Here is a 53778-nt window from a genome sequence, read left to right as displayed (position 1 = left end):
TGGGCGGGGGACTTTTCGTCCAGGTGGGCGCGGAGGCCCTCGCCCTCGATGTCGACGTTGGGCAGGATCTTGTCCAGCCAACGGGGGAGCCACCAGGCCCGCTTGCCGAGCAGCGACATCACGGCCGGCACGATGGTCATCCGGACCACGAACGCGTCGATGGCGACGCCGATGGCGAGCGCGAAGCCCATCGACTTGATGACCGGGTCGTCGAGGAAGACGAAGCCGCCGAACACCGAGATCATGATCAGCGCGGCGGCGGTCACCACCCGGGCGCCATGCCCCATCCCGTTGATGGTCGCCTGCTGCGCGGTGTCGCCGTGCACGAAGTCCTCCCGCATCCGGGAGACCAGGAAGACCTCGTAGTCCATCGCCAGGCCGAACAGGATGCCGATCAGCAGGATCGGCAGGAAGCTGACCAGCGGGCCGGGCGTGTCCAAACCGACCAGGTCGGCGAGGTGGCCCTGCTGGAACACCGCCACGGTGATGCCGAAGGTGGCGGCGACGGTGAGCAGGAAGCCCAGCGCGGCCTTCACCGGCACCAGCAGCGAGCGGAAGACCAGCATCAGCAGCAGCACCGACAGGCCCACCACCAGCAGCAGGTACACCGGCAGGGCGTCGGAGAGCTTCTCGGAGACGTCGATGCCGATCGCGGTCGCCCCGGTCAGCAGCACGTCGACGTCGGGGAACCCGCCCACCTCCGCGCGGACGTCGTTGACCAGGGTCTCGGTGGCCTCGTCGGTCGGGCCGGTCTTCGGCACCACCCCGAGCAGCGCGGTACGGCCGTCCGGGCTGAGCTGCGGCGGGGCCACCGCGAGGACGTTCTCGGTGCGCTGGATCAGCGCGGTGACCTGCGGAATGGCGGCCGAGGTCGCCTGCGGGGTGTCACCGGCGACCACCACCGCGAGCCGGCCGGTGAAGCCGGGCCCGAAGCCCTCGGTGATCACGTCGTTCGACTCCCGGGCGGCCGAGCCGACCGGCGCGGTGCCCGCGTCGGGCAGCGCCAGCCGCATGTCGGGCGCGGGCAGGGCGAGCAGCCCCAACCCGATCAGCCCGACCAGGATGACCGGCACCCGGAACCGGGTGACGAGGCGCGCCCAACGGAACCCGAAGCCCGACCGGTCCTCGGCCGGCGGAGTGCCCGCGTCGGCGGCGTCGCCCGCCCGGTCCCCGGCTGCGGCGTCCCCGACCGTCGAGCGCAGCTTGCGGGGCAGCACCCGGCGACCGGCGAAGCCGAGCAGGGCCGGCTGGAGAGTGATCGCGACCAGCACCGCGACGGTGACCGTGCCGGCGGCGGCCAGACCCATCACCGTCAGGAACGGGATGTTCACCACGGCCAGCCCGGCCAGCGCGATGACGACGGTGGCGCCGGCGAAGACCACGGCCGAGCCGGCGGTGCCGACCGCGCGGCCCACCGCCTCGTCCGGTGGCAGCCCCTCCATCAGGTTCTGCCGGTAGCGGGAGGTGATGAAGAGCGAGTAGTCGATGCCGACCGCGAGGCCGAGCATCAGGGCGAGGATCGGCGCGGTGCTGCTCAGGTCGACCACGCTGCTGATCGCGAACAGACCCGCCATGCCGACGCCCACGCCGATCAGCGCGTTGAGCATCGTCATCCCGGCCGCGACCAGCGAACCGAAGGTGACCACCAGGACGATCGCGGCGACCGCCACGCCGATGACCTCGGTCGAGCCGACCTCCGGCACGCTGCTGAGCACCTCGCCGCCGGGCGCGACCTCCCAGCCCTGGGCCTCGGCCCGCTCGCCGACCTTCTCGTACGCGTCGCGCTGGGCGTCGGTCACCTCGTCGGCGCCGGTGGCGAACTGGACCTGGACCAGCGCGTACCGGCCGTCGGGGGAGACCGCCCCCACCTGGAACGGATCGACGGCGCCGACGACGCCGGGCAGCGTGGCGGCCTCCTGAGTGAGTTCCTTCACCACGGCCTGCCCCTGCGGGCTGGCGAGCGCGCCGTCGGCCGGCGCCCTGACCGCGATCGTGCCGGTCGCGCCGCTCGCCGCCGGGAACTGCTCGGCGAGCAGGTCCAGGGCGCGCTGCGACTCGGTGCCGGGCATGGTGAAGTTGTCGGCTATCGGGCCGCGCAGGGTCGCGGCGGCGAGGCCGAGACCGACGAGTACGACGAGCCAGATCGCCGCGACGAGTCGCCGCCGGCGCATCGAGCCCCGGCCGAGCCGGTAGAGCAGGGTGGCCATGAGTTCCTTGTCCTCGGTCGTGGATGGTTGGGTACGGATCAGTCGACGGGCTCCAGTGCCCGCCGGGCGAGCGCCAGCAGGGCGGCGCGCAGCTCCTCGTCGGGTACGTCGGCGAACTCCCCGCAGGTCTCGGAGATGCCGGCGAGCAGCACCAGCGCCACGATCCGGGCGGACGGCCGTTCCGGGTGCCCGGCGAGCGCGTCGACCAGGCGCTCGGACATCCGCTGGATGTGCGCGAAGGCGGGCTGCTTGAGCAGCTCCGGGAACTCGCCCCGGAGCAGGGCGATCTCGCGGCGGAAACGGACCGCGAGGTCGACGAAGCCCTCGGCGGCGACCCGTTGGGCGTCCGCGCCGCGATGTGCGCGGATCCGCTCGTCGAGCGCCTGGAGGACGTCGATCGCCGGGGCCATCAGCTCGGTGAGGATGGCCTCCTTGTTGGCGAAGTGGTAGAGCACCGCCGCCTTGGAGCAGCCCACCTCGCGGGCGATGTCCTGCAACGAGGTGCCCCGGTAGCCGGTCGTCGCGAAGCGTCGGGCCGCCGCCGAAAGGATTTCGTCGTGCGTCTCCGGAACCATCCGCGCCATGCCGGCCCACCTCCCCGACCAGCATGCCTGACCGATCGGTCAGACCCTGACCGATCGGTCAGATGGAGGGCGTGGCGTTCCCCACACGCGGCCGAGGTTTACCCCTCCGGAACGGGCGGGAGGTCCCCGCCGTGCGCCCGGTCGTACCTGGCCCGGGCGTCGGCGATCGCGCTGCGGTGCCGTTCCGCCCAGTGGGTCAGGGCCACCAGTGACTCGTGGAGTTCCAGCGCGATCGGGGTGGCGGTGTACTCCACCTTCGGCGGGACGGTCGGATGGACCTTCCGGTGCAGCAGCCCGTCGCGCTCGAGGTTGCGCAGGGTGAGGGTGAGCATCCGCCGGCTGATCCCCTCCACGCGGCGTTCCAGCTCCGTGAAGCGCACCGGGCCCTGGGCGGCGGCCACGAGGATGCCGATGCTCCACTTGCCGCCCACCCGGTCGAGCACCTCGCGGACCGTGCACGCCGTGGCCTGGCCGGGGGCGAAGGACCCGTCGACCGCCCCGCACGCCTCGGACGCCCGCCCGGCGGTGCCATCGCTGTTCCCCTGCGACACGCCCATGCCTCCTCACGCTCCGCCCTCATGGTCACAGAGGGTGTTCCCCGACGACAAACCGCGTCGCCCGTGCGCCGCCGGCGGCGGAAGCGGCAAGGTCCATCGACACGGAATCGGGGCTGCGTCCCGGGCGCCGGTCCGCCGAGAATCGGCGTATGACCGACGATCTCGCCGTCCGGGCGGCGGCGCTGCGCACGCTGCACCGGCCCGGTGACCCGCTGATCCTGCCCAACGCCTGGGACGCCAGCTCCGCCCGCCAGATCGCCGCCGCCGGCTTCCCGGCCGTGGCCACCAGCAGCAGCGCCGTCGCCGAGGCGCTCGGCCACGCCGACGGCGAGGCCACCCCGCCGAGGGAGATGTTCGCCGCCGTGGCCCGCCTCGCCCGCGCCGTCGCCGTCCCCGTCACCGCCGACCTGGAGCGGGGGTATGGGCTGCGCCCCGCCGAGCTGGTGGGGCGCCTGCTCGACGCCGGTGCGGTCGGGCTCAACCTGGAGGACTCCGACCCGCGTACCGGCCGGTCGGTCGACGCCGGGGCGCAGGCCGACCTGCTCGCCGAGGTCCGGGCGGCGGCCGACGCGGCCGGGGTGCCGGTGGTGCTCAACGCCCGCATCGACGTCTTCCTCGCCGGCGGCGGCGACCCCGCCGCCCTGCTCCCGGAGGCGGTCAGCCGGGCCACCCGCTACCTCGCCGCCGGCGCGGACTGCGTCTACCCGATCCTGCTCGCCGACCCGGCGATCCTGTCCGAGCTGGTGGCCGCCGTGCCCGGGGCGGTGAACGCGCTCGCCCGCCCCGGCGCCCCCACGGTGCCGGAGCTGGCCGCGCTCGGCGTGGCCCGGGTCAGCTACGGCGGTGGCCTGTACGCCGCCGCCCGCGGGCACACGCAGCGGATGCTCGACGTCGTCCGGGCCGGCGGCGATCCGTTCGCGGCGGTTCGCCCCGCCGCGTCCGGTTGACCGTCGGCCCCCGGGCCGCGAAGGTGGTCGGATGAGTGGCGCTGACGAGACCCGGGACGGGGTGTCGCTGACCAACCTCGACCAGCCGTTGTTCGACGGCGCCGACGCGACCAAGCGGGACCTGGTCGACTACCTCGACGCGGTGCACGAGCGGATCCTGCCGCAACTGCGCGGCCGGCCGCTGTCGGTGATCCGGGTCCGGCCGGGGCAGCCGCCGTTCATGCAGAAGAACCTGCCGAAGTACACGCCGGACTGGGTGGCCCGCACGCCGGTCTGGGCCGAGGCGTCGCACCGCGAGATCTCGTACGCGCTCTGCGACGACCGGCGCACCCTGCTCTGGTTCGCCAACCAGCGCGCGGTGGAGTACCACCCCACCCTGGCCACGGTCGACGACCTGCACCGCCCCACCCACCTGGTGCTGGACCTCGATCCGCGGGAGGGGGACTCCTTCGCGCTGGCGGTCGCCGCGGCACGGCTGGTCCGGCAGGCGCTCGCCGACGCGGGGCTCGCCGGCGCGGTCAAGACCAGCGGGGCCAAGGGCGTGCACGTCTTCGTACCGGTCGCGGAGGGCGCCACGGTGGAGGACATGGCCGCCGCGACCCGGGCGGTGGCGGCCCGCGCCGAACGGCTCGACCCGGCGCTGGCCACCACCGCCTTCATCCGCGAGGACCGGGGCGGCAAGGTGTTCGTCGACTCGACCCGGGCCGGCGGGGCGACCGTGGTGGCCGCCTACAGCCCCCGGCTGCGGCCGGGCGTGCCGGTCTCCTTCCCGGTCGACTGGGCCGACCTGGGCGACGTGACCCCGGCCGACTTCACCATCCGCACGGCCCCGGCGCTGACCGCCGGACGCGACCCCTGGGCCGAGCGGCTGCCCGCGCCGCAGCAGCTCCCGGCGGACCTGGTCGCGGAGGGGCACACCATCCCGGTCGCCCGGGTGCAGGCCATGCACGAGGGCAAGCGCCGGGCCCGCGCCCGCCGCGCCGCCGGCTGACGTACGCGAACAGCCCCGCCCGTCACCGGCGGCCCTGCCGGCGTCCGCCACTGTCGGCGCTGCTGGTGTCGGCCACCGGCGGCCCTGCCAGTGCCCGTCACCGCCGCCGTCGCTCGGCCCCGTCGCCTGTCGCCCGTTGCCCGCCGCCGTCGCTCGTTCCGTCGTCCGTCGCCCGTCGCCCGCCCCGGGCTACGTCGGGAGGCGACGCCCGGCCGCGCGGACGGGCGACCGGCCTGCGCCGCCGTACGTCCACAGGCGACCCCGCCTTCACGCCGTCGGGCGGCAGACGGGCCGTGGCGGCCGACCTAGCGTCGACGACGACCCAGCGGACGGCGCCGGGACGACCCGGCCGACGGCGCCGGGACGGCGTCGACGGATCGGCAGGAGGAGACATGACCCGCGACAGGCTCACCTGGACGGTGCTCGTCGTTCTGGTGTGGACGGCGATGATGTCGTTCGGCGGCGTCGCCGCCGAGACCGTGATGCTCTACCCGAACATCTTCGGGGACCCGCCGGCGTCGCTGGACCGGGCCCGCGAGTTCCTGGTGGCGGGCGGCCCGAGTGACTACTTTCCGCCGCTCGGCGCGACCGTCGTGCTCGCCTGCCTCGCCGCGGCGGTGCTGACCTGGCGCGACCGCCGGCTGCGCTGGTGGATCGCCGGCGCGGCCGTGGTCTTCGTCGCCTGCGAGTTCCTGTTCTCCGTGTTCTTCTTCTGGCCGCGCAACGAGATCATGTTCGTCGACCCGGTCGGCACACACTCACCGGAGTACCTGCGTCAGGTCGCGGCCGAGTTCGTCGCCGGGCACCGGGTGCGCCTGGTGGGCGGGGCGGTGACCGCCGCGCTGGCGTTCGTCGCGCTGCTGCGTTGGGCAGGGCGGCCCGGCGCGGAACTGGCCGACCAGGCGGGACGCGCCACGGACCCGGCCGACCAGGCGGCGTGACCCCGTTCCTGCAAGGAAGCGAACATTTCTCCGGCGATGTTGACGATCTCCTGCGGATCTCGGCGAGATGTGCAGGAGATCGCTGGTTCGGCGGTCGTGGCCCATGCCACACTTCCCGGCATTTCCCGCGCCCGTCGGAAGGACCGCACCCATGCCATCGCCGACCGCCAACGAACCCGCCCGTCTCCCGATGGACCGCCGCCGGCTGCTCGGCCTGGGCGTCGGCGCGGTCACCGCAGCGGCGACCGGCGCGACGGTCGGCGCCGCGCCCGCGACCGCCGGCCGGCCCGCACCCCGACCCGGTGGGCCCTGGTCGCCGGGGTTCGCGCTGCTGGGCGACACGCAGATCGACGTGGACCTGCCCGAGCGGACCGAGGGCGTGCGCTGGACGTACGAGCAGATCGCCGCCCGAAACCCGGAGGTCGTGTGCCACGTCGGGGACATCGTCGAGCACGGCTCCGTGGCCGAGTACGACACCTACCTCGACACCATCCCGGCGGCGCTGCGACCCCGGATCCGGCACGTGCCGGGCAACCACGACTGGCGCTGGGACAGCACGGCCGGTGAACGGTACGGGTCGTTGTTCGGGCCGAGCCGGTACTCGTTCGACCACGACGGCCTGCACTTCGTCGCGCTGGACCCGAGCCACCTGCTCCAGGAGCCGGGCGGGTTCGGCGAGTCCGGCATCCGGTGGCTGACCCGCGACCTGGACCGGGTGCCGCGCGGCGTGCCGATCGTCATGCTCTGCCACTTCCCGTTCGGCGGCGACAACTACTACGTCTCCGACCAGGAGCGGCTGCTGCGGCTGCTCGACCGCTACGACGTACGGGCCATGTTCGCCGGGCACGTGCACGCCGAGCAGGTGCAGCGCTTCAACGGGGTGACCCAGTTGGCGGTCGACGACACCCGCGGCTCGGCGATCTACTACTGGGTGCAGCGCACCGACGGGCCCGACGGCGAGGTGCTGAAGGTCACGGCCGTGCAGCGGGCCGCCGGCGGCAGCGCCGAGTCCCGCGCGGTGCTGGACATCCCGATCGCCGGCCCGCGTACCGCCGCCGCGCAGCGACCCCAGGCGATCTCGCTCGACCCGGCGGGCGCCGCGCTGGCGGTGTCCGTGCGGCTCGCCCCGCACGCCCGCACCGCCAACGTCAAGGCCCAGCTCTATCCGCAGCACACCTACGGGCTCAAGGACGACGGCCAGTGGCGCAACCTGGCCCCCGACGGGGCCGGCCGCCGCTACACCGGCGGGCTGGACCTCACGTCGCTCCCGCCCGGCGAGCACCGGATGACCGTACGGGTCACCGACGCCGACGGCGCCTGGCACGAGCAGACCCGCACCTTCGCCCTCCCCGACACCGCCCGGCGGCTGCGCTGGAGCGAGCAGCTCGGCGCGCCGGTGCAGGCCGGCCTGGCGGCCCGGGACGGCCTGCTGATCGCGGCGACCACCGGCGGGAACGTCGTCGGCGCCCGGCCCACCCGCCGGGGACTGTCCCGGCGCTGGCAGACGCGGATCGGCGCGGTGCACGGCCGGCCGGCGTTCGCCCCCGACGGCGGGACCGTCTACGTCCCCTCCGACGACCACCGCCTCCACGCCCTCGACGCGGCCACCGGCCGGCGCCGGTTCACCTACGACGCCGGTGCCCCGGTGCTCGGCAGCCCGCTGGTCACCACGGTCGACGGCCGTACCGTCGTGGTGATCTCCGCCGGCGAGACCCGGCAGGCCGTCGACGCGCGCACGGGCGACCCGGTGTGGCGGGTGGCCGGGAAGGGCATGTTCGCCGGGCGCGCCGCGAGCGACGGCACCCGGGTCTACGCCGGCGCCGGCGACGGCAACGTCTACGCCCACGACGCCCGCACCGGTGCCGTTCTCTGGTCGTTCTCCACCACCACCCGCACCACCGCCTACAGCCGCCTCATCTACGGCCCCTGGGCGGACAACCTGGAGGTGCTGCCCAACGGGCTGGTCCTGGTGTCCACCGTGGCCAGCGCGTTCGCGCTGGACCCCGCGACCGGGGAACCGCGCTGGTCGGTGGCTGGCTCCTACGTCTACGCCCCGAAGCTCGTGCTGGACGGCGGCGACGTGCTGATGTTCGACGACGGCGGTCGCACCGCCTCCCGGGTGGACCCGGCCACCGGCCAGGCCCGCTGGACAGCCGGGCTGGGCGCCCGCCCGGTCAGCACCGGCGCGGCGATCCACGACGGCGTCGCGTGGACCCCGACCACCACGGGACTGCTGGTCGGGCTCGACGTGGCCACCGGGGCCGTCCGCTCCCGGTTGCAACTGACGACCAGCGCCTACTGCTACAGCCCGCCGGTCGTCATCGGCGACCTGCTGCTGGTCGGCGACCAGGACGGTTTCCTGCACGGCCTCGCCGCCGACTGACCCCCGTAGCGGTGCGGCACCGCCGCCTGTTCGACGCGGTGCCGCCCGCCCGCACCCGGTCCGTGCCCAGCGTCCGGCCGGGTGTCCGCGCGGACGGCGGATGTGGGCGCGAGGGCGGCCCGGGTGACACCGCACCCGGGCCGCAGCAGTGCATCGCTGCGGGGAACGGCCTCGCCGCAGCCCTGGACACGGAGACGCCCGACGACACCTGTCGTCGGGCGTTTGCGTGGTCGTCGTCGTTCGAAGATCGACGGAGGGAACGGTCAACCTCGGATGAGCGAGGTGTTGACTGGTGTGGTGTGGTGCCCCCGGCAGGATTCGAACCTGCGCCCCCGCCTCCGGAGGGCGGTGCTCTATCCCCTGAGCTACGGGGGCTCAGCGACTGGAGAAGACTAGCAAACGTCCCCCCGGAACGCCGAATCGGTATCCGGCGCGCGCCCTCGTGTCGCCCCGCCCTGCTGGTGTCGTTCGCCGGAGGACCGGTGACGGGTGCCGCCCTGTTCCACCTGCGCCGGACGCCGCTGCCGGAGAGCCCTCCGGCCGGCACGAGTGGAACCTCACGGGTGTCTCCGGGCACCGGATACACCCCTGACGTTCCACTCGCTGATGCCGCTCGCGGATGCGGCCGGCTGGTGCGGGGACGGGCGCGGGTGGTCAGGCGGCGACGGCGCGGCCGCAGCTCGGCAGCGGGTGCAGCACGATGCGGCGGGGCAGGCGCCGGGGCCACTCGTTGCGGGGCCAGGAGCCGTCGACGATCAGGTGCACGGTCCGCTGCTCCTCGCCGCTGAGCCGCAGCACGAAGTCGCGCGGGAGCGGCGGGTCGACCGACGGGGTGGTGATCATGAAGCGCACCCGGCCGCGGGAGGAGACGGCGGAGATGACGTCCGCCGCGGGCATCGTGCCCCGCAGGCGTACGCGGCCGATCCAGTAGACCTCGGCGAGGTGCTCCTGCGCCGCCCGGGTGATGGCCGGGTAGTCGCTGCGCACCCAGCGTTCCACCGCGCCGACGCAGAGGCCGCAGGCCCGTTCCCGGGGCTCCCGGGGGCCCAGCCCCCAGGCCCGCAGGTACGCGCCCACCGCCCCGGCGTCCATGGACGGCTCGAAGCGGTGCTGGATGAGGGTGTGCAGGCTCTGCCGCGTCCACAGCTCCTCGTCCAGGCCCAGCTCGTCGGGATGGACGCCCCGCAGGACGTCGATGAGTTCGAGCTCCTGTTCGCGGCTGAGCGTTCCCGGCTCGCCCTGCCGCTGTCCGCGACGGACGGCTGCCACCGCCCCGTCACCGCCGATGGTGTGGCGCCGGCACCAGCTGGTGACCGAACGCCGTGCGTCTCTCAGTGCAACCCCCACGTCCTGCGCAACGAGCCCGAATCGCAACTGGTCACGATATGTGTGGAGAAAACTCTCTTAGTGTCGCAATGGGGTAGATGGTGCATGACGTCGCTTACCGCTCAAAGCGGACAGGGGTGCGGGGTGGCCGGCTCCCTGAGGGGGGCCGGGATGGCGAGAGGTCCGCGTCGGCCGGGTGAAACGGCGGCGACGCGGACCTCTCGACGGGCGACGGTGCGGCGGCGGGTCAGCCGCCCAGCCGCTTCAGCGCGTTCTGGAGATTGGTGAGGTCGTTGCGCTGGGTGTTCTTCATGGTCTGCGCGGTCCTGACGACGTCGGGCTCGTCGCTGACGTCGAGGATGCCGTCGATCATGTGGATGCCGCCCAGGTGATGCTTGATCATCAGTTGCAGGAAGAGGACGTCCAGCTCCCGGCCCTCGGCCGCGTGCAGCTTCGCCATCTCCTCGGGGGTGGCCATGCCCGGCATGAGGCCGTTCCTGACCAGGCCGGGGCCGTCGGACATCCACGACATCGGCGGCTCGCTGCCCGCCGGGTCGAGCCCCCACGAGCGCAGCCACGTGTGCATGGTGCCGATCTCGCCCTGCTGGGAGGTGGCGATGTCGCCGCCGATGCTGCGGACCTCCGGGTCGCTGCCCTCGTCGAAGGCGACCAGGCCCATCTCCACCGCCTGCGCGTGGTGGGTCAGCATGTCCCGGGCGAAGCCCGCCTCCGGCGAGGCGTCGCCCGGCCGGGTGAGCCGGGGGGTCAGCATGCCACCGGCGTACCCGAGGAGCAGCCCGACCACGACGGCCAGGGCCAGCGCGGCCGTGCCCCAGCGGGCCGGCGACCGCCGTTCCTCCGGAGCCGGGCTGGCCGGCTCGCTGGTCGCGGTCATGGTCGGGATGCTCATCGCTCTCCTCAGCCCTGCGGCATCTGCTGGGCGTCGTCGCGCGGCGTGGTGCCGGTGGCGGTGATGCCCTGGCTGCACAGCGCGGTCGGCCCCTCGATCGAGGCGTTGACCCGCAGCGTCTTGATGAACTCGTCGATGCGGCCGTCGTCGGCGTTGTCGACCTTGAGCTGGTAGCCCCACGCCTGGAGCGAGATCGGCTTGTCCAGCCCCTCGAACGGGCTGAGCATCAGCTTCTCCTTGCCCCGCACCTTGTCGGCGAGCTTCGTCACCTGGTCGGCGGCCAGGTCCGGACGGTAGGTGATCCAGACCGTGCCGTGCTCCAGGCTGTGCACCGCGTGCTCGTTGGCGATCTGGGCGGGGTAGACGTCGCCCATGCAGTTCTGCCAGGCCGCGTTGTGGGGGCCGGCCACCGGCGGGAGCACCGTGTAGGTGAGGGGCCCCGTCTTGTGGTTGCCGCCGGACACGAGGTCCTTGTCCTTCTCGCGGAAGTTGACGATGCCGTCGATCGCGTCCGCCCGGTCCTCCCAGGGCTTGGCGCCCTGGAACGTCGCCCAGGCGCCGTAGCCGATGATCGCCACGGCCAGCACACCCACGGCGACGAAGAGCGCGATCGGCCCCCATGAGCGGCCCTGGCTCACCTTCACCGGGGTGATGGGCTTGCGGCCCTTGCCCCCGGCGCCGGGGCGGGTGCCCGTCGGCTTGCCGGACCCGGCCTTGGCGCCGGTGGACCCGGTCTTCGCGCCGGTGGAACCGGGCTTGGCGCCGCCGGACCCGGTCTTGGCGCCTGCTGCCGGCCGGCCCGCTGCCGGCTTCTTGCCGGTGCTGACCACGTTCGGGCGCCGCTCGGGGCCGCCACCCGGTGTGCTGATGCTCATCGTGCCTCGTCAGGTCGGTCGGTCAGGGGATCCGGCGGGCCGGTCTCACACACTGGGTCGCCGCCGCGGGTGCCGAGTCTACCCCCGATAACATGGATCAGTGACTCCCGCAGAACTCGCCGAGGTCGTCCTATCCGCAGCCCACGCCGTCTTCACCGAGCGTGGCCTGGACCGCTCCGCCCTGCCGGAGCGGACGGCGGTCGAGCGACCTCGCAGCCCCGAGCACGGCGACTACGCCTCCACGCTGGCCCTCCAGCTCAGCAAGAAGGTGGGCGTCCCGCCGCGCGAGCTGGCCACGGCCCTCGCCGAGCAGCTCGGCCGGGCCCCGGGGGTCAAGTCGGTGGAGATCGCCGGCCCGGGCTTCCTCAACATCCGGCTCGACGCGGCCGCCGCCGGCCAGCTCGCCCGCACGATCGTCGAGGCGGGCGAGGCGTACGGGCGCAGCGACCGGCTCGCCGGGCAGCGGATGAACCTGGAGTTCGTCTCGGCGAACCCGACCGGCCCGGTGCACATCGGCGGCGTCCGCTGGGCGGCCGTCGGCGACGCGCTGAGCCGGCTCCTGCGCGCCACCGGCGCCGAGGTCGGGACGGAATACTACTTCAACGACGCGGGCTCCCAGATCGACCGGTTCGCCCGGTCGCTGCTCGCCGCCGCCAAGGGCGAGCCGGCCCCCGAGGACGGGTACGCCGGTGCGTACATCAGCGAGATCGCCGACGCCGTCCGGGGTGCCCGACCCGACGTGCTGGAGCTGGACGACGCCGCCGCCCAGGAGGTCTTCCGGGTCGAGGGCGTGCAGCTCATGTTCGCCGAGATCAAGTCCTCGCTGCGCGGCTTCGGGGTGGAGTTCGACACCTACTTCAACGAGAAGGACCTGCACGACCGGGGGGAGCTGGACCTGGCCCTCCAGCGGCTGCGTGACCAGGGCCACCTCTACGAGTCGGACGGCGCGACCTGGCTGCGCACCACCGACTTCGGCGACGACAAGGACCGGGTGCTGCGCAAGTCCAACGGCGAGTGGACCTACTTCGCCGCCGACTGCGCCTACTACCTCGACAAGCGGGAGCGCGGCTTCGACCGCGTCGTGATCATGCTGGGCGCCGACCACCACGGCTACATCGGCCGGATGAAGGCGATGGCCGCCTGCTTCGGCGACGACCCGGAGCGCAGCCTGGAGATCCTGATCGGCCAGCTGGTCAACCTGGTCCGCGACGGTGCCCCGGTCCGGATGAGCAAGCGGGCCGGCACGGTGGTGACCCTGGAGGACCTGGTCGACGCGATCGGCGTGGACGCCTCCCGCTACGCGCTCGCCCGCTACTCCAGCGACTCCCCGATCGACATCGACGTCGAGCTGTGGACCCGGGCCACCCGCGACAACCCGGTCTACTACGTGCAGTACGTGGCGGCCCGGACGGCCAGCGTGGGCCGCAACGCCGCCGAGGTGGGGCTGACCCGGGGCGACGCCGAGGCGTTCCGCCCCGACCTGCTCGGCCACGAGAAGGAGAACGAGCTGCTCAAGGCGCTCGCCGAGTTCCCCGCCGTGGTCGCTGCGGCGGCCGAGCTGCGCGGCCCGCACCGGGTGGCCCGCTACCTGGAGGAGCTGGCCGGGGCCTACCACCGGTTCTACGACGAGTGCCGGATCCTGCCGCGCGGCGACGAGGAGACCACCGACCTGCACCGGGCCCGGCTCTGGCTGAACGACGCCACCCGCACCGTGATCGCCAACGGCCTGCGCCTGCTGGGCGTCTCGGCCCCGGAAAGGATGTAGGAGCGGTAATGCGTGCTCACGAGGCCGGTGCGCTGCACGGTGACATCGGCAGCCGGGGGCCGTCCTGGCTGCGTACCCCGGTCGACGTCAACGCCCTGGTGCCGCAGCTGTGGCCGCGCAACGTCACCCGCGACGGCGACGGCGTGCTCGCCGTGGCCGGCCTCGGCGTCCGCGACCTCGCGGCCGAGTTCGGCACCCCGGTGTACGTCCTCGACGAGGACGACCTGCGGTCCCGGGCCCGGGACTTCCGCACCGCCTTCGACGGCGTCGACGTCTACTACGCCGGCAAGGCCTTCCTCTGCCGGGCCGTGGTCCGGATGATCGCCGAGGAGGGCCTGCACCTCGACGTGTGCACCGGGGGCGAGCTGGCCACCGCGCTGTCGGCCGGGATGCCGCCCGAGCGGATCGGCTTCCACGGCAACAACAAGTCGGTGACCGAGCTGAGCCGGGCGCTCGACGCCGGGGTCGGCCGGATCATCCTCGACTCGTTCGACGAGATCGGCCGCCTCACCGCGCTCGCCCGTGAGCGGGGCGTGCGCCCCCGGGTGATGATCCGGGTCACCGTCGGCGTCGAGGCGCACACCCACGAGTTCATCGCCACCGCGCACGAGGACCAGAAGTTCGGCTTCTCCCTCGCGGGCGGGGCGGCGGCCGAGGCGGCCTTCCGGGTGCTCGACGAGGGCGTGCTGGAGCTGCGCGGCCTGCACTCGCACATCGGCTCGCAGATCTTCGACGCCAGCGGCTTCGAGGTCTCCGCCCGCCGGGTGCTCGGCCTCCAGGCGCAGATCCGCGACGCGCGCGGGGTGGAGCTGCCCGAGCTGGACCTCGGCGGTGGCTTCGGCATCGCGTACACGACGCAGGACGACCCGGCCGCCCCGCAGGACCTCGCGAAGCGGCTGCGCCGGATCGTCGAGGCCGAGTGCGCCGCCGAGCGGCTGGCGGTCCCGCACCTGTCGATCGAGCCGGGGCGGGCGATCGTCGGGCCGGCCGTGTTCACCCTCTACGAGGTCGGCACGGTCAAGTCCGTGCCGGTAGGCACTGGTGGTGACGGAGCGGACGGGCGTCGTGCCTACGTGAGCGTCGACGGCGGGATGAGCGACAACATCCGCACCGCGCTCTACGACGCGTCCTACTCCGCGACGCTGGCGTCCCGGGCGTCGACCGGCGAGCCGATGCTCGCCCGCGTGGTGGGAAAGCATTGTGAGTCCGGGGACATCGTGGTGAAGGATGAATTCCTGCCCGCCGACGTGCAGCCCGGAGATCTTGTCGCGGTGCCGGGCACCGGTGCCTACTGCCGGAGCATGGCCAGCAACTACAACCACGTGCCCCGCCCCCCGGTGGTCGCGGTGCGCGACGGCCAGGCGCGCCTGATCGTCCGGCGGGAGACCGAAGAGGACCTGCTGGCATTGGACGTGGGTTGACATCCTCCGCCGCCCTGATGGGCGGGGGCTCCTTCGGTCGCCCGAAGGTGTTCCTGCTTCGTCGCCGACTGCCCGTAGGGAGAATCCCGTGAGGTGTTACGTCAGCTCGACAGGCGTTTTACCTCTCCGCAAGCCCTGCGGCGAGAATGTTGTTGGCGGCGTTGACGTCCCGGTCGTGCGTGGTGTCGCAGCTGGGGCACGTCCAGACGCGGACGCCGAGGGTGAGTTTGGTGTTGATGCGTCCGCACGCCGAGCAGGTCTTCGACGACGGGTAGAACCGGTCGATGGCGATCACGGTGCGGCCGTACCAGGCTGCCTTGTACTCCAGCATGTTGCGCAGTTCCGACCAGGCCGCATCGGAGATGGCCCGGGCCAGCCGATGGTCGCGAAGCATGTTGCGTACGGTGAGATCCTCGATCATGACCGTTTGGTTCTCGCGGATGAGTCGAGTGCTCAGCTTGTGCAGATGATCGCGTCGCCGGTTGGCGATGCGGGCATGGATACGGGCCACCTTGACACGGGCCTTGGCCCGGTTCGCGGACCCCTTTTCCTTACGGGACAGGTTCCGCTGCGCTATGGCCAGCTTCCGCCGCTCGACGCGCGCGTGACGCGGGTTGGTGACCTTATCTCCGGTGGAAAGGGTCACCAGGCTGGTGAGGCCGGCGTCCACACCGACCACGCTGGACGAGGGCGGCAGCGGCACGACGGTCGGGTCTTCCACCAGCAGGGACACGAAACAGCGACCGGCCGTGTCTCGGGACACCGTCACCGTGGACGGATTCGCGCCTTCGGGCAGGGGCCGGGACCACACGACAGCCAGCGGCGCGTGCATTTTCGCCAAGGTGAGCCGACCGTCGCGCCAGCGAAACGCCGACCGGGTGTACTCCGCCGACGCGCGCGATTTGCGCTTGGACTTGAATCGAGGGTATCGGGCGCGCTTGTCCCAGAAGGCGGCGAAAGCGCTTTGCAGATGTCGCAGCGTCTGCTGCAACGGCACCGACGACACCTCGTTGAGGAACGCCAGGTCGTCGGTGCGTTTCCAATCCGTCAGCCACGCCGAGGACTGCACGTAGCTGGTGCGCTGCCGGTCGTTGGCCCATGCCCGGGTGCGCGCTGCCAACGCCCGGTTGTAGACCAGACGCACGCATCCGAACGTCCGGTTCAACTGTTCGGTCTGCTCAGGGGATGGATAAAAGCGGTACTTGTACGCCCGCTTCACTACCTCACCCACGCCTCATATCTTACCGGTCTGAGAACACTCACCGAGGGGAGGGAGCGGCGTTTCCTCCCCTGCCTGGAGGCCGGGGTATCCACGCCGCGACACCGATGACATCACCTGTGCGCCTGGCACTGCTCGGCTGCGGCACGGTCGGTAGCGAGGTGGTCCGGCTGCTGCACGAGCAGGCGGCCGACCTCGCCGCCCGGATCGGCGCCCCGCTGGAGATCGCCGGCATCGCCGTACGCCGTCTCGGCCGCGACCGGGGCGAGCTGCCCGTCGACCCGACCCTGTTCACCACCGACGCGCTGGGGCTGATCAAGCGCGACGACGTGGACGTGGTCGTCGAGGTGGTCGGCGGCATCGAGCCGGCGCGGGGCTGGCTGGTGGAGGCGCTGCGGGCCGGCAAGAGCGTGGTCACGGCCAACAAGGCGCTGCTCGCCGAGGACGGCGCCGCCCTGCACGACGCGGCGGCCGAGGGCGGCGGCGACCTCTACTACGAGGCGTCCGTGGCGGGGGCGATCCCGCTGCTGCGCCCGCTGCGCGAGTCGCTGCACGGCGACCGGATCAACCGGGTCACCGGCATCGTCAACGGCACCACCAACTTCATCCTCTCCGCCATGGACGCCACCGGCGCCGGCTTCGCGGAGGCGCTGGAGGAGGCCACCGAGCTGGGCTACGCCGAGGCCGACCCGACCGCCGACGTGGAGGGCTTCGACGCGGCGGCCAAGGCGGCCATCCTCGCCTCGCTGGCCTTCCACACCCGGGTCGGCGCGGCCGACGTGCACCGCGAGGGCATCACCGAGGTCACGGCGGCCGACGTGGCCAGCGCCAAGGCGATGGGCTGCACCATCAAGCTGCTCTGCATCGCCGCCCGGGGCGCCGACGCCGCCGGCCGGGAGACGGTCAGCGTGCGGGTGCACCCGGCGATGATCCCGCTGGGCCACCCGCTGGCCAGCGTCGGCGACGCGTTCAACGCGGTCTTCGTCGAGGCCGAGGCGGCCGGGCCGCTGATGTTCTACGGCCGGGGCGCGGGCGGCGCGCCGACGGCCAGTGCGGTGCTGGGCGACGTGGTGGCGGTCTCCCGCAACCGGCTCGCCGGGGTGCGGTCGGCCAGCGAGAGCGCGTACGCCGACCTGCCGGTGCGGCCCATGGGGGAGGCGCTGACCCGCTACCACATCAGCCTCGACGTGGCCGACCGTCCGGGTGTGCTGGAGGCGGTGGCCGGCGTGTTCGCCCGGCACGACGTGTCGATCGCCACCGTGCGGCAGGGCCCGGCGGGCGGCGGCGCGACCGGCCGGGGCGAGGACGCCGACCTGGTGATCGTCACCCACGTGGCGCCGGACGCGGCGCTCGCCGCCACCGTGCGGGAGCTGCGCGGGCTGGACATCGTCCGCTCCGTGGCGAGCGTGCTGCGGGTCGAGGGCGGGCTCTGAGCGGTCCGCCCGCGGGGCCCCGGTGACGGGAGCGGGCCGGCCCGCGACCGCCGGCGGTGCGGGTCGGGCGTGCCTGGGCCCGTCCGCTGTCCCGGCCCGGCGGGGCGAGCGCTTCCGCGTCTCGCCTGATGGTTAACTGCGGGTGCGCCGGCGGGCACACGGCGAGACTGGTCCAGGCTGGAGGCGTGCCCGACTCGGCGGGACGGTAGAGGCGAGGGAGAACGACATGTGGCGGGGTCTGATCGACGCGTACCGGGACCGGCTGCCGGTCACCGACGCCACCCCGGTCGTGACCCTGCACGAGGGGAACACGCCGCTGCTGCCCGCGCCGGTGCTCTCCGCCCGGCTCGGCTGCGACGTGCACCTGAAGGTGGAGGGCGCCAACCCGACCGGCTCGTTCAAGGACCGGGGCATGACCCTCGCGGTCTCCAAGGCGGTCGAGGCCGGCAACAAGGCGATCATCTGCGCCTCCACCGGCAACACCAGCGCCTCCGCGGCGGCGTACGCGGCCCGCGCCGGCCTGACCTGCGCGGTGCTCGTGCCGCAGGGCAAGATCGCGCTGGGCAAGCTGGCCCAGGCGCTCGTGCACGGGGCGAAGCTGCTCCAGGTCACCGGCAACTTCGACGACTGCCTGTCGCTGGCCGCCAAGCTCGCGCAGGACTACCCGGTCGCCCTGGTCAACTCGGTCAACATCGACCGGCTGCACGGCCAGAAGACGGCCGCGTTCGAGATCGTCGAGGCGTTGGGTGACGCGCCCGACATCCACTGCCTGCCGGTCGGCAACGCCGGCAACGTCTCGGCCTACTGGATGGGCTACTCGGAGGAGCTGCGGGACGGCAACGCCACCCGGGCCCCGAAGATGTACGGCTTCCAGGCCGCCGGCGCCGCCCCGATCGTCACCGGGGAGGTGGTCCGCGAGCCGTCCACGATCGCCACCGCCATCCGGATCGGCAACCCGGCGAGCTGGACCAGGGCGCTCGACGCCCGGGACTCCTCGGGCGGGCTGATCGCCGCCGTCACCGACCGGGAGATCCTGGCCGCGTACCGGCTGCTCGCCCGCGAGGTCGGGGTCTTCGTCGAGCTGGGCAGCGCGGCCAGCGTGGCCGGCCTGCTCCAGCAGGCCGCCGCCGGTCGGGTCCCGGCCGGCTCGACGGTGGTCTGCACGGTCACCGGCCACGGCCTGAAGGACCCGGAGTGGGCGATCTCCACCGCGCCCGTGCCCACCACCATCGCCAACGACGCGCTGGCCGCCGCCCGCTGCCTCGACCTCGCCTGAGCCGCGAGCGGGATCGGCCTCGCCTGAGCCGCCGGCGGATCGGCGCCGGCGGAGGTCGACAGGAGGAAAATCGGGGTGGCGCAGGCGAGTCCTGTGCATCGGACTGGGGCAGGGCCGACCGGGGCCGGTCGGGCCGGGTGGGGGAGAATCCGTACCCCCGCCAATCGCCTTTTCCAGGAGTGAGTCACGCCGATGTCGCTGCTCGCCAGATTCAGCCTCGCCAACCGAGGGCTGATCGCCCTCATCGCGGTGGTGACCACGCTGTTCGGGGCGTTCGCCGTACCGTCACTGAAGCAGCAACTCCTGCCGTCGCTGGAGTTCCCGGCGGCCTTCATCGTGGCGGTCTATCCCGGCGCCGGGCCCGAGGTCGTCGAGTCGCAGGTCACCGAGCCGATCGAGAACGCCCTCCAGGGCATCCCCGGGCTGGACCAGGTCACCTCGACCTCCCGCGAGGGCTCCACGACCGTCCAGGTCCAGTACGAGTTCGGCACCGACCTGGACGACGTGGTCAACAAGATGCAGACCGCGCTCAACCGGATCGACGCGCAGCTGCCCGAGGGAGTCGACCCGCAGGTCATCGCCGGCAGCACCGACGACCTGCCCGCGGTGGTGCTCGCCGCCTCCGGCGGTGACGACCAGCGCGTCCTCGCGGAGAAGCTGCGCGCCACGGTGGTGCCCGAGCTGGAGGCGATCGAGGGGGTGCGGACGGTCGACCTGACCGGCGCCCGCGACGACGTCGTGGTGGTCACCCCGGACCCGGCCAAGCTGGCGGCGGCGAAGCTCCAGCCGACCGCCCTCGGCGCGGCGTTGAAGACCAACGGCGTGACGGTGCCGGCCGGCGCGGTGACCGACGGCACCCGCGCGCTCCCGGTGCAGGTCGGCACCCGGCTCGCCACGCTGGACGACCTCCGGGGCGTCGTGGTCGCGCCGGCGACGGGCCGGGCGGCCCCGGTCCGCCTCGGCGACGTGGCCACCGTCGAGCAGCAGCTCGCCCCGGCCACCGCGATCACCCGCACCAACGGCAAGGACAGCCTGGGCATCGCGGTCACCGCATCCCCGGACGGCAACGCCGTGGAGATCTCCCACGAGATCCGGGACCGCCTCGCCGACCTGCGGGAGGCCTCCGGCGCCGAGCTGACCGTCGTCTTCGACCAGGCGCCCTTCGTCGAGAAGTCGATCGAGAGCCTGACCACCGAGGGCCTGCTGGGCCTGGTCATGGCCGTCATCGTCATCCTGGTCTTCCTGCTGTCGGTGCGCTCCACCGTGGTCACCGCGGTCTCCATCCCGCTCTCGGTGGTGGTCGCCCTGATCGCCCTCTGGATCGGCGACTACTCGCTCAACCTGCTCACCCTCGGCGCGCTCACCATCGCGGTCGGCCGGGTGGTCGACGACTCGATCGTCGTGCTCGAGAACATCAAGAGACACCTGGAGTACGGCGAGCCGAAGCGGCAGGCGATCCTCGCCGCCGTCCGCGAGGTGGCCGGCGCGGTGACCGCGTCCACCCTCACCACGGTCGCCGTCTTCGCGCCGATCGCCCTGGTGGGCGGCTTCGTCGGGCAGCTCTTCGCGCCGTTCGCGATCACCGTCACGGTGGCCCTGCTCGCCTCGCTGCTGGTCTCGCTGACCGTCATCCCGGTGCTCGCGTACTGGTTCCTGAAGCCGCCGAGCGGCACGGCGGACGACGCCGAGGTGCGTCGGGCGGCCGAGGAGAAGGAGCTGCGCAACCCGTTGCAGCGGGCGTACCTGCCGGTGATCGGGTTCGCCACCCGCAAGCGGGCCACCCGGTGGATCACGCTGGGGCTCGGCGTGCTCGTGCTGTTCGGCACCTTCGGCCTGTCCCGCCAGCTGGAGACCAACTTCATCGACGACTCCGGCCAGGACACCCTGAGCATCACCCAGGAGCTGCCGGCGGGCACCGGCCTGCTCGGCACCGACGCGGCGGCCAAGCAGATCGAGGCGGTGCTGGAGCGCACCGAGGACGTCGAGACGTACCAGGTCACGGCGGGCGGCGGGGACAACCCGTTCGGCGGCGGCGGCAACAACGTCGCCAACTGGTCGCTGGCCCTCGGTGACGGGACCGACGCCCAGGAGATGCGGGAGAAGCTGCGCCGGGAGTTCGACGCGCTGGGCCCGGCCGTCGGTGAGGTCAGCTTCGGCGCCGGCCAGGGCGGGGCGGCGGCCAACCAGATCGAGGTGGTCGTCCAGGGCACCGACCCGGAGGCGCTGACCCGGGCCGCCGAGGAGGTCCGGTCGGCGATGGCCGGGCTGGCGGGCGTCGAGGACGTCTCCACCAGCCTCGCCACCCGGGTGCCGCGCGTCGACGTCACCGTCGACCGGGTCGCCGCCGGCCGGGTCGGGCTCACCGAGGCCGCCGTCGGCCAGGTGGTGGCCCAGGCGTTCCGGGGTTCGCCCCTGGGGCAGGTCACGCTCGACGACGGGCAGCGGGACGTGGTGCTGCGGTTCGCGGGCAAGCCGCCGACCACGGTGGAGGAACTGCGCGCGATGCCGGTCGGGCCGGTGAAGCTCGACGACATCGCCGACGTCACCCAGACCGAGGGCCCGCAGCAGGTGAGCCGGATCGACGGCGAGCGCAGCGTCTCCGTCACCGGTACGGCCACCGGCTCGAACCTCGGCGCCATCACGCAGGAGCTGCAGAAGAAGCTGGACGGCATCGATGTGCCGGGGGCGACCTTCGCCATCGGCGGCGTCAGCGCCGACCAGGAGGAGGCCTTCGCCGACCTGGGCCTGGCCGTGCTCGCCGCCATCGCGATCGTCTTCCTGATCATGGTGGCGACGTTCCGGAGCCTGGTCCAGGCGCTGATCCTGTTGATCTCCATTCCGTTCGCGGCGACCGGCGCGATCGGCCTGCTGCTGGTCACCGGCACCCCGATGGGTGTGCCGGCGCTGATCGGCGTGCTCATGCTGGTCGGCATCGTGGTGACAAACGCGATCGTGCTGCTGGATCTCGTCAACCAGTACCGGGCCCAGGGCATGGGGGTCCAGGAGGCGGTGGTCGAGGGCGGCCGGCGCCGGCTGCGGCCGATCCTGATGACGGCGATCGCCACCATCTTCGCGCTGCTGCCGATGGCGCTCGGCCTCACCGGGGAGGGCGGCTTCATCTCCAAGCCGCTGGCGATCGTGGTGATCGGCGGGCTGCTCAGCTCGACGCTGCTCACCCTGATCCTGGTGCCGACGCTCTATGCCATGGCGGAGAACACCAAGGAGTCGTTCCGCGCCCGCCGGGCCCGCCGCTCCGGCGGGGTGGCCCCGGCCACCGGCACGGGCGACGGCGAGCCGGCCGGCGACGACGGTGGGGCGCCCGCCGCCGAGCCGGTCCCGGTGCCCGCCGGGGGCGCCCCGTCCACCGCCGGCACGGAGGCCACCGACGCCCCGGCGTCCCGGCCGACGCCGTCGGGCGCGCTGGTGGACGGCACCGACCAGTTCGAGGTGCTGCGGCTGCCGAAGAGCCGCACGTCCCCGCTGCCGCCGGCCGAGTAACGGCAGTGCGCGAACACCCCCGACGGGTCCCACCCGCCGGGGGTGTTCGCGTTCGGTCAGGTACCCGCCGTACGCCTGGCCCGCCGGTCACCGCCCGGTAGGGTCCCGAACGTGCCGTCCACCGTCTCGGTCCTCACCCACAACCGCAACTTCCGCAATCTGTTCCTCGCCGAGCTGGTGGTCTTCGGCGCCGACTGGTTCGTCATGGTGCCGCTGCTGGTGCTGCTGCCGGACCTGACCGGCAGCGGCGTGTGGGGCGCGCTGGTGCTCGCCGTCGACACCGGGATCGTGGCGCTGCTGCTGCCGTACACGGGCACGATCGCGGACCGGTTCGACCGGCGCAAGATCATGATCATCTCGAACGTCGCGGCACTGTTCGGCGTGCTGCTGCTGCTCGGCGTCCGCAGCGCGGAGACCGCCTGGCTGGCGATGGCCGGGATCGGTGTCGTGGCGGTCGCCAAGGCGTTCTACTCCCCGGCGGCCCAGGCGGCCCTGCCCAACGTGCTCGACCCCGACGAGCTGGCCGCCGGCAACGCCGTCGCGGGCTCGGCCTGGGGCACCATGACCGTCGTCGGCGCCTCCCTGGGTGGCGTGCTCAGCGCCGCCGTCGGCCCGTACGCCTGCTTCTGGGTGGCGGCGGTGGGCCTGGTGGTCGCCGCGGGCCTGGCCACGCTGATCCGCCGGCCGTTGCAGGCGCCCCGCGACGCGGAGCTGCCCGTGCAGCGGACCTGGCCGGCGATCCGGGAGGCGCTTGGCTACATCGGGCACCGGCCGAGGGTGCTGGCGCTGGTCACCGTGAAGTCGGCGGTGGGCCTCGGCAACGGCGTGCTGACGGTGTTCCCGCTGCTCGCGGCGGTGTACGGCGTGGGTCCCGTCGGCACCGGGCTGCTCTTCGCGGTCCGCGGGGCGGGGGCGCTCGTCGGGCCGATCCTGATGCGCCGGGTGCTGACCAACCGCGCCTGGCTGCTGCCCGGGCTGGCGCTGTCGATGTCCCTCTACGGCCTGGCCTACCTCGGCACCTCGGTCGCCAACTGGTTCCCGCTGGTGCTGGCCCTGGTCTTCGTCGCCCACTTCGCCGGCGGCAGCAACTGGGTGATGTCGAACTTCGCCCTGCAGGGGGAGGTGCCGGACCGGCTGCGGGGCCGCGTCTTCGCCACCGACATGATGCTGGCGACGCTCGCCGTCTCGGTCAGCCAGCTCGCCGTGGCCGCAGTGGTGGACACCGTGGACGAGCGGGTGGTGCTGGCCAGCTGCGGCCTCGTCACGGTGGTCTACGCGGTCGGCTGGCGGATCGCCACCCGCCGGCTCTCGCTCACGGACCCGGCCGCGCAACCGGCCCCGAGCGCCGCCCGCTGACGGCGGCGGCCGGCCCGAGCGCCGCGCGCTCGCACACGCCGCCCGCCGACTCCGAGCGCCGCGCGCTCGCGCCGCCCGCCGTCCCGCCCGGCGGTCAGGGCTGGTCCGTCCCGGCGCCCGTCGGCGTGTCCGGCCGGGATCGACCGCCCCACTGCGCCGGCACGTCGGCCCCGCCCTCCACGGTCCACCCCGGGTCGGTCGGCGGCACCGGCTGGGCGACGGGCCCCGGCGCGGTGGTCGGCACCGGCCCGCCGCCGGCGAGCGGCCGTCCGCCGAACGGGCCGGCCTCCGCGCCGCCCGCCCGCCGCCCGACCAGCACCGCCGCGATCAGCAGACCCGTCCCGATCGGGTACGCCAGGGCCTGCACCCCGCCGTAGGCCAGGTTCATGAGCCGGAAGTTCGAATATCCCCAGTCGAAACTGAACGCGCGGGACAGCAGCAGGATCCAGGCCACGTTGAACAGTGCGCTGCCCAGCAGCACGCCGAGCCCGGACAGCGCCAGCAGCCGGGGCTTCCGGGGCAGCCGCCCCCCAGCCGTCGCGGCCAGTACGAGCCCGACCAGCAGCACCAGCACCGTGGGCGCCTCGAAGACGACCGTCCTCGCCAGGTACTCGAATTCGCGCATTCCCGCCTCCAGCCGCCGTCGGTCGGGCCAGGCTAACGGACCGGCGGCGCCACCACCGTCCGGTGACGAGGCCGTCGGGCCCGGTCCCATCCGGCGGGCGGCGATCCGCCCCGTCGGTGCGCAGCCCTACCATGAGCCCGTGCCGACGAACTTCATCTCCGGCCCGGTCCGGGTCCGGGTCCCCGCCACCAGCGCCAACCTGGGGCCGGGGTTCGACGCCCTGGGGCTCGCCCTGGCGCTGCACGACGACGTGGCCGCCGAGGTGACGGCGGGGGGCGTCACGGTGACCGTGGCCGGGCAGGGCGCCGGGGAGTTGCCGGCCGACGACCGGCACCTGGTCGTCCGCGCCATGCGGGCGGCCTTCGACGGGCTCGGCGGGCAGCCGCCCGGGCTGGCGGTGGAGTGCGTCAACCGCATCCCGCAGGCCCGTGGGCTGGGTTCCTCGTCCGCGGCGATCGTCGCCGGCGTGCTGCTGGCCCGTGCGCTGGTCACCGACGGCGAGACCCGGCTCGACGACGCCGCCGCGCTGCGCCTCGCCGCCGAGATCGAGGGCCATCCGGACAACGTGGCGCCGTGCCTGCTCGGCGGCTTCACCCTGGCCTGGACGGAGCCCTCCGGCGCCCGGGCGGTGTCGCTGCCGGTCGCCGACGGCGTACGCCCGACGGTCTTCGTGCCGGCGGAGCGTGGCCTGACGGCCACCGCGCGGGCCGCGCTGCCGGCCACCGTGCCCCACGGCGACGCGGCGCTGAACGCGGGCCGCGCCGCGCTGCTGGTGCACGCGCTGACCGCCGACCCGAATCTGCTGCTGCCGGCCACGGTCGACCGGCTGCACCAGGACTACCGCGCCGACGGCATGCCGGGAAGCGCCGCCCTGGTGAAAGCGCTGCGTGAGGCCGGTGTGGCCGCCGTGGTCAGTGGTGCGGGCCCGACCGTCCTGGCCCTGACCGGCCCGCCCGAGGGCTTCGACCCGGGAACAGGCTGGGAGGTCTGGCGGTTGGATCCAGACGGGCGCGGAGCACAGGTTGCCCGGGGTAGACTGGGACACGCAGAGCGGGACCCTGTTGCCGCAGGTCGGAAGAGTTGATTACGCTCTAGACTTAGCACAGCCGCGAAGCATGCGATCTCCCTGCGGGTCGGCGCACCCCCGAAGCTCTCGGCGGTCAGCCCGTCACCCCTGCCTAGGCCCACGCCGCACCGCAGTCTTCACAGGTCGCCGCAGACGGCGAGACCTGCTCACCGACCTTCGGTGAGTCGGGAAACCGACCGGCTGCTGTGTCACAGACTCCCGCGACGCGTCCATGCGAGGCGGGTGCACCGAGGCCGCCCGGCCACCTTGTTTTCGACTCCGGGCAGTCCCGGCCTATCGAGGGAAGGAATCCATTGAGCGACACCACCGACGTGACGTCGGATGTTTCCAACGTCGCTGGCGATGCCACCACCGCCGCCGCCCCCGCCCGTCGTCGGCGTAGCGGCACCGGCCTGTCGGCGATGCTGCTGCCGGAGCTGCAGAGCCTGGCCGCGTCGCTCGGCATCTCGGGCACGGCCCGCATGCGTAAGGGCGAGCTGATCAGCGCGATCTCCGAGCGGCAGGGCGGCGCCACCGCCGGGACCCCTCGACCGCGGGCCGAGGCCGCTGCCGCTCCCGCCCGTGAAGAGGCCCACGCCGAGGTCCGCGAGAGCACCGAGCGGCCGGCGGCCGGGCGGCGTACCGCGGAGCAGGCTCCGGCGGAGCCGGCGGCTGCCGAGGCCGAGCCCCGTGGCCGGACCCGGCGCAGCCGGGCCGCCACCTCCGAGGCACGGGCCGCGGAGGCCCGTCCGGCGGAGGCTCGTGAGGCGGAGGCTGCCCGTCCGGCGGAGGTTCGTCCGGCGGAGGCTCGTCCGGCGGAGACGCGCGCGGACGAGGCCGAGGCCGGCGAGCGTGCCGACCGCGGCCGTGAGCGCGGTGACCGCGCCGAGCGCGGCGACCGTGCCGAGCGCGGTGACCGCGCCGAGCGCGGCGACCGTGCCGAGCGCGGCGACCGTGCCGAGCGCGGCGACCGCAACGAGCGCGGTGACCGTGCCGAGCGTGCGGACCGCGGTGACCGCGCGGAGCGGGGTGACCGTGCCGAGCGCGGTGACCGTGCCGAGCGGGGCGAGCGCAACGAGCGGGGTGACCGCGGCGAACGTGCCGAGCGCGGTGACCGCAACGAGCGGGGCGAGCGTGCCGAGCGTGCCGAGCGGGGCGGCGACCGTGACCGCAACGAGCGCGGCGACCGGGGCCAGCGCGTCGAGCGTGACAACGATGGCGACGACGACGAGAGCGGTGGCCGGCGTGGCCGGCGCAGCCGGTTCCGGGACCGCCGCCGTGGCCGCGGTGAGCGCGCCGAGGGCGGCGACGGTGGCCGCGATGGCGGGCGCGACGGCGGGCGCGAGCCGCAGGTCGGCGAGGACGACGTGCTCGTCCCGGTGGCCGGCATCATCGACGTGCTCGACAACTACGCGTTCGTACGGACCACCGGCTACCTGGCCGGCCCGAACGACGTCTACGTCTCCATGTCGCAGATCAAGAAGTACGGCCTGCGGCGCGGCGACGCCATCACCGGTGCGGTGCGCGCCTCGCGCGACGGCGAGCAGCGGCGGGACAAGTACAACCCGCTGGTGCGGCTGGACACCATCAACGGGATGGAGCCGGACGAGGCGAAGCGCCGGCCGGAGTTCTACAAGCTCACCCCGCTCTACCCGCAGGAGCGCCTGCGGCTGGAGACCGAGCCGCACATCCTCACCACCCGGGTCATCGACCTGGTCATGCCGCTCGGCAAGGGCCAGCGCGCGCTGATCGTGTCGCCGCCGAAGGCGGGTAAGACGATGGTGCTCCAGGCCATCGCGAACGCGATCACGCACAACAACCCGGAGTGCCACCTGATGGTGGTGCTGGTGGACGAGCGGCCCGAAGAGGTCACCGACATGCAGCGGTCGGTGAAGGGTGAGGTCATCGCGGCGACGTTCGACCGTCCGCCGCAGGACCACACCACGGTGGCCGAGCTGGCGATCGAGCGGGCGAAGCGCCTGGTCGAGCTGGGCCACGACGTGGTCGTGCTGCTCGACTCGGTGACCCGCCTCGGTCGGTCGTACAACCTGGCGGCGCCGGCCAGCGGCCGGATCATGTCGGGTGGTATCGACTCCACCGCGCTCTACCCGCCGAAGCGTTTCCTGGGTGCGGCCCGCAACATCGAGAACGGCGGCTCGCTGACCATCCTCGCCACCGCGCTGGTGGAGACCGGGTCCATGGCGGACACGGTCATCTTCGAGGAGTTCAAGGGCACCGGCAACGCGGAGCTGAAGCTGGACCGGAAGATCGCCGACAAGCGCATCTTCCCGGCCATCGACATCCACCCGTCCGGCACGCGCAAGGAGGAGATCCTGCTCGCGCCGGAGGAGCTGGCCATCATCCACAAGCTCCGGAAGGTCCTGCACTCGCTGGACTCGCAGGCGGCGCTGGACCTGCTGCTGGACAAGCTCAAGCAGACCCGCACCAACATCGAGTTCCTGATGCAGATCGCCAAGTCGACGCCGGGGGAGTGACCCTCCCCGGGTGAGACAGCGAGAAGGGCACGGCCAGGAGGCCGTGCCCTTTTCGCGTCCCTGCCCGTCGGTTTCGTGGGTGAGCTTCGGTGCCGCGTGCCGGTGCCGGTGCCGGTGCGGTGCCGGGTGCCGGGCGTCGGTCGGGTGCCGGGCGTTGGGCGCTGTGTACCGCAGACGGGCAGCCGGACGATACACCTTGCCAGCTCGCTTCCGTGACGATCGGTAACCTTCGGCTCGAAGAGCCTTCGTTGTGACTCTACGTGACCGAATTTGGGCGCGTGAAGAGCTTGCCGCCTCGGCCGTCGCTGCTGAGGGCCTGTGACCAGGTAATTCGTCGTGGGGTGCGATCCGGCCGCATCATCCTCCAGTTCCCCTTTGCTCTGCATCCACATAGGCACCGCTTACATGGCGTGTCCGGTGCGGATATGGATGCAGAGCAAAGGGGGCGGAGCGAGGGGTGGAGCGGCGCAGAGTCGCCCACTCTCCGTGACCGAATGTGGGTGGTCGTGCGGTCCCGGGCGCACGCCGCAGGGCGACCCACCGAGCGCACGCGCGGTGTGGGTGGCCGTGGGGCCTCGAGCACATGTCGTGGTGTGGCCGTGGGGTGCGGCGGCGGGGCGCGCGGTCGCGGCACGTGCTGCCGGATTGTGGCTCCGCTTGTGCGGTGCGGTGCGGTGCGGGGAGGTGCGGTGCGGTGCGGGGCCCGCGCTCCCTGAGGCCCGCGCTCCGAGGGGCCCGTGCTCCGGAGGGCGGTGTCGGCAATGGCGGGGACGACCGCCGGAAGGGTGGAGTTTTCCTTCGCTTTGGCCGGCAGCTATTGAAACTTCTATTCATCGTCCGGTTGACTGTCGCCCATGCGTACCCGCAGACGATCCGCCCGGCTCGCAGGCGTCCTGCTGCTGACGCCGCTGCTCACCCTGGCCGGCACCGTGCCGGCGAACGCCGGTGCGCCCGCTCCGGCCACCGACCCGTCCCTCACCGCCGCCGAGGACGCGCCGCGCGCCTCCTCGTACTCCGCAGGCTCCGTGACGCTCGCCGGCGATCCGGCCGCGAGCATGTCGGCCGCCGCGGCCCCGACCGGCGTGGAGCCGGCCGGCGGGCTGGAGACGGCGAAGACCACCCGCCCGGTCGCCCCGGGCCTCAACCTGACCTCCTTCGACCGGTACGACGCCGACGGCTGGCTGCGCGCGGACGCGCTGACCGCCGACCTCACCGGCGGCCTCACCGTGGACTACGTCAATTCCGGCGCGGTCAGCCGGGCCGAGCCGCTGCGCGGCGCCGTCGACGCGGCCCGTGCGGTTGCCGCCGTCAACGGCGACTTCTTCGACATCAACAACTCCGGTGCCGCCCAGGGGGTCGGCGTCCGCGACGGCCAACTGGTCCAGTCCGCGGTCAGCGGGCACCGCAACGCCGTCGCGATCACCACCGAGGGGCTCGGCCGGGTCATCGAGGTGAACTTCGACGGCACCGCGACCCTGCCGACCGGTCCGGTGACGCTGACCCAGTTCAACAACATGATCCAGGCGAACGGGATCGGCGTGTTCACCGCGCTCTGGGGGTCGTACACCCGGCAACGCGCGGTCGAGGGCGCCGCCCGCGTCACGGAGGTCTCGGTGGTCGACGGCCGCGTCGCCACCGTCGCCGGGACGGCCGGAAGCGGGGCGGTCCCGGCCGGCACCACCGTGCTGCTCGGCCGCGACGCCGGCGCGGACGCCCTCGCCGGGCTGCGTCCCGGCGACGCGGTGACGGTCGCCTACCGGCCCAAGCCGACCGACGGCAGCAACCTGCACGCGGCCGTCGGCGGCGGCAACGTGCTGGTCCGCGACGGGGTGGTGCAGAGCATCGCCGACGCGTCGCTGGCCCCGCGCACGGCCGTCGGCTTCTCCGCCGACGGCCGGCGCATGATCATGCTGACTGTGGATGGTCGGCAGGTCGACAGCCGGGGCGTCACCCAGACCGAGATGGGCCGCATGATGGCCGAACTCGGCGCCCACCACGCCCTCAACCTCGACGGCGGCGGCTCCTCGACGCTGCTCGCCCGGGAACCGGGTGCGGCGGCCGTGCAGGTGGAGAACAGCCCGTCCGACGGCAGCGAGCGGGCCGTGCCCAACGGCCTGGCCATCTACGCGCCCAAGGGCAGCGGCCGGCTCACCGGGTACTGGCTGGAGACCGCCAGCGACCCGACCACCGCTCCCGGCGTCGCGCCGGTGCGCGGCGGCCGGCCCGACCGCGTCTTCCCCGGCCTGACCCGCCAGCTCACCGCCGCCGGCCACGACGAGACGTACGGCCCAGCGGCCGGCGCGCCGACGTGGCGGGCCAACCCGGCGGTGCACGGCGTCGTCGACGGCAAGGGCCGCTTCCGGGCCCTCCTGCCCGGAAGCACCACGGTCACCGCCTCGCGGGGCGCGGCCCGTGGCACCCTCGACCTGACCGTGCTCGGGCCGCTGGCCCGGATCGACTCCACGGTGGACCGGGTCGGCCTGACCGGTGCCGAGGGCAGCGCGCTGTTCGGCGTCGTCGGTTACGACGCCGAGGGCAACACCGCCCCCATCGAGCCGGCCGACCTGAAGCTCGACTACGACAAGGACCTGCTGAAGATCGCGCCGACCGCCGACGGCAACCTCGCCGTCACCGCCCTGCGGGACACCGGCTCGGCGCTGGTCACCGTCCACGTTGGCCGGAGCAGCACCGTCCTGCCGGTCACCGTCGGGCTGACCGACGTGCCGGTGGCCGGCTTCGACGACGCGGCGGCCTGGAAGTTCAGCCAGGCGCGGGCCAGCGGCGCGGTCGCGCCCGCGCCGGGCCGCACCGGCACGGGCCTGAAGATGACGTACGACTTCAGCCAGTCCACCGGCACCCGGGCCGCGTACGCGGACCCGCCCGCCTGGATCGAGGTGCCCGGCCAGCCGCAGGCGTTCGGCATGTGGATCCACGGCAACGGCACGGGGGAGTGGCCCAGCCTGCACCTGCACGACGCGCAGGACACCCAGCACGTGCTGCGCGGCCCGCTGATCACCTGGACGGGCTGGAAGTACGTCGAGTTCGCGGTCCCCGCCGGGGTGCAGTACCCGGTGCGGGTTCGCCGGTTCTACGTGGCGGAGACCAACGCCGCCGCGCAGTACCGCAGCGAGGTCATCATCGACGACCTGGTGGCGAAGGTGCCGCCGACGGTCGACGCGCCGGCCGAGAAGCCGCGCACCGACCGGGTGGTGCTGCGCGACGGCACGGTGGACGGGGCGCCCTGGCGCTTCGCCGTCCTGTCCGACGCGCAGTTCGTCGCGGCGAACCCGGACAGCGACCTGGTCGCCCAGGCCCGCCGTACGCTCCGCGAGGTCAAGGCCGCGAAGCCGGACTTCCTGGTGATCAACGGCGACTTCGTGGACACCGCCTACCCGGCGGACTTCGCGCTCGCCAAGCGGCTGCTGGACGAGGAACTCGGCGGGGAACTGCCGTACTACTACGTGCCCGGCAACCACGAGATCATGGGCGCCCCGATCGCCAACTTCCGGGCCGCCTTCGGCGACACCGAGCGGACCTTCGACCACAAGGGCACCCGGTTCGTCACGCTGAACTCGTCGACGGGTTCGCTGCGCGGCGGCGGCTTCGACCAGGTGCGGATGCTGCGCGAGGCGCTCGACTCGGCGGCCGGTGACCCGGCCGTCGGCTCGGTGGTCGTGCTGCACCACCACCCGCCGCGCGACCCGAGCCCGGCCAAGGCCAGCCAGCTCGGCGACCGGAAGGAGGCGGCGCTGCTGGAGCAGTGGCTGGCCGACTTCCAGCACCGCACCGGCAAGGGCGCCGCGTTCGTCGGCGGGCACGTCGGCACCTTCCACGCCGACCGGGTCGACGGGGTGCCGTACCTGATCAACGGCAACTCGGGCAAGAACCCCTCCACCCCGGCCGACCAGGGCGGCTTCACCGGGTGGACCGAGTTCGGGGTGGACCCGGTGAGCCCGGCCGAGGCCGACCGGGCCCGGCGCAACCCCCTCGTCGAGGGCCCACGCTGGGTCAGCGCCGAGACGCACGCACACGTCGACGCGCTCACGCTGACCGCCCCGGCCAGCGTCGCGGTCGGCGCCCCGGCGACGGTCACCGCCACGGTGACCCAGCCCGGCGGGCGTACGGTGCCGGTGGCGGCGCCGGTGAGCGCGGACTGGTCCGCCTCGCCGAACGTGCACGTCGGCTCGATCCTCGGGCTGAAGCCCTGGCACGTGGCCCGCTTCGACCCGGCCACCGGCAAGCTCACTGCCCTGCGCCCCGGCGCGCAGGTCAAGCTCGCCGTCGCGGTCAACGGCGCGCGGGCGGAGGCCACCGTCACCCTGACGGCCGCCGCCGCGGCTCCCGCCGCCTGAGATGCAAGGAAGGGCACCTTCCTGTCGCCCAGGCGATGGGAAGGTGCCCTTCCTCACACCCGCGACCGCTCAGAAGTCGCCCTCGGCCACCTGGAAGACGGTGAGGCCGAGGGCGCGCCACATCCGCACCACCTGCTGACGGTCGTCGAAGACGCCGACCACCCGGTAGCGGTCGGCGATCTCGCGCTCGTAGATCTCCCGCTTGACCACGGAGTCCTTCCGGTTGTCGCCGACGGCGCGCAGGTGCAGGCCGAGGTAGGGGACCCGGACGTGCCGGGCCAGCCACGCCTCGGTGGCGGCGCGCGCGGTGGCGTCCCGGCCCGAGCAGAACACCACGCCGTATCCGGCGGCGTGCATCGCCCGGACCGCCGCGATCACCGCCGGGTTGGGCTCGTCCTCGGCGACCCGGGTCATGTCGTACGGGCTGCGCGAGACGTTCAGCGCGACCGTGCCGTCGATGTCCACCAGCACGATCTCCGGCGGCTCGGTCGACGGGGCGTGCACCGTGGCGGGCCGCCCCGTCCGGGCCTGCGGCACGGGCAGCGGCAGCGTACGACCTTCCAGGTAGCGCTCGTGCAGCCGGCGGATCCACGCCTCGCCGACCCGGTCGGCCTCGGGGCGGGCGGCGTCGCGGCGCAGGCACTCCGCCAGCGGCACGTCGGTGAAGTCGTGCACCTCGAACCCGGCGCCGTGCCGGGCGGCCAGGTCGGCCCAGTCGCGCAGGGTCCGCGACCGCAGGTTGGTGTCGTCGACGCAGACGTCGGCGCGGACCCGCAGCAGCGCCTCGACCTGCGCCCGCTGCACGACGGTGACCTGCCACTCCGCCCACTGGGTGAACAGCCGCTCGCCGTGCAGCATGCGGCGCAGGTCGTCGCGGTTGACGCGGACCACGGAGGGCTGGAGGGTCCGGGCGAACGTGGTCTTGCCGGAGGCGGGCAGTCCCCGGGTGGCGATCAGGCGGGCCATCGGCTCCTCCGTGTCGTACGTCGTCGGCGGTCCCCGCCGTCCGCGCCGCGTGCCCCGGGCGGGGCACGACGCCGACGGCGGCCGTGCCGGGACGAATGCCCGGCCAGGCGTCGGGAATGCAGCAGGTGGGGCGTGCGTTGTCGATGCCGGACCAGCCGTGCGGCCCGACTGCCGGGTCGGCGTACGCCCATGGCACACTGGTCAATCGGCCACCGGTTCCGGTTCACGCCCGAGCCCGTCGCGCGCCGCGACGGACACCGACGGCGACCCGGCGACCATCCACGAGAGGACCGAGGCGAGATGAAGTCCAACATCCACCCGGAGTACGTGACCACCGAGGTCAGCTGCTCCTGCGGTAACACGTTCACCACCCGCAGCACCGCCAAGGGCGGCTCGATCCACGTCGAGACCTGCAGCGCCTGCCACCCGTTCTACACCGGCAAGCAGCGCGTCCTGGACACCGCGGGCCGGGTGGCGAAGTTCCAGCAGAAGTACGCCAAGGTTCAGGCCAAGAAGGCCAAGTAGCTCCTCGTTCGGCGCCCGCGTCCGGTTTCGTGCCGGACGCGGGCGCCGTCCGTATTCCCCCTGGTCCTGCCCCGTCCCCGTCGAAGGAGCCTCCCCCGCATGAGCAGCGAGCGCCTGGCCGCCCTCCTCGACGAGTACGCCGAGTTGGAGAAGCGGCTGGCGGACCCGGCCATCCACGCCGACCAGAACACCGCCCGCCGGGTCGGCCGCCGGTACGCCGAGCTGGTCCCGCTACACAAGGCGGCCGGGGAGCTGGAGCAGGCCCGCGCCGACCTCGCCGCCGCCCGGGAGCTGGTCGCCGAGGACGCGTCCTTCGCCGCTGAGGCCGAGTCGATCGCGGAGAGCCTGCCGGCGCTGGAGCAGCGGCTGGCGGAGCTGCTGATCCCGCGCGACCCGCACGACGCCAAGGACGTGATCGTCGAGATCAAGGCGGGCGAGGGCGGCGAGGAGTCCGCGCTGTTCGCCGGCGACCTGCTGCGGATGTACACCCGCTACGCGGAGCGGCGCGGTTGGCTCACCGAGGTGATCGACGCCCAGGACTCGGACCTGGGTGGGGTGAAGGACGTCTCGCTGGCGATCAAGACCAAGGGTGTGCCCGAGGGCGGCAACGGCGTCTGGTCCCGGCTCAAGTGGGAGGGCGGCGTGCACCGGGTGCAGCGCGTACCGGTCACCGAGTCGCAGGGCCGCATCCACACGAGCGCCGCCGGGGTGCTGGTGCTGCCGGAGGCCGAGGACGTCGACGTCACCATCGACCCGAACGAGCTGCGCATCGACGTGTTCCGCTCGTCGGGGCCCGGCGGCCAGTCGGTGAACACCACCGACTCGGCGGTACGGATCACGCACGTGCCGACCGGCATCGTGGTCTCCTGCCAGAACGAGAAGTCCCAGTTGCAGAACCGGGAGCAGGCGATGCGGATCCTGCGCGCCCGGCTGCTGGCGGCGGCCCAGGAGCAGGCCGACGCGGCCGCCTCGGACGCCCGCAAGGCGCAGGTGCGCACCGTGGACCGCTCCGAGCGGATCCGCACCTACAACTTCCCGCAGAACCGCATCACCGACCACCGGATCGGCTACACCGCGTACAACCTGGACCTGGCGCTCGCCGGTGACCTGGACGCGGTCCTCGACGCCCTCGCCGAGGCCGACCGCGCCGCCCGCCTGGCCGGCGACACCGAGCTGACCCGCCGCTGACCCCCGGGGCCCGACGAGGCGTCAGGAGGCACGGGGGCGGGTCTTCGCCGCCAGCATCGCGCGGTCGGCGGCCTCGAACGCGGTGCCGAGGGCGTCGCGCAGGCCGGGACCGGTGGCGCCCACCTCGGCGAAGCCGACGCTGACCCCGACCGGCGTGCCGGGGACCAGTGACTCCCAGTCCTCGGTGCGCACCGCGGCGTCGATGCGGCGGCCCACCTCGGCCGCCTCGGTCATTCCGGCGCCGGGCAGCACCACCACGAACTCGTCCCCGCCGTAGCGGGCCACGAAGTCGCCCCGGCGCATCACCCGGTTGATCACCCCGGCGATGCGCTGGAGCACCAGGTCGCCGGAGTGGTGCCCGTGCCGGGTGTTGACGGCCTTGAAGCCGTCCAGGTCGCAGACGCCGATGACGACCCGGTCGCCGTGGGCGACCAGGGTGGCGATGTAGCGCTCCAGCCGCCGCCGGTTGGGCAGCCCGGTCAGCGGGTCGGTCAACGCCTCGCCCTCGAAGCGGGCCGCCTCGCGGCGCATCTCCTCGTGGTCGATGCGGGCGGCGATGCCGTCGATGTAGACGTCGCGGAGCCGGTCGTTGCGCTGGGCGGCCAGCCGGAACGCCAGCCGGTCGGCCCGGTGCGCCCCCGCGTGGTCGCCGGCGCGGGCCAGGGCGATGCTGCGCAGCCGGGCCGGTTCGGCCGCGCCCAGCGTCTCCGTGGAGACCTGGACGGTGTCCAGCCGGGTGACGGCCTCGATCGGCCGTCCCTCGGCGACGGCCAGGCAGACCTGGCCGAGCTGGCGCATGTCGCGGGCGCGGGCGCTGTCGCCGCCGTGGCCGAGCAGCCGGGCCGGGCCGGCCTGCGGGGCGACGTCCCACCGGTCGCCGAGGGCCGCCCGCCGGGCGGCGGCGTAGCCGTACGCGGCCAGGCTGCTGGGGCGCAGCTTGCCGGCCCGTCCGCTGCCCAGGAACCGGTCCAGGTCGGCGGCGACGTCGCGCAGTACCCGCAGGCAGCCGTCGCTGTCGCCGTTGTGGTCCAGGGCGACGGCGTTGCGCAGCCGGATCCCGGGGGCGGCGAAGGTCTCCTCCGGGATCTCGGCGGCGCTGCCGAGCTGCCGCGCCCGTTCGATGGCGCCGAGGGCGTAGCCGTGGAAGCTGAGGTACGAGTAGGCCATCGCCAGGTCGTGCCAGCCCCACGCGGTGTCCCGGTCGGGGTCCGCCACCGCGCCCAACGCCCGGGCGGCCTTCACCAGGTGGGTGACGCAGCGGTCCAGCGCGCCCTGGTGGTGCGCGGCGAGGGCGGCCAGCGCGTTGAGGTGCCCGAGCAGGTAGGGCTCGGCGAGGTCGCGGACGGCGGTGGAGGCCTCCTCGACGGCCCGGGTGTACTCCGCCGTCCGCCCGAGGTTGATCACCGCGGAGAGGCGCTGCACCAGGGCGTCGGCCCGCGCGTACGGGTCGGTGGTGGTGGCGACGACCCGGTCGAGGATCGCGTACGCCTCGGCGGAGCGGCTGGACTCCTGGAGGGCCCGCGCCCGCGTCAGGGCGTCAACCTGGTCGGTGACCCGGTCGAGCCAACCCACCGCGACCTCCTGTCGGTGTGCGTCCGGACGCATCCGCTCGTGATGTCCAGCGCGACGCCCCATGATTATCTCGTGACCACCGTGCCGCAACACCCGTCCGAAGGGACGAGACGGCAGCGCCCTTCCGTGGCGTTGGCCCGGGCGTCCCGGACCCTCGCCGACGCCGGTATCGCCTCGCCCCGCGCCGAGGCGGAGCAGTTGGCCGCGTACGTGCTGGCGGTGCCCCGGGGTCGGCTGGCGCTGGCCGACGACCTCACGGCCGACCAGCTCGACCGGTTCGACGAGCTGGTCGCGCGGCGGGCCGGGCGGGAACCGTTGCAGCATCTCACGGGCAGCGCCGGCTTCCGGCACCTGGAACTGGCCGTCGGGCCTGGCGTCTTCGTGCCCCGGCCCGAGACGGAGCTGCTCGCCGGCTGGGGGATCGCGCAGGGCCGGCGCCTGGGCGCCGCGCTGGTGGTGGACCTGTGCAGCGGCTCGGGGGCGATCGCCCTCTCGGTGGCCCAGGAGCTGCCGGCGGCCCGGGTGGTGGCGGTGGAACGGTCGGCGGCGGCGCTGCCCTGGCTGCACCGCAACGCGGCGGCCCGCGCCGAGGCGGGGGACCGGCCGATCGAGGTGGTGGCGGCGGACGTCACCGCCGCCGACCTGCTCGCCGACCTGGTGGGCCGGGTCGACGTGCTGCTCTGCAACCCGCCGTACGTGCCGTCGGGGGTGGCCGTACCCCCGGAGGTGGGCCGGCACGATCCGGCGAACGCGGTCTTCGGCGGTGGGGACGGCCTGGCGGTGATCCGCCCGGTGATCGCGCGGGCGGCGGCGCTGCTGCGCCCGGGCGGCGTGTTCGGCGTGGAGCACGACGACACGCACGGCACGGCGGTGCCCGACCTGCTCGCCGCGGACGGCCGGTTCGAGGCGGTCGCCGGCCACCCGGACCTGACCGGACGGCCCCGCTTCGCGACCGCGTCCCGCCGGGCGGACGGCCAGCACGCCGCCGTCGCCGCGACGTGGCAGACTGACTCCTCGTGATGCTCTACGACTGCCGGTCGCCCGCCGACCGGGACCGCGGCATCGCCGCTGCCATCGAGGCGGTCAAGAACGGCGAGCTGGTCGTCCTGCCGACCGACACGGTCTACGGGATCGGCGCGGACGCGTTCACCCCGTACGCGGTCAAGGCCCTGCTGGACGCCAAGGGTGGCCGTCAGGTGCCGCCGCCCGTGCTGATCGGCTCCCGGCACACCCTCGACGGCCTGGTCTACTCGCTGCCCCAGGCGGCCCGGGACCTCGTCGAGGCGTTCTGGCCCGGGGCGCTGACCATCATCGTGGCGCACTCGCCCAGCCTGCGCTGGGACCTCGGCGACTCCTCGGGGACGGTGGCGGTGCGGATGCCGCTGCACCCGGTGGCGCTGGAGGTGCTGCGCGAGACGGGCCCGATGGCGGTCGCCTCGGCCAACAAGACCGGCCAGCCGGCCGCCCTCACCGCCGAGGAGGCCCGCGACCAGCTCTCCTACTCGGTGCGGGCCTACCTGGAGGCCGGGCCGTGCCCGGATCCGGTGCCGAGCACGATCGTGGACCTCACCGGCGAGGTGCCGCAGCTCCTCCGCCAGGGCGCCGTCGGGTTGGAGAAGCTCCGCGACGTGGTGCCCGACATCCTCGTCGGCCAGGGGGTCTGAGTGCCTCCGTTCACCGTGCTGCACGTGTGCATGGGCAACATCTGCCGCTCCCCGATGGCCGAGCGGCTGCTGGCCCTCGCCGTCCGGGAACGGCTGGCCCGCCGCGAGGTCGACCCGGAGCGCGCCGACGAGCTGCTGCACAGCCACAGCGCCGGCACCGGGGGCTGGCACGCCGGCGAGGAGATGAACCCGCCGGCGTCGCGCCAGGTGACCTCCCGGGGCGGCAGCGTCGCCGGCTTCGCCGCGCGCAAGCTGCGGTCGGACCACATCGACGCCGCCGACCTCGTCCTGACCGCCACCGCCGACCAGCAGGAGTACGTGGTGGCGCTGCGCCCCGACGCCGAGTCGCGCACGTTCGTGCTGGGCGAGTTCGGCCGGCTGCTCGCCGGCGTGGACGCCGCCGCCCTGCCGGCGGCCGAGGCGACCCCCGACGCGGTGTACGCGCGCGGCGTGGCCCTGGTGGAGGCCGCCCACGCAGCCCGGCTGGGCACCACCTCGCTGCCCACCGACGATCTCGACGATCCGTGGGGGCGCGGCGACCAGTGCTTCAGCCGGGTCGCCGACGAGATCGAGGAGAGCGTCCACCCCCTCGCCGCGGTGCTCCTGCCGTAACCCGCCCGAGTTACCCGCCCGCGTGAGTTTCCTGCGGGTTTGGGGGAAAGGGGCGGCCCAGAGGGGCTTTCGGGTCATTCTGAGTGGGTCCTGACCGGCTCCTGCGGGGAGAGCTGATGACCCGGGCACGCCTCGACAAAGTGTTCACCGTGCTGCTCGCCGGCTCGCTGGCCGGGCTGGCGCTCGCGGTGGCGGCCCTCCCGGCCGCGCTGGTCTTCGGGATCGGGTTCTCGGCGCTCGCCGCGCCGTACTCGGAGCTGCCGAACACGCTGCGCACGCCACCCACGCCCCAGCGTTCGAACCTCTACGCCAACGACGGCACCACGCTGATCACCTCCTTCTACCAGGAGGACCGGGTGGACGTGCCGCTGGCCGAGGTGGCGCCGGTGATGCGGCAGGCGGTCATCGCCGCCGAGGACACCCGGTTCCACGAGCACAGCGGGGTCGACCTGCGCGGCGTGGCGCGGGCCTTCACCGTCAACCGGGGGGCCGGGGAGACCCGGCAGGGCGCGTCCACGCTGACCATGCAGTACGTCCGCAACGTGCTCAGCAACGACCCCCGGCTGAGCGAGCGGCAGCGCGCTGCCGCCACCGAGCTGAGCACCGCGCGCAAGATCCAGGAGATGCGGTACGCGCTGGCCCTGGAGCGGGAGCTGAGCAAGGACGAGATCCTCGCCCGCTACCTCAACATCGCCTACTTCGGCGCGGGCGCGTACGGGGTGGCCGCCGCGAGCCGCCGCTACTTCTCGAAGCCGCCGGCGGACCTCACCCTGGCCGAGGCGGCGCTGCTGGCCGGACTGGTCCGCTCCCCGCACACCGACGACCCGATCAACGGCGACGCGGACGCGGCGGTCGCCCGCCGGGCGTACGTGCTGGACCGGCTGGTGGAGTCCGGGCAGGTCCCGGCCGAGGCGGCGGACCGGGCCAGGGCGGAGCAGTTGACGCTGCGCCCTAGCCAGACGCCCAACGACTGCACGGCGGTGCCGGCGGAGCACAACGACTGGGGCTTCTTCTGCGACTGGTTCACCCGCTGGTGGAACGCCCAGCCGGCGTTCGGCGCGACGGTCGACGAGCGGCAGCTCACGCTGCGCCGGGGCGGGTTCTCCATCGTCTCCTCGCTCGACCCGGCGGTGCAGCGCGCCACCACCGAGCAGGTGCGCCGGATCTACTCGGTGGACGACCGCCGGGCGGCGCCGACGGCGGTGGTCCAGCCCGGCACGGGCCGGGTCCTCGCGATGGCGGTGAACCGCAACTACGGCGTGGCCGCCAACCCGGCCGGGCAGAAGAACCACCCGAACACGGTCAACCAACTGGTCGCCGGGGGCGGGGCGATCGAGGGTTACCAGGCCGGCTCCACGTTCAAGGTCTTCACGATGCTGGCCGCGCTGGAGTCCGGGCTGCCGCTGAGCACAGAGTTCGACGCGCCGGAGCGGATCGTGACCGACTACTCGGCGAGCGGGGCGGCGAGCTGCGACGGGTACTGGTGCCCGCGCAACGCCAGCGACCTGATGGACGGCCGGCACACCATGTGGACCGCCTTCGGCGAGTCGGTCAACACGTACTTCGCCTGGCTGACCGAGCGGGTCGGCGCGGACCGCGTGGTGGAGATGGCCGAGCGGCTCGGCATCGTCTTCCGCGCCGAGGAGGACGCGCGGCTGGCCCGCCACGGCGCGCGCGAGTGGGGGCCGTTCACCCTCGGGGTCTCCGCCACCACCCCGCTCGACCTGGCCGGCGCGTACGCCGCCGTGGCGGCCGAGGGCTCGTGGTGCGCGCCGCTGCCGGTCGTCTCGATCGCCGACGCCGCCGGTCGCCCGGTGGCCGCCGCGCGGACGCACTGCCGGCAGGCGGTGGACCCGGACGTGGCCCGGGCGGCGGCCGACGCGGCCCGCTGCGCGGTCGGCGACCAGTCGATGTACCGGGAGTGCGACGGCGGCACCGCGGAGGGGCTGCGTCGGCTGCTCGGCCGGCCGGTGGCGGGCAAGACGGGCAGCTCGGACGGGTACGCGACGGAGACCGTGGTCGCCTTCACCCCGCAGTTGGCGGTCGCCTCGATCGCCGCGAACCCCGACGACCCGCGCGACGCGGTGGGCCAGCGGGTGCAGGGGCAGCTGGTCGAGGCGGTGGGGGAGGTGCTCGCCTTCGCGCTGCGCGACGAGCCGGTCCGCGACTTCGTGCCGCCCAGCGAGGAGACCGCCTTCCGGCTCACCGGCGCCCGCGCCGGCAACTGAGCCCCGGGCGTCTCAGCGGCGCGGGGACGTGGCCACGGGCCGGCGGGCCGCCTGCTCGGCCTGGCGGGCGATGTTGCGGGCCATCCCGCCGAAGACCACCGCGTGGAAGGGCGCCACCGCGCCCCAGTACGCGTGCCCGGGCAGCCCGCGCGGCAGGAACACCGCCCGCTGCTGGTAGCGGCTGCCCTCGCCGTCCACCCGGAGCACCCGCATCTCCAGCCAGGCCCGGCCCGGCAGCCGCATCTCGGCGCGCAGCCGCAGCAGCTCGCCGGGCACGATCTCCTCCACCCGCCAGAAGTCCAGCGCCTCGCCGACCTGGAGGCGGTGCGGGTCGCGCCGGCCCCGGCGCAGCCCCACGCCGCCGATCAGCCGGTCCAGCCAGCCGCGGACCGACCAGGCCAGCGGGAACGAGTACCAGCCGTGCTCCCCGCCGACGCCCTCGACGACCCGCCACAGCTCCTCCAGCGGTGCGTGCACCGCCCGCTCGCGGACGTCGGTGTAGGCGGTCCCGCCGGACCACTCCGGGTCGCTGGGCAGTGGCTCGGCCGGCGCGTCGGGGCCGCTCGCGGTCGACCAGCGGGTCTCCACCTCGCCGTCGCGGACCTTCGCCAGGGCCGCCGCGACCGCCTGGTCGAAGCCGGTCAGCCCCTCCGGCGGGTCGGGCACGTAGGCGGCGATGTCGTGCTCGTGGGCGACGGCCTCGTGGACCAGGCTCTCCACCAGCGGTCGGGCGATCGCGTTCGGCACCGGCGTGACGAGCCCGACCCAGTGCGAGGAGAGCGACGGCGTCAGCGGTCGCACGGGCACGATGGTCCGCCGGCGCAGCCCGGCCACCCGCGCGTACCGCTGCATCATGTCCTGGAAGGTGAGGATGTCCGGCCCGCCGATGTCGAAGGCGCGGTTGACCTCGGGCGGCAGGTGCGCGCAGCCGGCCAGGTAGCGCAGCACGTCCCGGACGGCGATCGGCTGGATCCGGTTGCGGACCCAGCGGGGGGTGACCATGGCCGGCAGCCGCTCGGTCAGGTAGCGCAGCATCTCGAACGAGGCCGACCCGGACCCGATGATCACCGCGGCCCGCAGCACCGCCGTCGGCACCCCGCTGTCGAGCAGGATCCGCCCCACCTCGGCCCGGGAGCGCAGGTGCGCCGACGGGACCTCCCGGTCCGCCGCCGGCTCCGGCCCGCCCAGGTAGACGATCCGGCGTACGCCGGCGGCCCGCGCGGCCTCGGCGAACCGGGTGGCGGCCTCCCGGTCGGCGGCCTCGAAGCCGGCCTGGCCGAGCGAGTGCACCAGGTAGTAGGCGACGTCCACGCCCTCGAACGCGGCCGGCAGCGTCTCCGGCGCGCGCAGGTCGCCCTCGACGATCTCCGTCCGCGCCGCCCAGGGCACGTCCCGCAGCCGTCCCGCCCTGCGGGCGAGGCAGCGCACCGTGTGCCCCTCGGCCAGCAGCCGGGGCGCCAGCCGCCCGCCGATGTAACCCGTAGCTCCCGTGACCAGGCATCTCACGGTCTCCAGTGTGCGGCCCAATAGACTCTGGCGTCGTGGCTACTGAGACGAGCACCTTCTGGGGGCCGGACTTCGACCAGCTCCGCGCGACCGACCCGGAGATCGCCGGGGTGGTGCTCGGCGAGCTGGACCGGCTCCGGGGCGGCCTGCAACTGATCGCCAGCGAGAACCTCACCTCGCCGGCGGTGCTGGCCGCGCTCGGCTCGACCCTGACCAACAAGTACGCCGAGGGCTACCCGGGCCGGCGCTACTACGGCGGCTGCGCCGAGGTCGACCGGGCCGAGGAGATCGGCATCGCGCGGGCGAAGGAGCTCTTCGGCGCGGAGCACGCCAACCTCCAGCCGCACTCGGGGGCGAGCGCCAACCTGGCCGCGTACGCGGCGCTGGTCCAGCCGGGGGACACGGTGCTCGCCATGGACCTGCCGCACGGCGGCCACCTCACCCACGGCAGCCGGGTCAACTTCTCCGGCAAGTGGTTCCACACCGTCGGCTACACGGTCCGGCGGGACACCGAGCTGATCGACTACGACGAGGTACGCGACCTGGCCCTCGCGCACCGGCCCAAGATGATCATCTGTGGGGCGACGGCGTACCCGCGGTTGATCGACTTCGCGCGGTTCCGCGAGATCGCCGACGAGGTCGGGGCGTACCTGATGGTCGACGCCGCGCACTTCATCGGGCTGGTCGCCGGGCAGGCCGTCCCGTCGCCGGTGCCGCACGCCGACGTCGTCTGCCTCACCACGCACAAGGTGCTGCGCGGGCCGCGCGGCGGCATGATCCTGTGCCGGGAGTCGCTGGCCCAGCGCATCGACAAGGCGGTCTTCCCGTTCACCCAGGGCGGCCCGCTGATGCACGTCGTCGCCGCCAAGGCGGTCGCGCTGCGCGAGGCCGCCCAGCCCGAGTTCCGGGCCTACGCCGAGCGCGTGGTGGCGAACGCGCGGGCGCTCGCCACCGGGCTGGCCGACGAGGGGATGCGCCCGGTCTCCGGGGGCACCGACACCCACCTCGCCCTGGTCGACCTGCGCGAGGTCGGGGTCACCGGCGCGGACGCCGAGGCGCGCTGCGACGCCGCCGGCATCACCCTGAACAAGAATGCGATCCCGTACGACCCGCAGAAGCCGATGGTCGCCTCGGGCATCCGGGTGGGCACCCCGAGCGTCACCACCCAGGGCATGCGCGAGCCGGAGATGCGCCAGGTCGCGTCGCTGATCGCCCGCGCCGTGCGCACCGATCCGGCCGCCCCCGGGGGCGCCGACACCCTCGCCGCGCTCGCCGGCGAGGCCGCCGAGCTGGTCGCCGCCTTCCCGGCGTACCCCCGATGAGCGAGCCGCGCGCGGGCGAGCCGGGCGCCATCCGGTCCCGGCTGCCGCACCTTCGCCTGCCGCTGCTGGCCTGCGCGGTGCTCGCGCTGGTCGGGGTCCCGGCCGCGGCGGTGCTGCGCGGCGGCACCGGCGCGGCCGGCGTGGCCGCCGGGATCGCGCTGGTCGTCGTCAGCTACCTGGTCTCCGGCGTCTCGGTGGCCTGGGCCGACGCCGTCAACCCCCGGATGATCATGTCGGTGGGGCTGGTCACCTACGCCACGAAGATCGTGGTGCTCGGGGTGGCGATGGCGGCCGTGGCGGCCACCGGCTGGCCCGGCCTGCCGGACATGGGGGTGGCCATCATCGCGGCCGTGGTGGTCTGGACGGGCGCCCACCTGGGCTGGGCCCTGCGTACGCCGCTGCCCACGTTCGAGCGACGCGGTGAGTGAGCGTTCTGTCGGATCTGCGTCCGGCATTTCGGGCTGCCGCGGCGGGCCGCACGGGAGTAACCTGACCAACGACTTTCGCGCCCGCGCCATGGCCCGCACGCTGTTCGCAGTGTGGGGGGTGCCGCACACTCCCGCGCGCTCCTGCTGATATTGTTCGCCACGTCATGGCCGAAGACCCACACCCCCGCAGGTCCGACGACCCTTCGTCGGAAGGCGCGGCAGGTGCCGTTCTGGGCTACCTACTCGCCGGCATCGTGGTGTGGGGCTTCCTCGGGTGGTTGGCGGAGCGTTTTCTCGATCTGCGAACCGGCGTCGGGGTCGCCCTCGGCATGATCTTCGGCGCGGCCGGAGCGATTTACCTGATCATGAAGAGGCTCAGTGCTTGAGTGCCAGCACGCGCGGGTCTGTCGAGTGCGGAGGATGACACGGTGAGTGGACAGCTCGTCGCCGCAGAGGGGCTTCCCTGGCCCCCCAGCGTCGGAGATTTCTACCCGCCGGACGTGGCTGGCCCCTGGGTCACCAAGTTCGGGATCATGGTCTGGCTCGCGGTCGCGTTGCTGATCGTCTTCTTCATGCTCGCCTACCGGAAGCCCAAGCTGGTCCCCGGTAAGGCCCAGTGGTACGCGGAGTCGGTCTACGGCCTGGTCCGGGACAACATCGCCCGCGAGCAGATGGGCAACGCGGGCATCCGCTTCGCGCCCTACTTCACGGTGCTGTTCAGCTTCATCGTGCTGACCAACCTCTTCGCCATCGTGCCCGGGTTGCAGATCTCGCCGAACTCGCACATCGCGTTCCCCATCGTGCTCGCCGCGATCTCCTACGTGATGTACCTCTACATCGGCGCCCGCAAGCACGGTCTCGGCAAGTACCTCAAGATGAGCCTGATCATCCCGAACGTGCCGTGGCCCATGCACATCCTGCTGATCCCGATCGAGTTCATGCAGACGTTCATCGTCCGGCCCGTCACGCTGGCCCTGCGGCTCTTCGCGAACCTGTTCGCCGGCCACCTCCTGCTGCTGGTCTTCACCATCGGCGGCTTCGTGATGCTCAACTCGAGCAGCCTGTTCATCCAGGTGACCTCGGTCTTCTCCTTCCTGATGGCGATCGTGATGGCCTTCTTCGAGGTGCTGGTCGCCGTCCTGCAGGCCTACGTCTTCGTCACGCTGAGCGCGAACTACATCGGAAGTTCGCTCGCCGACGAGCACTGATCGGGCTCGGCGGGCCACCCGGCCCGACCAAGCTTCTGGTACCGACCCGCGTACGCGTGAGCCCTCACGCGTCGAACAGGAGGAATACCCGCAATGACTGTTCTTGCCGAGATCGGCGGTAGCGTCAACACCATCGGCTACGGCCTCGCCGCCATCGGCCCCGGTATCGGTGTCGCCCTGGTCTTCGCGGCCTACATCCAGTCGAGCGCGCGCCAGCCGGAGTCCGCCGGCTACAACCGCACCTGGCTGATCCTGGGCTTCGCCCTGGTCGAGGCGCTCGCGCTGTTCGGCCTGGTGCTCGCCTTCGCTGTCGGCGGCTGACGAAAGCTCTCTCCCGACCCGGAGGTCTGACATGTTCATCGCCGCAGAAGGTGTGGAGCACAACCCGATCCTGCCCATCTGGCAGGAGATGGTCGTCGGGACCATCGCCTTCGCCCTGCTCTGCTTCGTCCTGCTGAAGTTCGTCATGCCCCGCATGGAGGCGATGTACCAGGCGCGGGTCGACGCGATCGAGGGTGGCCTCAAGCGGGCCGAGGCCGCCCAGGCCGAGGCGAACCAGGTGCTCGAGCAGTACCGGGCCCAGCTCGCCGAGGTGCGTACCGAGGCGGCCCGGATCCGGGACGACGCCCGGGCCGACGCCGAGGGCATCCGCCAGGACATCCTGGCCAAGGCGCGGGAGGAGTCCGACCGGATCATCGCCGCGGGCAAGGAGCAGCTCGCCGCCGAGCGCGCCACCATCGTGCGCGAGCTGCGCACCGAGGTCGGCACGATCGCGGTCGACCTGGCCAGCAAGATCGTCGGGGAGTCCCTCGCCGACGAGGCGCGCCGCAAGGGCACCGTCGACCGGTTCCTGAGCAACCTCGAGAGCGCGGGGGCCCGCTGATGCAGGCCGCCAGCCGGGAGTCGTACAAGGTCGCGGCCGAGCGCCTCGACACGTACGTCCGCGGTGCGGAGCCGTCGGCGGTGGCCACCACCGCCGACGCCATCCTCTCCGTCGCCAACCTGCTGCGGCGCGAGCCGCGGCTGCGCCGGGCGCTCTCCGACCCGGCCCGCACCGGTGCCGACCGTGCCGGGCTGCTCGGCGAGCTGCTGCGCGGCAAGGTCGACGCCGAGGCGCTGGACCTGATCGCCTCGCTGGTCTCCGGCCGCTGGTCGGCGCCCTCGGAGCTGCTCGACGCCGCCGAGCGGCTGGGCGTCGACGCTCTCCTGGCGGGCGCCGACTCCGCGGGCGAGCTGGGCGAGGTCGAGGACGAGCTGTTCCGCTTCGGGCAGGTCGTCGCCGGCTCGCCGGGGCTGTCCAGCGCGCTCTCCGACCCGACCGTCCCGGCCGAGCGGCGGGCCACGCTGGTCGACCAGCTGCTCGCCGGCAAGGCCCGGCCGGTCACCGGCTACCTGGTCGGGGTCGCGCTCGCCGGGTTCGGTGGACGCAACTTCGCCGGGGCGCTCACCCGGCTGGTCGAGCTGGCCGCCGACCGGCGGGACCGGCAGGTGGCGTACGTGACCGCCGCGGCCCCGTTGAGTGAAGAGGACGAGCGCCGGCTGGGCGCGAGTCTCTCCGCGATATACGGTCGGGAGGTCTCCGTCAAGCAGACGGTGGACCCCTCGGTTCTCGGTGGCGTGAGCGTGCGGGTCGGTTCCGACCTGTACGACGGCACCGTCCTGCGCCGCCTCAACGAGAGCCGCAACGCGCTCGCGAAGCGCTGAGGCGGCACCCCCGCTCAGCGCCTGTGAATAGACGCCATTCGGACCGGTCGGTACTAGGTATCCCGGGCCCCTGATACTTAAGGAAGCAGAGGATGGCCGAGCTGACCATCTCGACGGAGGAGATCCGCGGCGCCCTGGAGCGCTACGTCTCCTCCTACTCGTCCGAACTCTCCCGCGAGGAGGTCGGCACCGTCGCCGACACCGGCGACGGCATCGCCCACGTCGAGGGCCTCCCCTCGACCATGACCAACGAGCTCCTGGAGTTCGAGGACGGCACGCTGGGTGTGGCGCTGAACCTCGACGTCCGGGAGATCGGTGTCGTCGTTCTCGGTGACTCCGCCAAGCTCGAAGAGGGGCAGCGCGTCAAGCGCACCGGCCGGGTGCTCTCCGTGCCGGTCGGCGACGCCTTCCTCGGCCGCGTGGTCAACGCGCTCGGCCAGCCGATCGACGGCCTCGGCGACATCGCCAACGAGGGCTTCCGCGAGCTGGAGCTCCAGGCCCCGAACGTGATGGCCCGGCAGTCCGTCGACGAGCCGCTGCAGACCGGCCTCAAGGCCGTCGACGCCATGACCCCGATCGGCCGTGGCCAGCGTCAGCTGATCATCGGCGACCGGAAGACCGGCAAGACCACCGTCGCGCTGGACACCATCCTCAACCAGCGGGACAACTGGCGCTCCGGCGACCCGAAGAAGCAGGTCCGCTGCATCTACGTCGCCATCGGCCAGAAGGCCTCCACGATCGCCTCGATCAAGGGCGTCCTGGAGGAGGCGGGCGCGATGGAATACACCACCATCGTGGCCTCCCCGGCCTCCGACCCGGCCGGCTTCAAGTACCTCGCCCCCTACACCGGCTCGTCCATCGGGCAGCACTGGATGTACGGCGGCAAGCACGTCCTCATCGTCTTCGACGACCTGAGCAAGCAGGCCGAGGCGTACCGCGCCGTGTCCCTGCTGCTGCGTCGCCCGCCGGGCCGCGAGGCGTACCCGGGTGACGTCTTCTACCTGCACTCCCGCCTGCTGGAGCGCTGCGCGAAGCTCTCCGACGAGCTGGGCGGCGGCTCGATGACCGGCCTGCCGATCATCGAGACGAAGGCCAACGACATCTCGGCCTTCATCCCGACCAACGTCATCTCCATCACCGACGGCCAGATCTTCCTCGAGACCGACCTGTTCAACCAGGGCGTCCGGCCGGCCATCAACGTCGGCACCTCGGTCTCCCGGGTCGGTGGCGCCGCGCAGGTGAAGCCGATGAAGAAGGTCGCCGGTTCGCTGCGGCTCAACCTGGCCCAGTTCCGCGAGCTGGAGGCGTTCGCCGCCTTCGCCTCCGACCTGGACAAGACCTCCCGCGCCCAGCTGGACCGGGGTTCCCGCCTGGTCGAGCTGCTCAAGCAGGCGAACTACTCGCCGTACCCGGTGCAGGAGCAGGTCGTCTCGGTCTGGGCCGGCACCGAGGGCAAGCTGGACGACGTCCCGGTCGGCGAGATCCGTCGCTTCGAGTCGGAGTTCCTCCAGTACCTCCGGCACAAGCACGAGGGCGTCCTGGCGAGCATCGCCGACCACCAGTGGAACGACGACATCATCAACTCCCTGGACTCCGCCATCGCCGAGTTCAAGCAGGTCTTCCTCGGCAAGGAGGACGAGCGGCGGATCAACGACGCGCCGGCCGCGCCGCTCGAGGGCGAGCAGGACCGCGAGACGGTGAGCCGCTACCGCGACGGCACGGGTGACCGCCCGGCCGAGAACCGGTAAGGGCTGATTCATGGCGGCCCAGGTTCGCGTTCTTCGTCAGCGGATCCGCTCGGCGAAGGGGATGAAGAAGATCACCAAGGCGATGGAGCTCGTGGCGACGAGCCGCATCGCCAAGGCCCAGGCCCGGGTGGCGGCGTCCCTGCCGTACGCCCAGGCGGTCACCGGCGTGCTCACGGCGCTGGCGTCCAACGCGCGGATCGACCACCCGCTGCTCACCCCGCGCGAGCGGGTGCGGCGGGCGGGCGTCCTGCTGGTCACCTCCGACCGCGGCCTCGCTGGCGGCTACAGCTCCAACGCCATCAAGATGGCCGAGTCGCTGATCGCCCGGCTGCGCGCCGACGGCAAGGAGCCGGTGCTCTACGTCATCGGGCGCAAGGGTGTCGGGTTCTTCCGGTTCCGTGACCGGCCGATCGAGGCCAACTGGACCGGGTTCTCGGAGCAGCCGACCTTCGCCGACGCCCGCGCCGTGGGCGAGACGCTGATCAAGGCGTTCACCGCCGGTGCGGACGACGTCGACGGCGGCGCCGGGGCGGACGGGGTGCTCGGCGTCGACGAGCTCCACATCGTCTACACCGAGTTCCACTCCCTGATGACCCAGACCCCGGTCGCCCGGATCATGGGCCCCATGCAGGTGGAGGACCGGCCCCGGTCCGAGGGCGCGCTGCCGGCCTACGAGTTCGAGCCGGACGCGGAGGCGCTGCTCGACGCGCTGCTGCCGAAGTACATCAACACGCGGATCTACGCGGCGTTGCTGGAGTCGGCGGCAAGCGAGTCGGCGGCCCGTCGGCGGGCGATGAAGAGCGCCACCGACAACGCCGAAGAGATGATCGAGAAGTACACGCGTGAGATGAACTCGGCCCGCCAGGCCGGGATCACCCAGGAGATCAGCGAGATCGTCGGCGGCGCTAACGCGCTGGCCGCGTCGGGAAGTGAAGTGTGATGACTGCCCCAGTAGAGACCAAGACGGCCACGGGTCGCGTGGTCCGGGTCATCGGCCCGGTCGTCGACGCCGAGTTCCCGCGCGACGCCATGCCGGCCCTGTTCAACGCCCTGCACGTGGACGTGACGCTCTCCGGCGGCGAGAAGACGCTGACCCTGGAGGTCGCCCAGCACCTGGGTGACAACATGGTCCGCGCCATCTCGATGCAGCCGACCGACGGCCTGGTCCGTGGCACCGAGGTGCGCGACTCCGGCTCGCCGATCACCGTTCCGGTGGGCGACACGGTCAAGGGCCACGTGTTCAACGCGATCGGCGAGTGCCTCAACCTCACCGAGGGCGAGACGCTCCAGCCGGACGACCACTGGGGCATCCACCGCAAGGCTCCGGCCTTCGCGGACCTGGAGCCGAAGACCGAGATGCTGGAGACCGGCATCAAGGTCATCGACCTGCTCGCCCCGTACGTCAAGGGCGGCAAGATCGGCCTGTTCGGCGGTGCCGGCGTCGGCAAGACGGTGCTCATCCAGGAGATGATCACCCGTGTCGCCCGGAACTTCGGTGGTACCTCGGTCTTCGCCGGCGTGGGTGAGCGCACCCGCGAGGGCAACGACCTCATCGCCGAGATGACCGAGTCCGGCGTCATCGACAAGACCGCGCTGGTCTACGGCCAGATGGACGAGCCGCCGGGCACCCGGCTGCGGGTCGCCCTGTCGGCGCTGACCATGGCGGAGTACTTCCGCGACGTCAAGAAGCAGGAGGTGCTGCTCTTCATCGACAACATCTTCCGCTTCACCCAGGCCGGCTCCGAGGTCTCCACCCTGCTCGGCCGCATGCCGAGCGCGGTGGGCTACCAGCCGACCCTGGCCGACGAGATGGGCGAGCTCCAGGAGCGGATCACCTCCGTCCGGGGCCAGGCCATCACCTCGATGCAGGCGATCTACGTGCCGGCGGACGACTACACCGACCCCGCCCCGGCCACCACGTTCGCCCACCTCGACGCGACCACCAACCTGGAGCGGTCGATCTCCGACAAGGGCATCTACCCGGCCGTGGACCCGCTGGCGTCCTCGTCCCGGATCCTCGCCCCGGAGTTCGTCGGCGCCGAGCACTTCGCGGTGGCGACCGAGGTGAAGCGGATCCTGCAGAAGTACAAGGACCTGCAGGACATCATCGCCATCCTCGGTATCGAGGAGCTCTCCGAGGAAGACAAGATCACCGTGCAGCGCGCGCGGCGCATCGAGCGCTTCCTGTCGCAGAACACCTACGCGGCGGAGCAGTTCACCGGCGTGCCGGGCTCGACGGTCCCGATCGAGGAGACCATCGAGGCCTTCCGGAAGATCAGCGAGGGCGAGTACGACCACTTCCCCGAGCAGGCCTTCTTCATGTGCGGCGGTCTCGAGGACCTGGAGCGCAAGGCAGCCGAGCTCATGAAGAGCTGACCTGTCGGTCCTGACCAAAGGCCGCCCCGGCATTGCCGGGGCGGCCTTTCGTCCGTTTTCGGATCCGATGATCGCCGCTGGCCGGTTCCGCGTGGTCGGCGATCATGCCGTACGCGAGGTACCGTCGATCCGCCCACCCACCACGTGGGCGTCGATCCGCAACGAATCGGCTGCATGCGCCCGTCTCCTGATCGTGGGCGTGACGAACGGAGATGATCGTGGGTAAGGCCGACAAGGGCGGCGGCAAGCCGTCCAGGTGGTCGGGGGTGCCGCGCTGGGCCCGGGTCTGCACCGTGTTCGGTGCCGTCCTGATGCTGCTCAGCGGGGCCGTGCTGGTCGGTGCCGAGGCGCTGATGGCCCGTTACGAGGGCGCCGTCGGCAAGGCCGACCTCTTCGGCGACCAGGCCGCCGGGGCGAAGGAGCGCAAGAGCGACATCAAGGGGCCGCTCAACATCCTGCTGGTGGGCATCGACCCGCGCAACCCGGAGATGCCGCCGCTGGCCGACTCGGTCATGGTGCTGCACGTGCCGGCGGAGCTGGACCGGGCCTACCTCTTCTCGATGCCGCGTGACCTCATCGTGGAGATCCCCGAGTTCAGCCGGGCGGAGTTCGACGGCGGCACCGACCGGCTCAACGCGGCGATGTCGTACGGCAGCCGGGTGCCCGGCGGCAACCCGGACGCGGCCCGCGGATTCGAGCTGCTGGCGACGACGGTGCAGAACGTCACCGGCATCACGCGCTTCGACGCGGGCGCCATCATCAACTTCAACGGCTTCAAGAAGATCGTCGACGCGATGGGCGGCGTCGACATGCACATCGAGCGCGAGGTGCGCTCCGAGCACCGCGAGCCGGACGGCAAGCACCGCAAGGGCAACCCCAACGGCGAGGGCTACGTCGGCCCGCAGGCGGTCTACAAGAAGGGCAACCAGCACCTCAGCGGCTGGCAGGCGCTCGACTACGTCCGCCAGCGCTACCCGAAGAACGGCGTCCCGGACGGCGACTACGGGCGGCAGCGGCACCAGCAGCAGTTCGTCAAGGCCATGGCCGGTCAGGCGCTCAGCGCCGACGTGGTGACCAACCCGGTCAAGCTGGACCGGGTGCTGCGCGCGGCCGGGCAGTCGCTGATCTTCAGCGGCCGGGGCCACGGCGTGGTCGACTTCGGCCTGGCGCTCAAGGACATCCGCCCGGAGACGATCCAGATGATCAAGTTGCCGGGTGGCTCGGTCATCCAGAACGGCGAATACCGGGGCGAGAAGTTCCAGCCCGCCGTGGACGACTTCTTCGCCGCGCTGCGCAAGGGACAGCTCGACGCGTTCCTGGTGGAGCATCCCGACTTCCAGAACAAGGCGAAGTAGCCGTGGCGCAGGTCTCGCCACCCGCGTTGGGGGCGGGTCTGCGGCACGACTAGACTTTCGACAATCCGCCGCCGCAGCAAGGAGACAGCGTGGCAAAGCAGCTTCACGTCGAGCTCGTAGCCGTCGAGGAGAAGGTCTGGTCCGGCGAGGCCGAGATGGTCGTCGCCCGCACGACCGAGGGCGAGCTGGGTGTGCTGGCGGGGCACGCGCCCCTGCTCGGCCAGCTTGCCGAGCCCGGCCAGGTGCGCATCAAGCTTCCCGGCGGCGAGCAGGTCTCCTACGAGGTGGCCGGCGGCTTCCTGTCGGTGACCGCCGAGGGCGTCACCGTCCTGGCCGAGAGCGCCACCCCGGTCTCCGCCGCGCAGAGCCGCTGAGCCGAAGCGTCGATGGAGATCGTCGAGGGGATCGGAATCGGCGTCGCCGTCATCCTCGGCGCACTCCTGATCCTCTTCGCCCGGCGGACCGTCGTCACCCGTAGCGGTGGCATCATCCGGCTCGGCGTCCGGACCTCCACGATGCTCGACGGCCGAGGCTGGTCTCCCGGCTTCGGCCGCTTCGTCGGCGACGAACTCCGCTGGTACCGGCTGTTCAGCTTCGCCATCCGGCCCGCCCGGGTGCTCTCCCGCGAGGGGCTGGCCGTCGAGCGACGGCGCCTGCCCGAGGGGCAGGAGCGCCTCTCGATGCCCGCCGACTGGGTCATCCTCCGCTGTACGAGTGACCACGCCCCGGTGGAGATCGCCATGGCCCGGTCCACCGTCACCGGATTCCTCTCCTGGCTCGAGGCCGCCCCTCCGGGGGCGGTCTCGCCGCGTCTGGCCTCCCAGGACTGGCCCGCCGCCTGACCCTCGCCTCGTTGTCGAGGGTTCCGCCGGAGCCCACTTCCACCTCCGCTCGGCGGCTGCGGTACCCCGGACACCGAAGGCAGCGGCACCAGCCGCCTGTTCGGCGGCTCGACCGCGCCGGTGTCTCCGGGGAGCCCGCTCGCGGAGGGATCAAGCCTGACCGCCCGGAGCGAGTGGGCTCCCCGGAGACACCCCACCGCGAGGAGAGGGCTTCTCACCGCGAGTGGAGACGGCTCAGCGGTTGCCGCCCGGCACCCATAGCACATCTCCGTCCGGATTTGCCGTTCTTGACAGGATAAAGAGCAGA

The 53778-nt window shown here is 73.1% G+C and carries 43 protein-coding genes, 1 tRNA gene and 1 pseudogene; 32 read left to right on the top strand and 13 right to left on the bottom strand.

Translation table 11 applies throughout. The annotated features are described in order from the left end of the window. The 3 genes from F6X68_RS03650 to F6X68_RS03640 all read right to left on the bottom strand — a co-directional run. Positions 1 to 2207 (bottom strand): MMPL family transporter (locus F6X68_RS03650; protein WP_151452910.1); only part of this gene is annotated, 2207 nt, incomplete at its 3' end. Positions 2208 to 2245: 38 nt separating this feature from the next. Beyond that, positions 2246 to 2791: a TetR/AcrR family transcriptional regulator gene (locus tag F6X68_RS03645; RefSeq protein ID WP_151452909.1), complete on the bottom strand. Its 546-nt coding sequence runs from the start codon at positions 2789 to 2791 to the stop codon at positions 2246 to 2248. Between the two features lie 98 nt (positions 2792 to 2889). Beyond that, entirely contained in the window at positions 2890 to 3342 is a 453-nt protein-coding gene (locus F6X68_RS03640) for a winged helix-turn-helix transcriptional regulator (RefSeq protein WP_370518900.1), read from the bottom strand. Between the two features lie 155 nt (positions 3343 to 3497). Here F6X68_RS03640 and F6X68_RS03635 point away from each other — a divergent pair, with 155 nt between their 5' ends. The 4 genes from F6X68_RS03635 (at position 3498) to F6X68_RS03620 (ending at position 8610) form a co-directional block, all read left to right on the top strand. Further along, complete coding sequence (locus tag F6X68_RS03635; RefSeq protein ID WP_151452907.1) at positions 3498 to 4295, top strand: isocitrate lyase/phosphoenolpyruvate mutase family protein; 798 nt, start codon at positions 3498 to 3500, stop codon at positions 4293 to 4295. A gap of 31 nt (positions 4296 to 4326) precedes the next feature. Continuing rightward, positions 4327 to 5286 carry a non-homologous end-joining DNA ligase gene (ligD, locus tag F6X68_RS03630; protein ID WP_151452906.1) on the top strand — a complete coding sequence of 320 codons (960 nt, stop codon included), beginning with the start codon at positions 4327 to 4329 and terminating at the stop codon, positions 5284 to 5286. A 392-nt stretch (positions 5287 to 5678) separates the two neighbouring features. Continuing rightward, complete coding sequence (locus tag F6X68_RS03625; protein WP_151452905.1) at positions 5679 to 6227, top strand: DUF1772 domain-containing protein; 549 nt, start codon at positions 5679 to 5681, stop codon at positions 6225 to 6227. 151 nt (positions 6228 to 6378) lie between these two features. Continuing rightward, complete coding sequence (locus tag F6X68_RS03620) at positions 6379 to 8610, top strand: PQQ-binding-like beta-propeller repeat protein (protein ID WP_192581267.1); 2232 nt, start codon at positions 6379 to 6381, stop codon at positions 8608 to 8610. Between the two features lie 300 nt (positions 8611 to 8910). Here F6X68_RS03620 and F6X68_RS03615 read toward each other — a convergent pair. The 4 genes from F6X68_RS03615 to F6X68_RS03600 form a co-directional block, all read right to left on the bottom strand. Further along, positions 8911 to 8985, bottom strand: a tRNA-Arg gene (locus F6X68_RS03615). 279 nt (positions 8986 to 9264) lie between these two features. Then, on the bottom strand, positions 9265 to 9957 hold the full coding sequence (locus F6X68_RS03610; RefSeq protein ID WP_151452913.1) for a winged helix-turn-helix domain-containing protein: 693 nt from the start codon (positions 9955 to 9957) through the stop codon (positions 9265 to 9267). A gap of 226 nt (positions 9958 to 10183) precedes the next feature. Beyond that, the gene (locus F6X68_RS03605) at positions 10184 to 10846 is read right to left on the bottom strand and encodes a DUF305 domain-containing protein (RefSeq protein ID WP_151452903.1); all 663 of its coding nucleotides are present in this window, start codon (positions 10844 to 10846) and stop codon (positions 10184 to 10186) included. 8 nt (positions 10847 to 10854) lie between these two features. Continuing rightward, on the bottom strand, positions 10855 to 11721 hold the full coding sequence (locus F6X68_RS03600) for a DUF3105 domain-containing protein (RefSeq protein ID WP_151452902.1): 867 nt from the start codon (positions 11719 to 11721) through the stop codon (positions 10855 to 10857). A 100-nt stretch (positions 11722 to 11821) separates the two neighbouring features. Between F6X68_RS03600 and argS the strand changes: the two genes are divergently transcribed. Then, positions 11822 to 13486: an arginine--tRNA ligase gene (gene argS / locus F6X68_RS03595; protein ID WP_151452901.1), complete on the top strand. Its 1665-nt coding sequence runs from the start codon at positions 11822 to 11824 to the stop codon at positions 13484 to 13486. An 8-nt stretch (positions 13487 to 13494) separates the two neighbouring features. Beyond that, positions 13495 to 14907 (top strand): diaminopimelate decarboxylase, encoded by a 1413-nt coding sequence (lysA, locus tag F6X68_RS03590; protein WP_151452900.1) that lies wholly within the window; start codon positions 13495 to 13497, stop codon positions 14905 to 14907. Between the two features lie 118 nt (positions 14908 to 15025). Here the strand turns inward: lysA and F6X68_RS03585 are convergent, their stop codons facing one another. Beyond that, positions 15026 to 16138 (bottom strand): RNA-guided endonuclease TnpB family protein, encoded by a 1113-nt coding sequence (locus F6X68_RS03585; protein ID WP_151452899.1) that lies wholly within the window; start codon positions 16136 to 16138, stop codon positions 15026 to 15028. 107 nt (positions 16139 to 16245) lie between these two features. Between F6X68_RS03585 and F6X68_RS03580 the strand changes: the two genes are divergently transcribed. From F6X68_RS03580 to F6X68_RS03565, 4 genes are all read left to right on the top strand, one after another. Beyond that, entirely contained in the window at positions 16246 to 17559 is a 1314-nt protein-coding gene (locus tag F6X68_RS03580; RefSeq protein WP_192581268.1) for a homoserine dehydrogenase, read from the top strand. A gap of 226 nt (positions 17560 to 17785) precedes the next feature. Next, positions 17786 to 18835: a threonine synthase gene (gene thrC, locus F6X68_RS03575; protein ID WP_151452897.1), complete on the top strand. Its 1050-nt coding sequence runs from the start codon at positions 17786 to 17788 to the stop codon at positions 18833 to 18835. A gap of 192 nt (positions 18836 to 19027) precedes the next feature. After that, complete coding sequence (locus tag F6X68_RS03570; RefSeq protein WP_151452896.1) at positions 19028 to 22333, top strand: efflux RND transporter permease subunit; 3306 nt, start codon at positions 19028 to 19030, stop codon at positions 22331 to 22333. A 111-nt stretch (positions 22334 to 22444) separates the two neighbouring features. Further along, positions 22445 to 23689 (top strand): MFS transporter, encoded by a 1245-nt coding sequence (locus F6X68_RS03565; protein ID WP_151452895.1) that lies wholly within the window; start codon positions 22445 to 22447, stop codon positions 23687 to 23689. 94 nt (positions 23690 to 23783) lie between these two features. Here the strand turns inward: F6X68_RS03565 and F6X68_RS03560 are convergent, their stop codons facing one another. Continuing rightward, positions 23784 to 24314 carry a hypothetical protein gene (locus tag F6X68_RS03560; protein ID WP_151452894.1) on the bottom strand — a complete coding sequence of 177 codons (531 nt, stop codon included), beginning with the start codon at positions 24312 to 24314 and terminating at the stop codon, positions 23784 to 23786. A gap of 139 nt (positions 24315 to 24453) precedes the next feature. Between F6X68_RS03560 and thrB the strand changes: the two genes are divergently transcribed. The 3 genes from thrB (at position 24454) to F6X68_RS03545 (ending at position 32227) form a co-directional block, all read left to right on the top strand. Beyond that, the gene (thrB, locus tag F6X68_RS03555) at positions 24454 to 25398 is read left to right on the top strand and encodes a homoserine kinase (RefSeq protein ID WP_151452893.1); all 945 of its coding nucleotides are present in this window, start codon (positions 24454 to 24456) and stop codon (positions 25396 to 25398) included. 296 nt (positions 25399 to 25694) lie between these two features. Beyond that, positions 25695 to 27875 (top strand): transcription termination factor Rho, encoded by a 2181-nt coding sequence (gene rho / locus F6X68_RS03550; RefSeq protein WP_151452892.1) that lies wholly within the window; start codon positions 25695 to 25697, stop codon positions 27873 to 27875. Between the two features lie 854 nt (positions 27876 to 28729). Continuing rightward, the gene (locus F6X68_RS03545) at positions 28730 to 32227 is read left to right on the top strand and encodes a phosphodiester glycosidase family protein (protein WP_151452891.1); all 3498 of its coding nucleotides are present in this window, start codon (positions 28730 to 28732) and stop codon (positions 32225 to 32227) included. A 69-nt stretch (positions 32228 to 32296) separates the two neighbouring features. Here F6X68_RS03545 and F6X68_RS03540 read toward each other — a convergent pair whose 3' ends face one another. After that, a complete protein-coding gene (locus F6X68_RS03540; protein ID WP_151452890.1) occupies positions 32297 to 33193 on the bottom strand; it encodes an AAA family ATPase in 897 nt (298 codons plus the stop codon). 300 nt (positions 33194 to 33493) lie between these two features. Here F6X68_RS03540 and rpmE point away from each other — a divergent pair, with 300 nt between their 5' ends. After that, complete coding sequence (gene rpmE / locus F6X68_RS03535) at positions 33494 to 33718, top strand: 50S ribosomal protein L31 (RefSeq protein WP_088998650.1); 225 nt, start codon at positions 33494 to 33496, stop codon at positions 33716 to 33718. Positions 33719 to 33817: 99 nt separating this feature from the next. Beyond that, positions 33818 to 34906 (top strand): peptide chain release factor 1, encoded by a 1089-nt coding sequence (gene prfA, locus F6X68_RS03530; protein ID WP_151452889.1) that lies wholly within the window; start codon positions 33818 to 33820, stop codon positions 34904 to 34906. Between the two features lie 21 nt (positions 34907 to 34927). Here the strand turns inward: prfA and F6X68_RS03525 are convergent, their stop codons facing one another. After that, the gene (locus tag F6X68_RS03525; protein ID WP_151452888.1) at positions 34928 to 36478 is read right to left on the bottom strand and encodes a GGDEF domain-containing protein; all 1551 of its coding nucleotides are present in this window, start codon (positions 36476 to 36478) and stop codon (positions 34928 to 34930) included. Between the two features lie 81 nt (positions 36479 to 36559). On the opposite strand from F6X68_RS03525, the gene prmC reads away from it, so the two are divergent. From prmC to F6X68_RS03505, 4 genes are all read left to right on the top strand, one after another. Next, positions 36560 to 37498, top strand: a complete 939-nt coding sequence (prmC, locus tag F6X68_RS03520; RefSeq protein ID WP_151452911.1) for a peptide chain release factor N(5)-glutamine methyltransferase — start codon at positions 36560 to 36562, stop codon at positions 37496 to 37498. Further along, a complete protein-coding gene (locus tag F6X68_RS03515; RefSeq protein WP_151452912.1) occupies positions 37498 to 38142 on the top strand; it encodes an L-threonylcarbamoyladenylate synthase in 645 nt (214 codons plus the stop codon). Before prmC ends, F6X68_RS03515 begins: the two co-directional genes overlap by 1 nt. After that, the gene (locus F6X68_RS03510; RefSeq protein ID WP_151452887.1) at positions 38143 to 38754 is read left to right on the top strand and encodes a phosphotyrosine protein phosphatase; all 612 of its coding nucleotides are present in this window, start codon (positions 38143 to 38145) and stop codon (positions 38752 to 38754) included. A gap of 116 nt (positions 38755 to 38870) precedes the next feature. Next, the gene (locus F6X68_RS03505) at positions 38871 to 40982 is read left to right on the top strand and encodes a transglycosylase domain-containing protein (RefSeq protein WP_151452886.1); all 2112 of its coding nucleotides are present in this window, start codon (positions 38871 to 38873) and stop codon (positions 40980 to 40982) included. Between the two features lie 12 nt (positions 40983 to 40994). Here F6X68_RS03505 and F6X68_RS03500 read toward each other — a convergent pair whose 3' ends face one another. Further along, a complete protein-coding gene (locus tag F6X68_RS03500) occupies positions 40995 to 42488 on the bottom strand; it encodes an SDR family oxidoreductase (RefSeq protein ID WP_151452885.1) in 1494 nt (497 codons plus the stop codon). Between the two features lie 35 nt (positions 42489 to 42523). Between F6X68_RS03500 and glyA the strand changes: the two genes are divergently transcribed. The 13 genes from glyA (at position 42524) to F6X68_RS03435 (ending at position 53471) form a co-directional block, all read left to right on the top strand. Continuing rightward, complete coding sequence (gene glyA, locus F6X68_RS03495; RefSeq protein WP_151452884.1) at positions 42524 to 43810, top strand: serine hydroxymethyltransferase; 1287 nt, start codon at positions 42524 to 42526, stop codon at positions 43808 to 43810. Then, positions 43807 to 44238, top strand: coding sequence for a hypothetical protein (locus F6X68_RS03490; RefSeq protein WP_151452883.1), 432 nt, complete (start codon positions 43807 to 43809; stop codon positions 44236 to 44238). Before glyA ends, F6X68_RS03490 begins: the two co-directional genes overlap by 4 nt. 164 nt (positions 44239 to 44402) lie before the next feature. Then, positions 44403 to 44624, top strand: coding sequence for a hypothetical protein (locus F6X68_RS03485; protein ID WP_132231195.1), 222 nt, complete (start codon positions 44403 to 44405; stop codon positions 44622 to 44624). Continuing rightward, positions 44625 to 45446: a F0F1 ATP synthase subunit A gene (atpB, locus tag F6X68_RS03480; RefSeq protein ID WP_151452882.1), complete on the top strand. Its 822-nt coding sequence runs from the start codon at positions 44625 to 44627 to the stop codon at positions 45444 to 45446. 93 nt (positions 45447 to 45539) lie between these two features. After that, positions 45540 to 45767, top strand: coding sequence for an ATP synthase F0 subunit C (gene atpE / locus F6X68_RS03475; protein ID WP_088998660.1), 228 nt, complete (start codon positions 45540 to 45542; stop codon positions 45765 to 45767). A gap of 31 nt (positions 45768 to 45798) precedes the next feature. Beyond that, positions 45799 to 46329, top strand: coding sequence for a F0F1 ATP synthase subunit B (locus tag F6X68_RS03470; RefSeq protein ID WP_088998661.1), 531 nt, complete (start codon positions 45799 to 45801; stop codon positions 46327 to 46329). Beyond that, positions 46329 to 47150 (top strand): F0F1 ATP synthase subunit delta, encoded by an 822-nt coding sequence (locus F6X68_RS03465; protein ID WP_151452881.1) that lies wholly within the window; start codon positions 46329 to 46331, stop codon positions 47148 to 47150. Before F6X68_RS03470 ends, F6X68_RS03465 begins: the two co-directional genes overlap by 1 nt. A gap of 92 nt (positions 47151 to 47242) precedes the next feature. Continuing rightward, positions 47243 to 48898 carry a F0F1 ATP synthase subunit alpha gene (atpA, locus tag F6X68_RS03460; protein ID WP_151452880.1) on the top strand — a complete coding sequence of 552 codons (1656 nt, stop codon included), beginning with the start codon at positions 47243 to 47245 and terminating at the stop codon, positions 48896 to 48898. Positions 48899 to 48908: 10 nt separating this feature from the next. Then, positions 48909 to 49838 carry a F0F1 ATP synthase subunit gamma gene (locus F6X68_RS03455; RefSeq protein WP_151452879.1) on the top strand — a complete coding sequence of 310 codons (930 nt, stop codon included), beginning with the start codon at positions 48909 to 48911 and terminating at the stop codon, positions 49836 to 49838. Further along, positions 49838 to 51274 carry a F0F1 ATP synthase subunit beta gene (gene atpD, locus F6X68_RS03450; RefSeq protein WP_151452878.1) on the top strand — a complete coding sequence of 479 codons (1437 nt, stop codon included), beginning with the start codon at positions 49838 to 49840 and terminating at the stop codon, positions 51272 to 51274. Before F6X68_RS03455 ends, atpD begins: the two co-directional genes overlap by 1 nt. Positions 51275 to 51486: 212 nt before the next feature. Further along, the gene (locus F6X68_RS03445; protein ID WP_151452877.1) at positions 51487 to 52629 is read left to right on the top strand and encodes an LCP family protein; all 1143 of its coding nucleotides are present in this window, start codon (positions 51487 to 51489) and stop codon (positions 52627 to 52629) included. An 89-nt stretch (positions 52630 to 52718) separates the two neighbouring features. Continuing rightward, a complete protein-coding gene (locus F6X68_RS03440; protein WP_151452876.1) occupies positions 52719 to 53003 on the top strand; it encodes a F0F1 ATP synthase subunit epsilon in 285 nt (94 codons plus the stop codon). A gap of 12 nt (positions 53004 to 53015) precedes the next feature. Further along, complete coding sequence (locus tag F6X68_RS03435; protein WP_151452875.1) at positions 53016 to 53471, top strand: DUF2550 domain-containing protein; 456 nt, start codon at positions 53016 to 53018, stop codon at positions 53469 to 53471. Between the two features lie 234 nt (positions 53472 to 53705). On the opposite strand, the pseudogene F6X68_RS03430 reads toward F6X68_RS03435, so the two are convergent. Then, positions 53706 to 53778 (bottom strand): annotated as a pseudogene (locus F6X68_RS03430) (cob(I)yrinic acid a c-diamide adenosyltransferase); the annotation flags it as partial.

This window comes from Micromonospora sp. AMSO12t, assembly GCF_008806585.1.
GTDB classification, from domain to species: domain Bacteria; phylum Actinomycetota; class Actinomycetes; order Mycobacteriales; family Micromonosporaceae; genus Micromonospora; species Micromonospora reichwaldensis.
This window is presented reverse-complemented; position numbering and strand designations above follow the sequence as displayed.

Coding starts and splice junctions, on each gene's coding strand:
- F6X68_RS03645 (WP_151452909.1), bottom strand. CDS start 2,791: ATGGCGCGGATGGTTCCGGAGACGCACGACGAAATCCTTTCGGCGGCG.
- F6X68_RS03635 (WP_151452907.1), top strand. CDS start 3,498: ATGACCGACGATCTCGCCGTCCGGGCGGCGGCGCTGCGCACGCTGCAC.
- ligD (WP_151452906.1), top strand. CDS start 4,327: ATGAGTGGCGCTGACGAGACCCGGGACGGGGTGTCGCTGACCAACCTC.
- F6X68_RS03625 (WP_151452905.1), top strand. CDS start 5,679: ATGACCCGCGACAGGCTCACCTGGACGGTGCTCGTCGTTCTGGTGTGG.
- F6X68_RS03620 (WP_192581267.1), top strand. CDS start 6,379: ATGCCATCGCCGACCGCCAACGAACCCGCCCGTCTCCCGATGGACCGC.
- F6X68_RS03605 (WP_151452903.1), bottom strand. CDS start 10,846: ATGAGCATCCCGACCATGACCGCGACCAGCGAGCCGGCCAGCCCGGCT.
- F6X68_RS03600 (WP_151452902.1), bottom strand. CDS start 11,721: ATGAGCATCAGCACACCGGGTGGCGGCCCCGAGCGGCGCCCGAACGTG.
- lysA (WP_151452900.1), top strand. CDS start 13,495: ATGCGTGCTCACGAGGCCGGTGCGCTGCACGGTGACATCGGCAGCCGG.
- thrC (WP_151452897.1), top strand. CDS start 17,786: ATGTGGCGGGGTCTGATCGACGCGTACCGGGACCGGCTGCCGGTCACC.
- F6X68_RS03570 (WP_151452896.1), top strand. CDS start 19,028: ATGTCGCTGCTCGCCAGATTCAGCCTCGCCAACCGAGGGCTGATCGCC.
- F6X68_RS03560 (WP_151452894.1), bottom strand. CDS start 24,314: ATGCGCGAATTCGAGTACCTGGCGAGGACGGTCGTCTTCGAGGCGCCC.
- F6X68_RS03545 (WP_151452891.1), top strand. CDS start 28,730: ATGCGTACCCGCAGACGATCCGCCCGGCTCGCAGGCGTCCTGCTGCTG.
- F6X68_RS03540 (WP_151452890.1), bottom strand. CDS start 33,193: ATGGCCCGCCTGATCGCCACCCGGGGACTGCCCGCCTCCGGCAAGACC.
- rpmE (WP_088998650.1), top strand. CDS start 33,494: ATGAAGTCCAACATCCACCCGGAGTACGTGACCACCGAGGTCAGCTGC.
- prfA (WP_151452889.1), top strand. CDS start 33,818: ATGAGCAGCGAGCGCCTGGCCGCCCTCCTCGACGAGTACGCCGAGTTG.
- F6X68_RS03515 (WP_151452912.1), top strand. CDS start 37,498: ATGCTCTACGACTGCCGGTCGCCCGCCGACCGGGACCGCGGCATCGCC.
- F6X68_RS03505 (WP_151452886.1), top strand. CDS start 38,871: ATGACCCGGGCACGCCTCGACAAAGTGTTCACCGTGCTGCTCGCCGGC.
- F6X68_RS03490 (WP_151452883.1), top strand. CDS start 43,807: ATGAGCGAGCCGCGCGCGGGCGAGCCGGGCGCCATCCGGTCCCGGCTG.
- F6X68_RS03485 (WP_132231195.1), top strand. CDS start 44,403: ATGGCCGAAGACCCACACCCCCGCAGGTCCGACGACCCTTCGTCGGAA.
- atpE (WP_088998660.1), top strand. CDS start 45,540: ATGACTGTTCTTGCCGAGATCGGCGGTAGCGTCAACACCATCGGCTAC.
- F6X68_RS03470 (WP_088998661.1), top strand. CDS start 45,799: ATGTTCATCGCCGCAGAAGGTGTGGAGCACAACCCGATCCTGCCCATC.
- F6X68_RS03465 (WP_151452881.1), top strand. CDS start 46,329: ATGCAGGCCGCCAGCCGGGAGTCGTACAAGGTCGCGGCCGAGCGCCTC.
- atpA (WP_151452880.1), top strand. CDS start 47,243: ATGGCCGAGCTGACCATCTCGACGGAGGAGATCCGCGGCGCCCTGGAG.
- F6X68_RS03455 (WP_151452879.1), top strand. CDS start 48,909: ATGGCGGCCCAGGTTCGCGTTCTTCGTCAGCGGATCCGCTCGGCGAAG.
- atpD (WP_151452878.1), top strand. CDS start 49,838: ATGACTGCCCCAGTAGAGACCAAGACGGCCACGGGTCGCGTGGTCCGG.
- F6X68_RS03445 (WP_151452877.1), top strand. CDS start 51,487: ATGATCGTGGGTAAGGCCGACAAGGGCGGCGGCAAGCCGTCCAGGTGG.
- F6X68_RS03435 (WP_151452875.1), top strand. CDS start 53,016: ATGGAGATCGTCGAGGGGATCGGAATCGGCGTCGCCGTCATCCTCGGC.